The organism is Streptomyces sp. NPDC058812 (assembly GCF_042744565.1).
GTDB lineage: Bacteria > Actinomycetota > Actinomycetes > Streptomycetales > Streptomycetaceae > Streptomyces > Streptomyces thinghirensis.
This window is the reverse complement of sequence record NZ_JBHYOB010000007.1, coordinates 285,914-335,443: the sequence shown is the minus strand read 5'-3', so window position 1 is coordinate 335,443 and position 49,530 is coordinate 285,914. Positions and strand designations below refer to the sequence as shown.

General features: G+C 69.8%; 79 protein-coding genes (2 of these 79 only partly in view). 10 read left to right on the top strand and 69 right to left on the bottom strand.

Annotated elements, in window-relative coordinates:
• From ACFW48_RS17370 to ACFW48_RS17265, 22 genes are all read right to left on the bottom strand, one after another.
• Positions 1 to 193: the 5' portion of a hypothetical protein gene (locus tag ACFW48_RS17370; RefSeq protein ID WP_386315516.1), read on the bottom strand. The gene continues 38 nt to the left of window position 1, outside the view; only the first 193 of its 231 coding nucleotides appear in the window; it begins with the start codon at positions 191 to 193; its stop codon lies beyond the left edge, outside the window.
• Positions 194 to 205: 12 nt separating this feature from the next.
• Positions 206 to 718: a hypothetical protein gene (locus ACFW48_RS17365; RefSeq protein ID WP_386315514.1), complete on the bottom strand. Its 513-nt coding sequence runs from the start codon at positions 716 to 718 to the stop codon at positions 206 to 208.
• 9 nt (positions 719 to 727) lie between these two features.
• Positions 728 to 4,621 carry a carbohydrate binding domain-containing protein gene (locus tag ACFW48_RS17360; RefSeq protein ID WP_386315512.1) on the bottom strand — a complete coding sequence of 1,298 codons (3,894 nt, stop codon included), beginning with the start codon at positions 4,619 to 4,621 and terminating at the stop codon, positions 728 to 730.
• On the bottom strand, positions 4,621 to 7,827 hold the full coding sequence (locus ACFW48_RS17355; RefSeq protein WP_386315510.1) for a hypothetical protein: 3,207 nt from the start codon (positions 7,825 to 7,827) through the stop codon (positions 4,621 to 4,623). Before ACFW48_RS17355 ends, ACFW48_RS17360 begins: the two co-directional genes overlap by 1 nt.
• Positions 7,828 to 7,944: 117 nt before the next feature.
• Positions 7,945 to 8,343: a hypothetical protein gene (locus ACFW48_RS17350; protein ID WP_386315508.1), complete on the bottom strand. Its 399-nt coding sequence runs from the start codon at positions 8,341 to 8,343 to the stop codon at positions 7,945 to 7,947.
• Between the two features lie 12 nt (positions 8,344 to 8,355).
• The gene (locus ACFW48_RS17345) at positions 8,356 to 8,763 is read right to left on the bottom strand and encodes a hypothetical protein (protein ID WP_386315506.1); all 408 of its coding nucleotides are present in this window, start codon (positions 8,761 to 8,763) and stop codon (positions 8,356 to 8,358) included.
• Between the two features lie 5 nt (positions 8,764 to 8,768).
• Positions 8,769 to 9,194: a hypothetical protein gene (locus ACFW48_RS17340; protein ID WP_386315504.1), complete on the bottom strand. Its 426-nt coding sequence runs from the start codon at positions 9,192 to 9,194 to the stop codon at positions 8,769 to 8,771.
• Between the two features lie 8 nt (positions 9,195 to 9,202).
• Positions 9,203 to 9,955 carry a hypothetical protein gene (locus ACFW48_RS17335; RefSeq protein ID WP_386315502.1) on the bottom strand — a complete coding sequence of 251 codons (753 nt, stop codon included), beginning with the start codon at positions 9,953 to 9,955 and terminating at the stop codon, positions 9,203 to 9,205.
• The gene (locus ACFW48_RS17330) at positions 9,955 to 10,413 is read right to left on the bottom strand and encodes a hypothetical protein (protein WP_386315500.1); all 459 of its coding nucleotides are present in this window, start codon (positions 10,411 to 10,413) and stop codon (positions 9,955 to 9,957) included. The genes ACFW48_RS17335 and ACFW48_RS17330 overlap by 1 nt, the downstream gene beginning before the upstream one ends.
• Position 10,414: 1 nt before the next feature.
• The gene (locus ACFW48_RS17325) at positions 10,415 to 10,816 is read right to left on the bottom strand and encodes a hypothetical protein (RefSeq protein WP_386315499.1); all 402 of its coding nucleotides are present in this window, start codon (positions 10,814 to 10,816) and stop codon (positions 10,415 to 10,417) included.
• 3 nt (positions 10,817 to 10,819) lie between these two features.
• Positions 10,820 to 12,205 carry a hypothetical protein gene (locus ACFW48_RS17320; protein WP_386315497.1) on the bottom strand — a complete coding sequence of 462 codons (1,386 nt, stop codon included), beginning with the start codon at positions 12,203 to 12,205 and terminating at the stop codon, positions 10,820 to 10,822.
• Positions 12,202 to 12,792: a hypothetical protein gene (locus ACFW48_RS17315; protein ID WP_386315495.1), complete on the bottom strand. Its 591-nt coding sequence runs from the start codon at positions 12,790 to 12,792 to the stop codon at positions 12,202 to 12,204. Before ACFW48_RS17315 ends, ACFW48_RS17320 begins: the two co-directional genes overlap by 4 nt.
• Positions 12,793 to 13,231: 439 nt before the next feature.
• Positions 13,232 to 13,642, bottom strand: a complete 411-nt coding sequence (locus tag ACFW48_RS17310; RefSeq protein ID WP_386315493.1) for a hypothetical protein — start codon at positions 13,640 to 13,642, stop codon at positions 13,232 to 13,234.
• Between the two features lie 88 nt (positions 13,643 to 13,730).
• Complete coding sequence (locus ACFW48_RS17305) at positions 13,731 to 15,098, bottom strand: phage major capsid protein (protein ID WP_386315492.1); 1,368 nt, start codon at positions 15,096 to 15,098, stop codon at positions 13,731 to 13,733.
• An 11-nt stretch (positions 15,099 to 15,109) separates the two neighbouring features.
• A complete protein-coding gene (locus ACFW48_RS17300) occupies positions 15,110 to 16,174 on the bottom strand; it encodes a head maturation protease, ClpP-related (RefSeq protein WP_386315490.1) in 1,065 nt (354 codons plus the stop codon).
• On the bottom strand, positions 16,171 to 17,640 hold the full coding sequence (locus ACFW48_RS17295) for a phage portal protein (protein ID WP_386315488.1): 1,470 nt from the start codon (positions 17,638 to 17,640) through the stop codon (positions 16,171 to 16,173). Before ACFW48_RS17295 ends, ACFW48_RS17300 begins: the two co-directional genes overlap by 4 nt.
• Before the next feature lie 260 nt (positions 17,641 to 17,900).
• The gene (locus ACFW48_RS17290) at positions 17,901 to 19,214 is read right to left on the bottom strand and encodes a phage terminase large subunit (RefSeq protein WP_386315486.1); all 1,314 of its coding nucleotides are present in this window, start codon (positions 19,212 to 19,214) and stop codon (positions 17,901 to 17,903) included.
• Positions 19,211 to 19,735: a hypothetical protein gene (locus ACFW48_RS17285; RefSeq protein WP_386315484.1), complete on the bottom strand. Its 525-nt coding sequence runs from the start codon at positions 19,733 to 19,735 to the stop codon at positions 19,211 to 19,213. The genes ACFW48_RS17290 and ACFW48_RS17285 overlap by 4 nt, the downstream gene beginning before the upstream one ends.
• Before the next feature lie 156 nt (positions 19,736 to 19,891).
• Positions 19,892 to 20,218, bottom strand: a complete 327-nt coding sequence (locus ACFW48_RS17280) for a hypothetical protein (protein ID WP_386315482.1) — start codon at positions 20,216 to 20,218, stop codon at positions 19,892 to 19,894.
• Between the two features lie 44 nt (positions 20,219 to 20,262).
• The gene (locus ACFW48_RS17275) at positions 20,263 to 20,550 is read right to left on the bottom strand and encodes a hypothetical protein (RefSeq protein ID WP_386315480.1); all 288 of its coding nucleotides are present in this window, start codon (positions 20,548 to 20,550) and stop codon (positions 20,263 to 20,265) included.
• 20 nt (positions 20,551 to 20,570) lie between these two features.
• The gene (locus tag ACFW48_RS17270; RefSeq protein WP_386315478.1) at positions 20,571 to 20,759 is read right to left on the bottom strand and encodes a hypothetical protein; all 189 of its coding nucleotides are present in this window, start codon (positions 20,757 to 20,759) and stop codon (positions 20,571 to 20,573) included.
• Between the two features lie 12 nt (positions 20,760 to 20,771).
• Entirely contained in the window at positions 20,772 to 21,113 is a 342-nt protein-coding gene (locus tag ACFW48_RS17265) for a DUF6011 domain-containing protein (protein WP_386315476.1), read from the bottom strand.
• Positions 21,114 to 21,212: 99 nt separating this feature from the next.
• On the opposite strand from ACFW48_RS17265, the gene ACFW48_RS17260 reads away from it, so the two are divergent.
• Genes ACFW48_RS17260 through ACFW48_RS17240 form a run of 5 tightly spaced genes read left to right on the top strand, consistent with a single transcriptional unit; the run spans position 21,213 to position 22,768 of the window.
• Entirely contained in the window at positions 21,213 to 21,464 is a 252-nt protein-coding gene (locus ACFW48_RS17260; protein WP_386315474.1) for a hypothetical protein, read from the top strand.
• Positions 21,461 to 21,802, top strand: coding sequence for a hypothetical protein (locus ACFW48_RS17255; protein WP_386315472.1), 342 nt, complete (start codon positions 21,461 to 21,463; stop codon positions 21,800 to 21,802). The genes ACFW48_RS17260 and ACFW48_RS17255 overlap by 4 nt, the downstream gene beginning before the upstream one ends.
• The gene (locus tag ACFW48_RS17250; protein WP_386315471.1) at positions 21,799 to 22,200 is read left to right on the top strand and encodes a hypothetical protein; all 402 of its coding nucleotides are present in this window, start codon (positions 21,799 to 21,801) and stop codon (positions 22,198 to 22,200) included. The genes ACFW48_RS17255 and ACFW48_RS17250 overlap by 4 nt, the downstream gene beginning before the upstream one ends.
• Positions 22,197 to 22,376 carry a hypothetical protein gene (locus tag ACFW48_RS17245; RefSeq protein WP_386315469.1) on the top strand — a complete coding sequence of 60 codons (180 nt, stop codon included), beginning with the start codon at positions 22,197 to 22,199 and terminating at the stop codon, positions 22,374 to 22,376. The genes ACFW48_RS17250 and ACFW48_RS17245 overlap by 4 nt, the downstream gene beginning before the upstream one ends.
• A complete protein-coding gene (locus ACFW48_RS17240; RefSeq protein ID WP_386315467.1) occupies positions 22,373 to 22,768 on the top strand; it encodes a hypothetical protein in 396 nt (131 codons plus the stop codon). Before ACFW48_RS17245 ends, ACFW48_RS17240 begins: the two co-directional genes overlap by 4 nt.
• A 45-nt stretch (positions 22,769 to 22,813) precedes the next feature.
• Here the strand turns inward: ACFW48_RS17240 and ACFW48_RS17235 are convergent, their stop codons facing one another.
• Positions 22,814 to 23,230, bottom strand: coding sequence for a hypothetical protein (locus tag ACFW48_RS17235; protein WP_386315465.1), 417 nt, complete (start codon positions 23,228 to 23,230; stop codon positions 22,814 to 22,816).
• A 138-nt stretch (positions 23,231 to 23,368) separates the two neighbouring features.
• Between ACFW48_RS17235 and ACFW48_RS17230 the strand changes: the two genes are divergently transcribed.
• Positions 23,369 to 23,545 (top strand): hypothetical protein, encoded by a 177-nt coding sequence (locus ACFW48_RS17230; RefSeq protein ID WP_386315463.1) that lies wholly within the window; start codon positions 23,369 to 23,371, stop codon positions 23,543 to 23,545.
• A gap of 432 nt (positions 23,546 to 23,977) precedes the next feature.
• Here the strand turns inward: ACFW48_RS17230 and ACFW48_RS17225 are convergent, their stop codons facing one another.
• The 7 genes from ACFW48_RS17225 to ACFW48_RS17195 form a co-directional block, all read right to left on the bottom strand.
• Positions 23,978 to 24,655, bottom strand: a complete 678-nt coding sequence (locus tag ACFW48_RS17225; protein WP_386315461.1) for a hypothetical protein — start codon at positions 24,653 to 24,655, stop codon at positions 23,978 to 23,980.
• Positions 24,652 to 25,056 (bottom strand): hypothetical protein, encoded by a 405-nt coding sequence (locus tag ACFW48_RS17220; RefSeq protein WP_386315459.1) that lies wholly within the window; start codon positions 25,054 to 25,056, stop codon positions 24,652 to 24,654. Before ACFW48_RS17220 ends, ACFW48_RS17225 begins: the two co-directional genes overlap by 4 nt.
• A gap of 12 nt (positions 25,057 to 25,068) precedes the next feature.
• Entirely contained in the window at positions 25,069 to 25,674 is a 606-nt protein-coding gene (locus ACFW48_RS17215; protein WP_386315457.1) for a hypothetical protein, read from the bottom strand.
• Positions 25,671 to 26,627: a DUF2637 domain-containing protein gene (locus ACFW48_RS17210; protein WP_386315455.1), complete on the bottom strand. Its 957-nt coding sequence runs from the start codon at positions 26,625 to 26,627 to the stop codon at positions 25,671 to 25,673. Before ACFW48_RS17210 ends, ACFW48_RS17215 begins: the two co-directional genes overlap by 4 nt.
• A 23-nt stretch (positions 26,628 to 26,650) precedes the next feature.
• Complete coding sequence (locus ACFW48_RS17205; RefSeq protein WP_386315453.1) at positions 26,651 to 26,791, bottom strand: hypothetical protein; 141 nt, start codon at positions 26,789 to 26,791, stop codon at positions 26,651 to 26,653.
• A 68-nt stretch (positions 26,792 to 26,859) separates the two neighbouring features.
• Positions 26,860 to 27,069 carry a hypothetical protein gene (locus ACFW48_RS17200; RefSeq protein WP_386315451.1) on the bottom strand — a complete coding sequence of 70 codons (210 nt, stop codon included), beginning with the start codon at positions 27,067 to 27,069 and terminating at the stop codon, positions 26,860 to 26,862.
• Positions 27,069 to 27,233: a hypothetical protein gene (locus ACFW48_RS17195; RefSeq protein WP_386315449.1), complete on the bottom strand. Its 165-nt coding sequence runs from the start codon at positions 27,231 to 27,233 to the stop codon at positions 27,069 to 27,071. The genes ACFW48_RS17200 and ACFW48_RS17195 overlap by 1 nt, the downstream gene beginning before the upstream one ends.
• Positions 27,234 to 27,397: 164 nt before the next feature.
• On the opposite strand from ACFW48_RS17195, the gene ACFW48_RS17190 reads away from it, so the two are divergent.
• Positions 27,398 to 27,706, top strand: coding sequence for a sigma factor-like helix-turn-helix DNA-binding protein (locus ACFW48_RS17190; RefSeq protein WP_386315447.1), 309 nt, complete (start codon positions 27,398 to 27,400; stop codon positions 27,704 to 27,706).
• A 2-nt stretch (positions 27,707 to 27,708) separates the two neighbouring features.
• Positions 27,709 to 27,927 (top strand): hypothetical protein, encoded by a 219-nt coding sequence (locus ACFW48_RS17185; protein WP_386315445.1) that lies wholly within the window; start codon positions 27,709 to 27,711, stop codon positions 27,925 to 27,927.
• 288 nt (positions 27,928 to 28,215) lie between these two features.
• Here the strand turns inward: ACFW48_RS17185 and ACFW48_RS17180 are convergent, their stop codons facing one another.
• A complete protein-coding gene (locus ACFW48_RS17180) occupies positions 28,216 to 28,413 on the bottom strand; it encodes a hypothetical protein (protein ID WP_386315443.1) in 198 nt (65 codons plus the stop codon).
• 88 nt (positions 28,414 to 28,501) lie between these two features.
• Entirely contained in the window at positions 28,502 to 28,666 is a 165-nt protein-coding gene (locus tag ACFW48_RS17175) for a LexA family protein (protein ID WP_386315441.1), read from the bottom strand.
• Positions 28,667 to 28,909: 243 nt separating this feature from the next.
• Here ACFW48_RS17175 and ACFW48_RS17170 point away from each other — a divergent pair, with 243 nt between their 5' ends.
• A complete protein-coding gene (locus tag ACFW48_RS17170) occupies positions 28,910 to 29,173 on the top strand; it encodes a hypothetical protein (protein ID WP_386315439.1) in 264 nt (87 codons plus the stop codon).
• 152 nt (positions 29,174 to 29,325) lie between these two features.
• On the opposite strand, the gene ACFW48_RS17165 is transcribed toward ACFW48_RS17170, so the two are convergent.
• From ACFW48_RS17165 to ACFW48_RS17080, 18 genes are all read right to left on the bottom strand, one after another.
• Positions 29,326 to 29,559, bottom strand: coding sequence for a hypothetical protein (locus tag ACFW48_RS17165; protein WP_386315437.1), 234 nt, complete (start codon positions 29,557 to 29,559; stop codon positions 29,326 to 29,328).
• The gene (locus tag ACFW48_RS17160; protein ID WP_386315435.1) at positions 29,556 to 29,900 is read right to left on the bottom strand and encodes a hypothetical protein; all 345 of its coding nucleotides are present in this window, start codon (positions 29,898 to 29,900) and stop codon (positions 29,556 to 29,558) included. The genes ACFW48_RS17165 and ACFW48_RS17160 overlap by 4 nt, the downstream gene beginning before the upstream one ends.
• Entirely contained in the window at positions 29,897 to 30,109 is a 213-nt protein-coding gene (locus tag ACFW48_RS17155; protein ID WP_386315433.1) for a hypothetical protein, read from the bottom strand. The genes ACFW48_RS17160 and ACFW48_RS17155 overlap by 4 nt, the downstream gene beginning before the upstream one ends.
• Positions 30,106 to 30,417 carry a hypothetical protein gene (locus ACFW48_RS17150; RefSeq protein WP_386315431.1) on the bottom strand — a complete coding sequence of 104 codons (312 nt, stop codon included), beginning with the start codon at positions 30,415 to 30,417 and terminating at the stop codon, positions 30,106 to 30,108. Before ACFW48_RS17150 ends, ACFW48_RS17155 begins: the two co-directional genes overlap by 4 nt.
• Before the next feature lie 103 nt (positions 30,418 to 30,520).
• On the bottom strand, positions 30,521 to 30,973 hold the full coding sequence (locus ACFW48_RS17145) for a hypothetical protein (RefSeq protein WP_386315429.1): 453 nt from the start codon (positions 30,971 to 30,973) through the stop codon (positions 30,521 to 30,523).
• A gap of 226 nt (positions 30,974 to 31,199) precedes the next feature.
• Positions 31,200 to 32,237, bottom strand: coding sequence for a hypothetical protein (locus ACFW48_RS17140; RefSeq protein WP_386315428.1), 1,038 nt, complete (start codon positions 32,235 to 32,237; stop codon positions 31,200 to 31,202).
• 79 nt (positions 32,238 to 32,316) lie between these two features.
• Complete coding sequence (locus tag ACFW48_RS17135; RefSeq protein WP_386315426.1) at positions 32,317 to 33,123, bottom strand: phosphoadenosine phosphosulfate reductase; 807 nt, start codon at positions 33,121 to 33,123, stop codon at positions 32,317 to 32,319.
• Positions 33,120 to 33,281, bottom strand: coding sequence for a hypothetical protein (locus tag ACFW48_RS17130; RefSeq protein WP_386315424.1), 162 nt, complete (start codon positions 33,279 to 33,281; stop codon positions 33,120 to 33,122). The genes ACFW48_RS17135 and ACFW48_RS17130 overlap by 4 nt, the downstream gene beginning before the upstream one ends.
• A gap of 54 nt (positions 33,282 to 33,335) precedes the next feature.
• Positions 33,336 to 33,641 carry a hypothetical protein gene (locus ACFW48_RS17125; protein WP_386315422.1) on the bottom strand — a complete coding sequence of 102 codons (306 nt, stop codon included), beginning with the start codon at positions 33,639 to 33,641 and terminating at the stop codon, positions 33,336 to 33,338.
• Positions 33,638 to 34,099 (bottom strand): DUF4326 domain-containing protein, encoded by a 462-nt coding sequence (locus ACFW48_RS17120; RefSeq protein ID WP_386315420.1) that lies wholly within the window; start codon positions 34,097 to 34,099, stop codon positions 33,638 to 33,640. The genes ACFW48_RS17125 and ACFW48_RS17120 overlap by 4 nt, the downstream gene beginning before the upstream one ends.
• On the bottom strand, positions 34,096 to 34,434 hold the full coding sequence (locus ACFW48_RS17115) for a hypothetical protein (protein ID WP_386315419.1): 339 nt from the start codon (positions 34,432 to 34,434) through the stop codon (positions 34,096 to 34,098). The genes ACFW48_RS17120 and ACFW48_RS17115 overlap by 4 nt, the downstream gene beginning before the upstream one ends.
• A 292-nt stretch (positions 34,435 to 34,726) precedes the next feature.
• Entirely contained in the window at positions 34,727 to 34,888 is a 162-nt protein-coding gene (locus ACFW48_RS17110) for a hypothetical protein (protein WP_386315417.1), read from the bottom strand.
• Entirely contained in the window at positions 34,885 to 35,157 is a 273-nt protein-coding gene (locus tag ACFW48_RS17105; protein ID WP_386315415.1) for a hypothetical protein, read from the bottom strand. The genes ACFW48_RS17110 and ACFW48_RS17105 overlap by 4 nt, the downstream gene beginning before the upstream one ends.
• Positions 35,157 to 35,495, bottom strand: coding sequence for a hypothetical protein (locus ACFW48_RS17100; RefSeq protein WP_386315413.1), 339 nt, complete (start codon positions 35,493 to 35,495; stop codon positions 35,157 to 35,159). Before ACFW48_RS17100 ends, ACFW48_RS17105 begins: the two co-directional genes overlap by 1 nt.
• Entirely contained in the window at positions 35,492 to 35,824 is a 333-nt protein-coding gene (locus ACFW48_RS17095) for a hypothetical protein (protein ID WP_386315411.1), read from the bottom strand. The genes ACFW48_RS17100 and ACFW48_RS17095 overlap by 4 nt, the downstream gene beginning before the upstream one ends.
• A 43-nt stretch (positions 35,825 to 35,867) precedes the next feature.
• Positions 35,868 to 36,161, bottom strand: coding sequence for a hypothetical protein (locus tag ACFW48_RS17090; RefSeq protein ID WP_386315409.1), 294 nt, complete (start codon positions 36,159 to 36,161; stop codon positions 35,868 to 35,870).
• Positions 36,161 to 36,892 (bottom strand): ATP-binding protein, encoded by a 732-nt coding sequence (locus ACFW48_RS17085; protein ID WP_386315408.1) that lies wholly within the window; start codon positions 36,890 to 36,892, stop codon positions 36,161 to 36,163. The genes ACFW48_RS17090 and ACFW48_RS17085 overlap by 1 nt, the downstream gene beginning before the upstream one ends.
• Positions 36,893 to 36,901: 9 nt before the next feature.
• Positions 36,902 to 37,768, bottom strand: coding sequence for a hypothetical protein (locus ACFW48_RS17080; protein WP_386315406.1), 867 nt, complete (start codon positions 37,766 to 37,768; stop codon positions 36,902 to 36,904).
• A 147-nt stretch (positions 37,769 to 37,915) separates the two neighbouring features.
• Here ACFW48_RS17080 and ACFW48_RS17075 point away from each other — a divergent pair, with 147 nt between their 5' ends.
• Positions 37,916 to 38,128 carry a type II toxin-antitoxin system prevent-host-death family antitoxin gene (locus ACFW48_RS17075; protein ID WP_386315404.1) on the top strand — a complete coding sequence of 71 codons (213 nt, stop codon included), beginning with the start codon at positions 37,916 to 37,918 and terminating at the stop codon, positions 38,126 to 38,128.
• 71 nt (positions 38,129 to 38,199) lie between these two features.
• On the opposite strand, the gene ACFW48_RS17070 is transcribed toward ACFW48_RS17075, so the two are convergent.
• The 19 genes from ACFW48_RS17070 to ACFW48_RS16980 all read right to left on the bottom strand — a co-directional run.
• On the bottom strand, positions 38,200 to 39,408 hold the full coding sequence (locus ACFW48_RS17070; protein WP_386315402.1) for an RNA ligase: 1,209 nt from the start codon (positions 39,406 to 39,408) through the stop codon (positions 38,200 to 38,202).
• A gap of 166 nt (positions 39,409 to 39,574) precedes the next feature.
• Positions 39,575 to 40,222 (bottom strand): WhiB family transcriptional regulator, encoded by a 648-nt coding sequence (locus tag ACFW48_RS17065; RefSeq protein ID WP_386315400.1) that lies wholly within the window; start codon positions 40,220 to 40,222, stop codon positions 39,575 to 39,577.
• Positions 40,219 to 41,073 carry a hypothetical protein gene (locus ACFW48_RS17060; RefSeq protein WP_386315398.1) on the bottom strand — a complete coding sequence of 285 codons (855 nt, stop codon included), beginning with the start codon at positions 41,071 to 41,073 and terminating at the stop codon, positions 40,219 to 40,221. Before ACFW48_RS17060 ends, ACFW48_RS17065 begins: the two co-directional genes overlap by 4 nt.
• Positions 41,070 to 42,527 (bottom strand): DNA cytosine methyltransferase, encoded by a 1,458-nt coding sequence (locus ACFW48_RS17055; RefSeq protein ID WP_386315396.1) that lies wholly within the window; start codon positions 42,525 to 42,527, stop codon positions 41,070 to 41,072. The genes ACFW48_RS17060 and ACFW48_RS17055 overlap by 4 nt, the downstream gene beginning before the upstream one ends.
• Before the next feature lie 5 nt (positions 42,528 to 42,532).
• Positions 42,533 to 42,913, bottom strand: a complete 381-nt coding sequence (locus tag ACFW48_RS17050; protein ID WP_386315394.1) for a hypothetical protein — start codon at positions 42,911 to 42,913, stop codon at positions 42,533 to 42,535.
• Positions 42,910 to 43,098 (bottom strand): hypothetical protein, encoded by a 189-nt coding sequence (locus ACFW48_RS17045; protein WP_386315392.1) that lies wholly within the window; start codon positions 43,096 to 43,098, stop codon positions 42,910 to 42,912. The genes ACFW48_RS17050 and ACFW48_RS17045 overlap by 4 nt, the downstream gene beginning before the upstream one ends.
• Positions 43,095 to 43,571 carry a hypothetical protein gene (locus ACFW48_RS17040; protein ID WP_386315391.1) on the bottom strand — a complete coding sequence of 159 codons (477 nt, stop codon included), beginning with the start codon at positions 43,569 to 43,571 and terminating at the stop codon, positions 43,095 to 43,097. Before ACFW48_RS17040 ends, ACFW48_RS17045 begins: the two co-directional genes overlap by 4 nt.
• A complete protein-coding gene (locus ACFW48_RS17035) occupies positions 43,571 to 44,185 on the bottom strand; it encodes a hypothetical protein (protein WP_386315389.1) in 615 nt (204 codons plus the stop codon). The genes ACFW48_RS17040 and ACFW48_RS17035 overlap by 1 nt, the downstream gene beginning before the upstream one ends.
• 87 nt (positions 44,186 to 44,272) lie before the next feature.
• Positions 44,273 to 45,145, bottom strand: a complete 873-nt coding sequence (locus ACFW48_RS17030; protein ID WP_386315387.1) for a recombinase RecT — start codon at positions 45,143 to 45,145, stop codon at positions 44,273 to 44,275.
• Complete coding sequence (locus tag ACFW48_RS17025) at positions 45,142 to 46,068, bottom strand: YqaJ viral recombinase family protein (RefSeq protein ID WP_386315385.1); 927 nt, start codon at positions 46,066 to 46,068, stop codon at positions 45,142 to 45,144. The genes ACFW48_RS17030 and ACFW48_RS17025 overlap by 4 nt, the downstream gene beginning before the upstream one ends.
• Complete coding sequence (locus ACFW48_RS17020; RefSeq protein ID WP_386315384.1) at positions 46,065 to 46,247, bottom strand: hypothetical protein; 183 nt, start codon at positions 46,245 to 46,247, stop codon at positions 46,065 to 46,067. Before ACFW48_RS17020 ends, ACFW48_RS17025 begins: the two co-directional genes overlap by 4 nt.
• Positions 46,244 to 46,618 (bottom strand): hypothetical protein, encoded by a 375-nt coding sequence (locus ACFW48_RS17015; RefSeq protein ID WP_386315382.1) that lies wholly within the window; start codon positions 46,616 to 46,618, stop codon positions 46,244 to 46,246. Before ACFW48_RS17015 ends, ACFW48_RS17020 begins: the two co-directional genes overlap by 4 nt.
• Entirely contained in the window at positions 46,615 to 46,989 is a 375-nt protein-coding gene (locus ACFW48_RS17010) for a hypothetical protein (RefSeq protein WP_386315380.1), read from the bottom strand. The genes ACFW48_RS17015 and ACFW48_RS17010 overlap by 4 nt, the downstream gene beginning before the upstream one ends.
• A complete protein-coding gene (locus tag ACFW48_RS17005) occupies positions 46,986 to 47,372 on the bottom strand; it encodes a hypothetical protein (RefSeq protein ID WP_386315378.1) in 387 nt (128 codons plus the stop codon). Before ACFW48_RS17005 ends, ACFW48_RS17010 begins: the two co-directional genes overlap by 4 nt.
• Positions 47,369 to 47,632 carry a hypothetical protein gene (locus tag ACFW48_RS17000; RefSeq protein ID WP_386315376.1) on the bottom strand — a complete coding sequence of 88 codons (264 nt, stop codon included), beginning with the start codon at positions 47,630 to 47,632 and terminating at the stop codon, positions 47,369 to 47,371. The genes ACFW48_RS17005 and ACFW48_RS17000 overlap by 4 nt, the downstream gene beginning before the upstream one ends.
• On the bottom strand, positions 47,629 to 48,549 hold the full coding sequence (locus ACFW48_RS16995) for a hypothetical protein (RefSeq protein ID WP_386315374.1): 921 nt from the start codon (positions 48,547 to 48,549) through the stop codon (positions 47,629 to 47,631). The genes ACFW48_RS17000 and ACFW48_RS16995 overlap by 4 nt, the downstream gene beginning before the upstream one ends.
• Positions 48,546 to 48,959 (bottom strand): hypothetical protein, encoded by a 414-nt coding sequence (locus ACFW48_RS16990; RefSeq protein WP_386315372.1) that lies wholly within the window; start codon positions 48,957 to 48,959, stop codon positions 48,546 to 48,548. Before ACFW48_RS16990 ends, ACFW48_RS16995 begins: the two co-directional genes overlap by 4 nt.
• 96 nt (positions 48,960 to 49,055) lie before the next feature.
• Positions 49,056 to 49,361, bottom strand: coding sequence for a DNA-binding protein (locus ACFW48_RS16985; RefSeq protein ID WP_386315370.1), 306 nt, complete (start codon positions 49,359 to 49,361; stop codon positions 49,056 to 49,058).
• Positions 49,362 to 49,366: 5 nt separating this feature from the next.
• Positions 49,367 to 49,530, bottom strand: partial view of a helix-turn-helix domain-containing protein gene (locus ACFW48_RS16980; RefSeq protein ID WP_386315368.1) — the 3' portion only. It continues 94 nt past the right edge of the window; 164 of the gene's 258 nt are visible here — the last part of the coding sequence; the start codon falls outside the window, past its right edge; it ends in the stop codon at positions 49,367 to 49,369.

The window sequence follows — 49,530 nt, the reverse complement described above, 5'->3', positions numbered from 1 at the left end:
GCACCGTCAGATACATGGCCGTCGTGACCGATGCGCCCGCCGCCTTCATCGCATCGACGAGAACCTGCGCCACCTCGTCCGCCGTCGCCAGCCCCGGCAGGCCCCCGCCCGGCGCCACATCAATCCGCATCTCGACGTCGAAGCCGGCTTCGCCGATCTCGGAGTGGACCATGTATCTCGGATAGTCCTGCATGCTGTTGTCCTCTCAGCCGATCCGCTTTGCGCGGCCATACGAGCCCGAGCACACCTGCACCCCGGTCAAGCCGCTGGTGGCCTGCGCCCACTGGAAGGCGACCGTCCCCGCGCTGGTGGTCTCGACCTGCCCGGTCTCGACGAGCATCGACTGGCTGGCGCTGGACCGGGTGCCGTAGGTGCAGGTGGTGGTGAACGCGTGGATACCCCACCTGCCATCACCGCTGGGGTCCGCCGAGACGACGCCAGAGGCGACACCCCACGCCGACCGCAAGCCGATCGCGTCCGCAGGCACCGACCATGTCGTTTTGATCAGCTCGGCGGATGGGGCCTGGTAGTGGACGAAGAACTCCAGGAAGTAGATCGCGTTCGCCTCCAGGGAGAACGCCAGGTCGGGGTCGTCAGCGGTCGTGGTCGTCGCCGTCCGCGTGGTGGTGACGCGCTTGTACGCCTCCACCGGCAGCATCGAGGCGAGCAGCCCGGAGTGCATCCGCCGGCCCGCGTAGAGGACTGGGTACTGGGACAAGACGGCCTCCTACAGGGCAATCACAGCGGGGTAGGCGAGCGCGACCGCGGTGCCCGCCGTGTGGGATTTCGTCACGCCGTTCTGTGAGCGGGTGACGGTGTACGTCTGCGGGTTGACGACGTCCAGATCGTCGTAGCGGATCTCCGGATTGACGTTCGTGTTCGTGCTTGCGGAGATCGACCGCAGGCCCAAATACGTGGACGTCGTGATCGATGTGTCCGTGGCCTCGACCTGCCACATATTCGGTTCGAAGCCCGTGGCCGGCCAAGCTTTCGCGCGGAGGGTGCTGCCCGACGCCTGGAACCGGATCCGATAGAGCGTGCCTGCGGTGTAGCCGCCCTCGACGGTGTGCGAGTCCAACTCGGTCTCCGTCCCGGTGACGCGTTTCCGGAGGGTCAGCGTCAACGATCCGGTGGAGTTGAACGCCAACCTGGCCATGTACATGTTGTCGCTGTCGACGTACCGTCCGGCGAGCATCCCGGACAGGAAGCCGCCCGTCGCCGTAGCACTGGGGGTGAGGGAGACGTAGGCGTCGAAGTCCGTGTACGGGAATTCGGTGAACGATCGGCGGGACAGGTTCGTCGTCGCGAGGCGGTGCGCGCCGTAGCCGCCGGTCACGTTGAAGTCCGCCGCGGTGCCGCCGCTCGTCGACCACGCCGCACCCGACCCTGCACGCCCCCAGCTGGACGCCGCAGTCCGGCCGAACTTGTCGTACAGCACCGACGACGACGCCCGGGTGATCCGGGCCGCCCACACGTAGTAGACATCCCCGACGCTGGGGGTTCCGTCGTGTCGGGCTCTCATCCGCGCGCGGCCAGCCGTCGACGGCGCGGTAACGGTCTCCTCCAGATACGTCCACACCCCGGCCGCGGCCGACTGCTGGACGGTGACTGCGGTGGAGTCGTAGCTGCCCGCGTTGGTGTACCAGTGCACGCTGGGCCGCAGGTCCGACCAGCCGCCCGGCGAGTACACCCACATCGACAGCACGTACTGCGCGCCCGGGGTGATGCTGTCCACGGCGGTGAGATCACAGACCGCGCCGCCCGTTGACGACGTGCCATCGGGGGTGACCAGCAGCGAGCCAGCCGCCCGCGGGTGCGGGTTCACCTGATCCTGCGACCAGGACTTTGTAGCGTTCTCGCCGGTCCAGGCGGAGTCGTCCGTGTCGAAGAACGGGTTCGAGTTGACCAGCGCCCCGGGCGCGGTGACGGTCATGACTTCGCCGCCGACCCGCCAGTCCAGTGGAGTGTCCGTCACGTAGGGCGTCCACCGGTAGCCGCTGGTGGTGTACACGTCCACCGCGGTCTCGGTCGTGTCGAGGGCTTCGGAGAGTTCGGAGCCGTCGGTGTCCAGCCACGTGAACTCGACCGCCGAGGTGGCGGTGTCGGCGTCGCCGGTCCAGGCCACGTCGAACGGCCTGGCTGGGGTGCAGTTGTAGACGATCTTCCAGTCGAATTGGTCGATGGTCTCCGTGTAGCCCTGCGCCAACAGATCCAGCGTGTCTGGGGGCAGCCACACCGGCGGGTTCGTCACCTGAATCCGGGACCCGGTGTCCACGGCGGCAGCGTCTTCGATCATGTGCGGTGCCGCCGCCAGGTTCACCGTGACCTGCGGGAAGCGGGTCTCGTCCCACGTCCCGAGGTGGAGGCGCCATCCGGCGTGCTGCAACGTCTGGTCGTCGTCGAGGAGGTTGAGAGTCGCGGAGGTGTCGTACAGGCCGATTCCGTCCGGTGGCTGCTGCGTCGACAGCGGGCCCGTGTCCTGCGTCAGCCGCGCCGACGAACCGGCGGTGCGGGCCACGGTGACGTCGTTGGTGACCGCCTGGTCGTCGTCGACCGGCTCCAGAGGTGTGACGAGCCCATCCCCGCCCGTGTAGTCGAGGACCATCGTCGGCGGCTGGTTGTACATGCTGGCCCGGGTCACATACCGGATGCCGAGGATCCCCCGCTGCTCCGCCAGGATCCCCTCGTCCACGTCGCCCGCGCCCCGCATCACATCCAGCGCGGTCCCGGACGGCTGGGTGCCGCACTGCTCGTCGCCGGGGCCGGTGGCGTAGGAGTGGATGGACTCCTCGATCCCGATCCGTGACACCCGCGACGGGGCTTCCTCGCCGTTCCAGCCGACGAGGACACCGCCGGTAGCGTTGTAGGCGGAGAGGCCCCGGCCGATCCCCAGGTGACCGATCGCCGTGCCGTTCATGCCCGCGTCCTCACCGAACCGGACCTGGGTGATGATGCCGGGCTGGTAGCCGATCACCGTGCCGTTGACCTCGGTCGTCGACGAGACGTTGTCGGGAACAGCGGTGGGCAGCGACTCGGCGATGTCCACGATCAGCAGCGAGTAGTCACTGTCGCCGAGGTCTTGGATGACCTGGACGATGATGTACACCTCGCGGCCGTTGATGGCCTGCGCCCCGAACCCAGAGTCGTGAACCTGGACGGCGTCCTCGTCGTACACGCGCAGCGCCAGGGCCCCGGAGGTGTTGACGTACAGGGACCAGACGTCAGCGGTGCCGGTCGTCGACCAGGACACGAGACGCTGCGTCGACACCGTCCCCGCCTCGGGGATCCGGCAGAAGAACCCGAGCTGCGACGTGCTGCTGACACGCTGGTAAGAGGGCACGGACACGCGGAGACTACCGCTGGTGATCGTCGGCACCGGTCCGGACGCCACCCACCCGTCGTAGGCCGCGAGCGTCACACCCGCCGTGTACGACATAGGCGGATGCCCCGACACCGCAGAGGCGAGCTTCGTCGCCTCCGCACCGTCCTCCATCGGCCAGTACGCGTGAATGCCCGTTTCCATACGGCCCGGGCTCGTGAACTCCCGGTACATCGGCGACTTCGTGGGGATGACCCCGACCCCGAGCCGGCGCAGCACGCCGGCCGCTTCGACCTGCGTGACGACGTCCTTGCCGCCGGTGTCCCAACGGGGCGTCCAGGAGGCGACTTCTCCGACGAACCGCACCTTGCGGTTGGTGATCTCGGCGTTTCCGGCGACGGTCCAGGTGAGGCCAGCGCTGTCGACGAAGCTGGTGGCGCCGGAGGTCTGTGCGGTGAAATCGGGGTCGGTGACGATCGTGCCGTCGATGGAGGATCGGATTTCGGCGGCGTGCACCAGGCCGATGGCCCGGGTGTTGTCGAGGTGCTTTGCGTCGCCGATCCGCAGTGGGGCGGTGCCTGCGTGGATGCTGGTGGTGCCGCTTCCGGTGATCGTGTCGCCGAGTTGCGTCCAGGGGCCCGCCAGGGTGGGTGCGGTGTAGAAGGTGACGGTGTGGCCGGAGGCGCCGTTGTCGGCGTCGATGGTGGCGCGGATCGTGATCCTGCCCGACGTGGTCAGGGGCAGGTCGGCGGTGGCCATCGCGCCGTTGGTTATGAAGCTGCCGTTGCTGGACCACTCCAGGTAGGGGCGGCTTTTGCGGGTCGACAGGACCCACGACCGGGCGCCGGAGTCGTCCTTGCCGATGATGTTGGTCTGCGGGAACGCCGTCTCGCCCGTGGACGGGTAGTCGGGCAGGCACCAGTTGGCGAGGGTCGCGTCGACGCGGATGTCGATGTCGCCAGTGATGTCGAGCGCGGCCGCGTCCGGCGTGGAGGCGTAGTCGCCGTCCCCGCCGGGCAGGTCGAGGGCCACGCTGCCCGTGAGGACCGACACCCGGACGGGCGTGTTGCGGCCGATCTGCCCGAAGTACGGCGACTCCGGGTTCTGCGGGCTGTACTTCCCGTCCGTGTTCGACAGCGAGAACGAGCAGCGGCCCGGGTCGGTCTGCCGCCCCCAGTCCGCCCGTCCGCGCGTGATACGGATCTTGTCCTCGTAGCGGGCATCGTTCGAGACGTCCGTCCACGTCGTGCCGTCCAGCGACAGATCCACCTGCAGCGGCAGCCGGTCCTCGGGAAACGCCATCAGTCCATCCCTCCGAGCGTGGCCCGCAGCCCGCCGCGCGTCTGTACCTGCTTCCGGCCCACGTCCACCCAGATCTGCCCGAACTCCCGTTCCGCGATCTGCACGTTCAGCACGATCGGCCGGCCGTCAGCCGTCGCAGCCGGCATCGGTACGCGCCGTGGGCCGCCGCCGCGGGGGGTGTTGAGCATGGATGTCCAGGCCTGCTGCTGCATGCGGCGGGTGTCCGGCCCGGAGTACACCCGGGAGCCGTAAGGGAGACGGACCAGCTCGGGCTCGTGCTCGCCGACCATCGTCCACGAGCCCCGCGCCCCGCCCGACGCCGCGCCGCCGATGATCCCGCCCGTGGCCTTCATACCGAAGCCCTTCTCGATGGCCTTCTCCATCGCGGCGGTGAGCTTCTTCATCCGGTCACCCAGAATGTCGACGGTCCGCTCCCAGGCCTTGACGAGCTGCTCTTGGCCCTTGATCTGAGAGCCGTACACAGAGTCCGAGGTGGTCCTCCCCGCACTGATCGCCCGGTCCTGAATCTGCCGCTGCAGCACGTTCATCATCGCGATGTCCTTCGCGGACGCCTTCAGCATCGCGGACGCTGTCTCCAGGCCCCCGCCGTCGATGCCAGCCTCGGCGATCTGCTCAATGAGGTCGCTGCGGACGCCCTTCTTCTGGAGCTGCTGGAGAGCGGACGCGAACGCTGACGCCTTGTCCCGGCTCCCGACCAGGTTCGCCATGATCGACTGGGGGGTGACCGGGCCGTCCCCGCGATTCTTCGTGATGTTCGACGCCGACAGGACGCCGTTCATGATGGACTCGCGCAGCTGCGACGCCGCCCGCCGCAGCTCATCGAGACGGTCCTTCGACTTCTGCAGCGACGAGGACGCCTTCGTCAACTGCCGCTCGTAGGTCATGAGCTTCTTGCCAGTGGAGTCCAACTGCTTGAGCAGCCGGGATTCGGTCTTGCCGCTCGTCGCCTTCTGGATGATCGAGCGCCACTGGTTCAGCGCCGACACCAGCGAACTGATCGAGTCCGGGTTGCCGAGGGCGTTCCCGAACTCCGACGACCGCCAGCCCGCCATCCACCCGAACCGCGACAGGGTGAGGTCGGAGCGCGCCTTGCTCCGGGCCTCCCGTTCCTTCTTCGTGGCACCGCCGCCAGCGAGCTTCAGCGTCCCCCGGTTCAGCGCGTCCAACACAGGCAGCCCGTACTTCTTGACCGCAGACGACTGCACGACGTACTCGGTGTCCGACACCATGGCGGTCGCACCCGACGCAAACGTCGCCATGATCGAGTCGCTGCGGGGGCCGCCGGGGCCCTCGATGAGGCCGCCGTTCGGGAAGTGCTGCAGCGCGCCGCCGTCGGCGAGGGCCTGCACCCGGCCACCGGCAGACCGGAACGGCTTCGCCACCCCGTTATCGATGTGGCGGCTGTAGACGTTGATGTACGAGCTGCCGAGGACCTTGCCGATGGCCCCGCGGACCGCGCTCCAGAACGGGTTGGTGTTGCCGTGGATGTTCGACGTCTTCTTCGGCGGCTTCCATCGGCTGACCTGCGCTGCGGCGCCGAAGAACGCTTTCGGGTCGGCGCCCATCGTGGCGTCTGCCTTGCTCCGGTCGAACGCCGCCAACTGGGCCTTGGCTGCCGCGATGTTCTCCTCAGCCTGCTTCTTCTCGGCGGTGAGCTGGGCACGGCGCGTTTTCGTCAGCGCCGGGTCTTCCAACTTCTCCTTGATCGACTTCAGCGCCTGTTCGGCGTGCGACACGTTCATCGTCAACTGCGCCCGGTTCAAGCGCGGGACAGCTTCGTCGACGAAGGAATTGATGCCGCCGCCCACGTCCTTCAGGGTGCCGCGGAAGCCTTCTGCCCACTCGTCAAAGCCCTCGTTCGCAGCCTTGAACTTGTCGCCGATCACGGGCAGATTGCCGAACGCGATTGCCATCCCAGACACCATGCCGTCGACCGCGAGGAGCACCGCCTCCGTCGTCAGACGGAACGCCGACCACAGTTCCGGCAGCATGCTCACACCAACCGTGACCATGGACGTGATGCCGTGCGCGATCGCATAGAACGCGCCCCGGATCGCGCCCTCGTTCGCCGACACCCAGTCGGACAGCTTCGTGAACCCGCCGGCCATGTCGTCGATTCCGCTGGTGTCGATGCCCATGACGGAGAGGAGGGCGTCGAAGAGGGCGCCGCCGACTGCTGAGGCGAACGTGCCTGCGACTTCGGCGCCGATCGTGAGGATGTCGGTGAGTGCGCCGAGGGCGTCGGCGGCGATCCGTGCGACCGGTTCCATTCCGGTCATCACGCCTTCGAACACGGTGGCGAGTCCGAGGAGTCCTTGCCCCATGAGCTCCAGTAGTTCGCGGGTCAGCGGTCCGAACGCTTCAGTGAAACTTCCGGCGATCTTGCCGAGGGCGGGAAGGAGGCCGCCGTTCAGGAAGTCCGCGAGGCCGTTCAGGATGTCGGAGCTGCCGCCGATGCCCTGCTCCAGCTCCTTGAACATGCTGGGCAGGCCAGTGTCGAGGAACCCGCCGAGGAGGTTCTGCCACGCGTCCAGCGCGGGCTTCGACTTCGTGCCGAACTCCAGGAACGACTGGGTGAACTTGCCGACGGACTCGGCGAACTGTTCGACGAACACGACACCGAGCTGCGCGTTCTTCTGGAACGCGGACTGGAACACGGGGCTGTCGACGAACTTCGCGGCCCGCTCTGTGATCGTCCCGAACGTCTCCGCGCCGAGCACGAGCGACGGCTCAAGATCCTCCATTGCTGACTTCAGGGACTTGACCGCCCGCTCCGTGTGCGGGGCGACCGCCTTCTCCGCCGCCTTCTTCCAGTCCTCGAACGCCGGTTTGAGTTCCTTCGCCTTCTTCTTCAGATCGTCCATGGCCAGGGCCGCGCCACCACCGACGACAGCAAGTCCGGACAGCATCGGGGCGAGTGCGCCGATCGTCGGCAGCAGCGAGGTGCCGGCCGCCGCTGCCGCGCCGATCATCTTTGCGCGGAGTCCGTTGCTGCCGCCGCCGAGCGCGTTCCCGGCGTTGGATGCTGAGCTTGCGAGGCCGTCGAGGCTGCCGCCGACGATCCGCAGCGACGCGCCCATGGCCCCGGCCTGACGCTGCAACTGGTTCAGGTTCCGGTTCACCGAGTTGAAGCCGGGGCCCGTCAGGTCCCGAACATGCACGGTGATCGTTACGTCGTCAGCCATCAGGGGCCCCTCCCTCCGGTGTGCCGAGTTGCTCGATGGTGATCAGGCGCAGCAGCTCCGCCGGCTCGTCCAGCACCTCGGACGGCAGCTTGTGGAACTCGCGGCAGAGCTGCAGGATCAGGCGGGCACGGCTGAGTTCTCCGGGCTCTCGGAGAGGGGTGCCATCGGAATCGGTACCGCCGGGGACGGCTCGCCATCGGGCGAGCTCTGCGGCAAAGGGTCGGAGACCCCGCTGCCCACGGTGCGGAGCGCGTTCAGGACGGCCAGGACCATGCCGCCGTCCTGCGTGCACACGCCTTCGAACGTGGTGGGAACCGCCACGCCGTTGTCGTCCTCGACGTTCCAGGCGACGAGACGCTGCACGAGGGCCTTGACGACGAGGTCGGGGGTGAACTCCATCTCGTTGAGTTCGAGTTCCTCACCAACCGTGAGGCCCCGGACGCTGGCCTCCAGGCCCTCGTACTCGGTGCCGGTGAAGTCGAGCTTGAAGATGCGGCGCTTGGGTCGGTATCCCATGGGTGCCTCCTCTCAGGTCCAGGTGGGGACGGTGCCGTCGGAGAGGACTCCGGGGACCGACCAGGTGAGTTCGCCGCTGTCGGCGCGAGTGAGGGGGTAGTCCGTGTACAGGCACTCGTTGGCGAGGGTCTGCCCGGACACCGTGAGGGTGGTGGTGCGCGCCACCGAGGTGGAGGGCACGGTCTTGAACACGTCATGAGAGGCGTTCGCGGCATCGTTGAAGACGCCGTTCAGCGTGACGCTGAAGTCCGCGAGGAGCAGGATGCGCTCGTAGGCACTCTTGTCGATGCCGGTCGCGTCCTGCACACCGCGCGGCGTCGCGAACTGCACGTTCGTGACATCGTTGACGATCGCGCGGGCGGTGCCTGCCGCATCGTCGACCGAGCACACGCTCCAGCCGAGCCCTGATTCCTTGGCCATGGCCGTTATCCCTTCTGCTGCTGGTCGACGAGCCGAAGCTGGTTCTCGCCGAAGTCCTCCACCCAGTCCTGCGGACGGGTGTGTCGCCGGCTGCGGCCGGTGGGGTTGCCCCGCCAGTCCCCGTCGCGGACGAGGTACAGCTCGGGGACGGTCTGGTGGTCCGCGAAGCACCGCTGGCCGGACTCGAACCTGAAGACGGTCAGGCCCTCGCCGGTGCGGGTCTCACGGAACGTCCGGCGGGACTCGCCTCTGATGTAGGCGGCCTGCGCCTTACCCAGCGTGGTGCGCTCGTCGATGACGGAGTCCCAGCCGTTCCGCCATGCCGGGCACGCGACCTGCTCGCACACGGCGCGGACGGTTGTGTCCCGGCGGCGGGTGATCTGGTACGTCTGGTACGCGCCGACCGGCAGGTTCGGATCGATCCTCGTCACGGGTCGCACTAGTACGTCACCTCCACGTCGTTGCGGATCACGGACACCGCGAACACGGCCTCCGAGAACGTGCCGCTGGTCACGACGCGCAGATACCGCTCCACCGTCTGAGCCCGGCCCGTCTGAATCCGCTGCGCCCCCACCCCGGCCGCCGCCGTGAACCCGCCACCCGTGACGTCCGTCCACGGATCGACAGCACCGTCATCTGCGGACTCCTGCAGCTTCACCGTCACGCTGGTGCCGGTGAACGCGAAAACGTGCAGGTACGCCTGGAGGCCGAAGCTCGCCGGCCCGGTGCCGAAGTCCACGCTGGTGCCGTTGGTGGCGGTCGTGTCCGTCCGCTTCCCCGCGGTCAGCGACCGGCCCCACTCCAGCGTGTACGTGTTCGACTGCATCTCCACACCGAACGTGAAGCTGCCGTCGTCGCCCCTCGTGCCGTCGTAGTTGATCTGCTTCCCGACGAGGTTCGCCGACGGGCTCCCGAGCGCGGTGCCGCGGCAGTACATGGCGGTCACGTCCGTGCGCGGCAGCACACTGAGCACCGCGTGCGCAGCATCCGCAGCCGGGCCCGGGTTGAAGAAGCTCGTGACCTGCAGCCGGCCGTCCTTCTTGCCGCCCTTCCGCTCGTGCGCGGACTTCGTGATGGCGGTGAAGTCGAGCGGTGACGGGCCGCCGCCGATGTTGCCGACGGCTTGGATGTCGCCGGAGAGGTCGTAGCCGGAGATGAACAGGGCATCTCCGAGACCGGATTGCTTGGCCACTACGCCTCCTGGTTCCAAAGATCATCAACGATGAGGGGCAGCAGGATCGTCATGCAGCGGTACTCCGCGCCGGACTCCTGCAAGTAGCCGGCGCGGGCGGACAGTGGTTCGCCGTAGGCGCCGAGGAGGTCGACGTGGCGGACGAGGCCGTCGAGGGTGAAGTCGCCGGAGTAGGCGGCCATGAGCCAGTCGAGGGCGTCCATGAGGGTGGGATCGATGCTGTCGGGGACGTTGCTGTTGATCGGCGCGTACAGGCGGACGAACAGGGCGAGCCGCGCCGACGTCTTGCCGAGCCCGGAGCCGCCGCGGGCAGGGCCGATCTGCTCGACCCACACCGCACACGTGAGCCCGGAGACTGGCGGAGACTTCGGTTCGTGACCGTTGACTGCGGCGAAGTAGCCAGACGCGAGGGCGTGGCTCTGTGCCGCGTCGAGGACGGTGACAGCGTCGAGGGCCATGTCAGATCAGCCCTCTCGACCGGTAGCGGGCCAGAAGCTGCTGTGCGATCTGCGGGGCCTTCCGGTCCAGCAGGGGCTTGGTCCGACGGAACGTGAAGTAGCCGGGGAAGATCGTGACGGGGCTGTTGCGGGAGCCGGTGCCTTCCAGCCAGGGCCCGTAGATGACGCGCTGGTCGTGGACCTGGTACCGCCCGGACGAGGTGCGGTCGACGGAGATCTTCGACTGGTAGTAGCCCGTGGGGTGACGCAGCACCTGCCGCAGCCGCTGGTGCACCATCCGCTCGCCTTCGATGGCGACCTGGTACTCGACGTCGTCCGCGTAGTCGTGCAGGGCGCGCCCCGCCCGGCCCGTAGCCCACGGCCCGGAAGCGCTGCTGTTGACGCGTACATCGAAGCCAGGCATCGCTCACACTCCCCTGTGGCGGGCTTTACGCCCGTGCGCGTCGTAGGTCTGGGCACGCAGCGACTCCAACGACAACGTCTCCACCGACACGGACTTCGCGCCCGAGCTGGTCTTGCTGGTCCGGGCATAGCCGGCCTGCTCCTGCAGCACGCGGTTCATGGCGTTGGCGATGACCAGGTCCCGGACGAGGCCGGGCGGCTCCCACCGGTGGACGGTGGTGCCGGTGGTGTGGGTGGCTGCGGTGGTGCCGAGGGCGCCGCGGGTGACGGTGAGGGTGCGGGCCGCGTAGATGGTGGCGCCGGTGGTGTGGGCGGCGAGGGTGCTGCCGCCGTCGGCCCGGTCGACGACCAGCTTGTTACCTGCGATGTCGATGATGAGCATGCGTTCGCCGTCGATGAGAATGGTCTCGTCGGCCGCGAACCCGGAGGCGTCGGCGACGGTCACGGTGGTGGCGTTCTTCTGCACGGCCAGGTCGGCGGCGAGGGTCTGCCCGGTCGCGGCCATCGTGCGGCCGGTGACGATCAGCCGTTCGGAGTCGACGCGGAGGACGCTGCCGACGCCGACGCTGGCGGACGTGTCGCCGTCCACGGTCAGCGTGGTGGCCGTGGTGGTGGCCAGGGCCGTCGTGGTCGCGCCGAGGGTGGTCTCGGTGTTGCGGTAGCCCCACAGGCCGGTGATGGCGATGTCCCGCTGGTGGGTGTCGCCACCGCCCCATGTGGCCGCGGTGCCGATGTTCGTTTCGATCCGCGTGTACGGCGGGCCGCTGCGGTTCGGCTCCAGCAGCACATTGGCCGGGTCGATCGCCACACCACCGCTGGCGATCGTGGTAAGGGAGATCAGTTCATTGTCGTCCAGCCACAGTCGCCACGACGGCCGGTACTGCGAGCCAGGCCAGTTGAAGTAGCGGGTCGCCGCGACCGGGTAGAACTTCCGGTGGCACAGCCCCTCGACGTCCCGGCTGGCGGACTCCAGGGCGCGGTCGATCTGCCGGTTGCTGCGCGCCGACGGCTGCACGTCCAACGCGCGCTGAACGTCCTCCCGGGTGGCGTACCAGACGCCGGCCGGGTTCGTGTTCGTCGCCTCCGCAGAGGCGGGTGCGATGACGGTGACCGTCTCCGTGGCCGTGACCGCGTCCCCGCCAGCAAGCCCGGACCAGGTGGCGAGGTAGGCGCCGGCCGCAAGCGCCGCGGCGGGGGTCCAGGTGTAGCCGTAGGAGCCGGCGGCGGGGTGGGTGACGCCCGTGGCGGTGGCTGCGAGGGCGACCGCACCAGTGCCGATGTTGACGACGGTGATCGTGGGGGTGGTGTCGAGGTCGGTGAGGGTGCCGCCCTCGAAGTCGTAGAACTGTGCGAGGAGCGCGACGGGCTGGCCTGCGATGACGTCGGTCATGCGGTGCTCCCGTCCACGATCAGGCCCACGTTCGCGAGCGCGGTGAGCAGGTTGGCGAGGGCGGTGCCGTCGGTGCAGGAGCCGGTCACCGTCTGCTGCGCCACCGGCGTGGCGCCGTGGAAGCCGACCGTGTCCGCCGCGCCGTCCAGAACGTGCCGCGTGGCCCCGTACAGGGCGTCGACGAACTCGAACTTGCCAGCCCACTGGGTGTTCTGCGCGTCGGCGGACATGCGGGCGTAGGACCGCTGGGTGCCCTGCCCGACCGCCGCGCCGGACCAGTTGGAGACCAGGAAGTCCGCGCCCGCGGCTTCGAGGTCGAGGGCGCTGCCGGTAGGCCGGAAGCGGAAGCCCTTGTTGGTGCCGAGGATGACGAAGTCGGTGTCGTCGATGGTGACGACACCGGTGAACGTGGCGCCAGTGAGGGCAGCCAGGAGCGCGACGAGGCCGTCGACGTAGCCCTTCGACGCCGCCGACGTCGCCGTGTCCGGGGAGGAGTCGGACAGGACGAGGTCACCGGTCATCGTGTCCCCGGCAACGTCGACCTTTCGAGCGTCGCCGGTCGTACTGGTGTAGCCGGTCGCCGTCATGCTCTCCTCCTCCCTCGAATCTCGGTGCTCTGGCCCTACTGGTCAGCGACGTCCGTCTCTGGGCCACTGGTGGCCGTCGAAGCTGCAGTGGAGGACTTCGCCTGGTCCCGAGACGAGCGGCTCCCCGTCTTCCGGGCACGCGATCGGCGGCCGGTCTCGCTCGTCACGGGCGTAGTCGACGGCTTCTCGGACGATGTCTCGGAGCTGCTCCCAGCTGATACGCCCTCACCTCCCTCGGCCGTTGCGGGCTCTTGGCCGGCCACACTCGGTCCACCGTGGCGGCTGATCTTCGGCATGTGCTCCTCCTCGACGGGCACGCTCGCCTGGATACCGAGCGCTGCGGCCGTGCCCTGCTCCGCGTGACGCTCCGACCCGCAGTGAGGGCACCGGAGCACCCCCACCGCGAACGCAGCCGTGCAGTCCAGGCAGACCCGCAGCATCAGACCGCCGCAGCCGGCAGGTTCTGCGGATCACGCTGCACGGTCAGGTCGTGCGTGACCGCCGTGACCAGACCGGTCGCCGTCGAAGCGCACCGCAGATGCGTGTAGCCGTCGCTCAGGGACTTGGTGCTGACCTCGATCACCGCGACGGCTGCGGCCGTGGTCACCGCCGCGGCGGCGGTCTGCGTCGCCCTCGTCCACGCGTTGGCGCCCGCGGCGGACGCGTTCTCGTAGTAGTGGGTGACGACGGCGAGGTTTTGCGCGCCGGTGCCGGCGGCGTCCTGCGCTTCCTGCACGGTGTAGGTGTCGGCGCCGACGCAGACGAAGGTGACTGCGCTGGCGTCGCGGCAGTTGACCTCGACGTTGTCGGCGGTGGGGACGATGTTGAAGCTTCGGCCGAGACCTTCCATGATCTTGCCTTTCCGGGCGGGGGGTTAGTGCCGCCCTGGAGTGGGGCCCCGGCAGGGGGGTTAGTGCCTGCCGGGACCAGAGGGGTTGTCAGGCCGCGCCGAGCTTGACGATCGGGGACAGGGAGTCGCCGCCGTTGGCGGGGGTGATGGCGGACTGCAGCCACGGGCGGCCGTCGACGCGCTCGATGACGCGGAAGGCGACCTCGTCGGTGTCGAACTTGAAGTCGTCGCTCTGCTTGGCCTGCATGGCCTGCCGGTCACCGACGAGGTAGAACCCGAAGTCGACGAGGGACAGGTCGCCCGCGCTGCCAAGGGCAGGCACCTTCTCGGTGAAGATCACCGGGCGTCCCATCAGCGTGAGCGGCGGGTTGTCGATGGCCTGCCCGCCGGACATCCACATCGCCGGGGAGGCGATGCCGTCGGTGCCGCGGGTCATGGCGAGCTGGGCGAGCTGGGGGAAGGCGTTCGGGCTGGCGAGCCAGACCGCGCGCTGCATGGACTGCGGCAGCATCCGCGCGTACATGTTGATGACGTCGAGGAAATCGATCTTCCCTGCGGTGGTGCGCGCAACGCTGATCGCGGCAGCGCCGTTGAGGATACCCAGCGGCTTGCCGACCCCGTCCGCGGTGAGGAACGCCGCGTCCTCCGCGAAGGCGATGGCCTCGGGGAACGCCTCGTCCACGAAGCTGGTGAGGCTGATCAGGGAGTCCGTGAGCAGCTCGTTCGGGATCTCCGTGTACGCGGTGAGCTTCTTCGCGTCGAGGACGACCCGACCGAACTTCGGCTTGCTGCCCTGCAGCTTGCCGCCCTCCTCGGTCCAGTACGTGGTGATGCCGCCGTACACCGAGGAGACGTTGCTGGTGGAGTCGATCGCCGGGAACGGCACCCGGAGCGTCTCCATGGGGATGACGCGGGCGCGCGGCCGGACGACGGACTGCTCCAGCGCGACCTTCAGCATCTCCGAGCGCAGCGACTCGGGGATGAGGAACCCGCCGTCGGCCGGCACGTCCGAGCTGAAGTTCTTCAGCTGCGCCAGCTTGGCCTGGGCTTCGGCGGTGTCGCGGTTGCCGTTGCCACGCCAGATGGCGTGGAAGTACTCGCCGGAGGACGCGAACAGGTTGTCGACCTTGGCGCCGAGCGCGGCCTTGTTGTACAGGCCCTTGGACCGCTCGGTCTTCGTCGCATGCGCGTAGGGGTCGGGGGTCGCGGCACGAAGGTCAGGCCGCTTGATGTCCTCGGCGCCCTGCTCGCGCAGGAAGTTCGCGAAACCGGCCTGGACCTGCTCCTTGACGAGCCTGTCCAGGTCGGTGCCGTCGCCCTGCGCACGGTTGGCGTAGGACTCGATGAACTCGGTGAGGGTGTCCTCGCTGGCGAGGATCTCCTTGCGGGCCGCGGTGTCGCTGAGCATCTCGCGCAGCTCGGTGCCGTTGCGCGGCGTGGTAGCGGTGGGTGCCACAGGTGCCTCCTTCAGGCTGCTTCCGTCGCCGCGCTGGACGACGCCGTGTGGTCGGTGAGGTTGGAGACGAGCGCCGACCAGTCGTCCGCGTCGTCGTCGGGGAGCAGTCCGGCCACGCTGGCCGCCCACTCGTCTACGGATTCGGCGGCGGGCTCCTCCGGCTCCGGCACGGTGGCCGGCTCCTCGGGGGCGGGTTCGACGGGCGTGGTCTCCGCGATCGGCTCGGCGACCGGGGGTTCGCTCCGGTTCGCAACCTCCTGGCGGACGATCGCGCGGAGCTGCTCGACGAAGTCCTCGCCGATGGCTGCGCCAATGTTGATCGTCAGCGGCTGCGGCTCCTCGGCCTTCGGCTGCTCCTGGCGCGGACCCTGATAGCCGTAGGCGGCGAGGTCCCAGGCGCGGGCCATCTCCGGCTCGGGCTCGGTCACCGGTTCCGTCGGGGCGCCGGTCTTCGGCGCGGTGACGGCTTCGTCGGCGAGGCCGTTGTCGACGGCGTCCTCGGGGAGGTACCAGGTCTCGGCGCGCATCCGCTCCCGCCACTGCTCGCGGGTGCCGCCCGCACGCTGTGCGTAGGCGTCGGCGATGTTGTCGGAGATGAGGTCGAGGAGTTCGGCCATCTCCTCCATCTCGCGTGCGTTGCCCCAGGCCATCCCGGACGCGTCGTGAATCATGAGCATCGAGTTGGGGGCCATCTCGATCCGGTCGCCGGCCATGGCGATGACGGAGGCGATCGAGGCGGCGATGGCGTCGACCTGCACGGTCACGGCCGCGGGGTGCGCGCGCAACGCGTTGGCGATGGCGATGCCCTCGAACACCGACCCGCCCGGGGAGTTGATCCGGACGCGCATCCGGGGCGAGCTGATGCCCTTCAGCTCGGTGATCAGGTCGTCGGCGGTGGTGCCCCACCAGCCTCCGACCTCGTCGTAGATCATGACCTCGGCCTCGTCCGGGTCCGCCGCATTCGTGATGCGGTACCAGGAGCGGGCCTCGACACCGAGGCGGGCGCGCTGCTTCTCAGCCTGCTCGCGCTGGCTGGCCATGATGGAGGCCGCCTTCCCCGGCAGCGTGATGGTCATGAGCCCTCTCCCTTGCGTCCCCGCTTCACCACGCGGCAGCGGCAATCGTTGCCGAACTTCGCGCCCTCGCAGTGGATGTAGCCCGACCCGCCCGGATAGTCCCGGTACGCCTGAGCACGGTTCTTGTACGTCTTGCCGTCGTTGTCCCGGCACGGCTGGCACGTGTCGTCGTCGTCCTTCGCGACCACCACCCACCGCTGCGCCGCCTCGAACTCACTGCCGGTGAGCGCGGCCGTGGCGTCAGCCCAGCCCGACGGCGCCGCAGCAGGCGCACCGGAGTACGGGATCTCCGGCAGACCCACCGCCGAGAGAATCCCGGCCGGCTCCCAACCCGCCGTGCGCAGCGCCGCCGCAGCCTCCGCCCGGGCGGTCAGCGTCGCCGCCTCCGTCTCCGGATCCGGGGGGACGGGGTCGCAGTAGTCGAACTCCAGGCCGGCCGCCGTGGCGCCGAACATGGGAAGGAGTTCGTGGTTCAGGGCAGCCTTGATGCGCTCCAGGCGCGGAATGGTTTGCTGCTCCGCGAACCACGCTTTGGCGGCCAGGGCGCTCGCCCGGTTGATGTCCTCGAAGTCACCGATGGCGGACTTGCTGATGCCGTATGCCTCACGGACGCGGTCGGCGGTCGCACCGCGCAGCTCGACGAACTGCATGTCTCGCTGGCTGATCGTGCGGTCGACCCACTTGCCGTGCTCCAGGATCGCCACCCTGTGCGCGTTGCCCACGCCCTTGTGCTGCTCGTTCCACCGCTCACGCAGCTCGTCGAACTGGTCGTCCGACAAGGCGTTCGGGACCTCGATGATTCCGCCGGGCTGCGCGCTGTTGATGAAGAACGCGCGACTCCACTCGGCGGCGTACCGGCTGGTGTCCAGGTCCGGGAGGATCGACAGCACCGGCGACAGGCCACGGTACGGGTCCCACGGGCACGGCCGACGCAGCTGAATGACCTCATCCAAGCCGAGGGGGATCTGCTCCCCGTCCGGGCTCGTGTACGTGTAGCCGGCGAGGAAGTGCTCGGTGGACGGCACGGGAGCCATCCGGTCGGGGCGGACGGGCCACATCTCCAGCGGAATGTTCACGCCGGGCCGTCGGGCGATGACCCACCATGCCTCGCCAGTGAGGTCGTAGTGCTGCTGCTGGGCCTCGACGAACTCCTGCCGCGGCATGAACTGGTTGGGCTTGTTCCACAGGGTGAGGGCGGCGTGGTTGGTGACTTCGACGCGGTCTTCGTCCCGGCCGGACTTGGCCTTCCGGTAGAGCTTCCAGTCGACGAGCGCGGTCGCATTGCTGGTGCGGTCGACGATCGCGAACAAGGTGCCCACCACGGACATGGCGCGCATCTGGGCTTCAGCGTCGCGGCGCTGCCCGAACACGGAGTGCTGGGCTGCACGCGAGGTGAAGGGAACCGGGACGGTGGCGGTGGCCGTGCGCGCCGCGTTCGTCAACGCGCCGAGGAGGGTCTTGGCCACCAGCCCTCCCTCGCTACTCAGTCGCCGAAGTGCACTCGGTTCAGGAGGAGCACGCCGACACCCAGCGCTGCTACGCCTGCTGCCAGGTGCAGCAACATGGCGGCACCCGACAACAGAATGATCCCAGTCATGTCAAGCAGGATCGGCATACTTCTATTCACAGCCTGCGTCCACCTGCGCACAAGCTCCCTGATCTGCCACTTCGCCTTGCTCACGGCATCCTCGTTCCCTCGGTGGCGGCCTGTAGGTTCAAGACAATCTCACAGCCAACGCACCCGCGGCCGACCACCCAGATCACGGGCCGCGACCATGTACCGAGCGGCGTCCGCCGAGTGGTCGTTGAGCTTCACCGGCTCCTCCTTCAGCCCGCCCGCGTTGCCGGGCTTCACTGCCCACACGTAGCCGAGGATCTCCTCGGCCAGACCGATCGGCGCTGCGGCGGCGTCCATCTCCCGGTCGCGTTCGAGGAGTGCGTCCCGGAACACGAACAGGCGGGGCCGGCCGTCGCCTTGCTCCTTCAGTCGGGCGCCGAAGGCCTGGATGCCGTCGGAGACGGTCTTGTGCGCGGCCTGTGTGCCCATGCCGAGCTTGCGTTCGAGGGTGGCGCGGTCTTCGGCGTCGTGGTCGGTGATGATGGCGCGCGGTCGCGGCTGGTCTTTCAGGAGCCGGTCGCGGATGACCTCGGCGTGGTCCTCGACGAGCATCCGGGTGCGTACCCACTCGCGGACCAGGTACAGGCGGCCGTCGGGGTCTTCGACCCAGAGCTGCGCCACGAACGGGTTCGTGAACCCGAAGTCCACCGTGACCCAGCGGGTCCACGTCTCGGGAACCTCGAAGGGGTCGATGACGTGGACGGCGTCCTGCCAGCCCTCGTAGACGAGGCCCTCAGCGGCAGCCCAGATGCCGTCGCGGAAGCGGAGCCGTCGGACGCCGGTGAGGGCGTCGAGCTTGGCCATGTAGTCGACGCCGCGCTCGGTCAGGGTGCCGTCGGTGTTGACGTAGAGGGGGTTGTCGCGGTGCAGGCTGTTCAGCATCCGCATGGTGCCGTCGTCACACCGCTGCTTGATCCAGTGCTTCGGGTGGTCGGGGTTGCACGCGAGGATGATCTGCCGGTACGTGTCCGCGTTGCCTCGCAGCCGGGTGATCAGGGTCTCCAGGGCCTTGAGGCTGATCTGCGTGGCCTCGTCGATGTAGATCCGGGAGAACTCCGTCGACAGGAACTTCTCCGGCCGGTCCAGTCCACCGACGAGGATCTCCGACCCGTTCGCGAACTGGTACGCGGCTGGCTTCCGGGGCGACCCGCCGAACCACTTCACGACGCCCTCGGCGAGTGCGGCCGTGGCGACCTGCTGCTCGAACGTCACCAGCGTCGAGCCGGTGAGGGAGGCGTGGGTCTGGCGGACGATCAGGGAGCGGCAGTTCGGGACCATCAGCGACGTGAAGAACGCCTTCTGCAGCATGGCCAGGCTCTTGCCGGTACCCGCGGGGCCGGCGATGCAGATCTCCTGATCGCGTGCGGCGAGGAGGGTCTTGGCGCCACCGCGCGGCTCGTACCGGACGACGGTCGCGGTCACACGAGATCCTGTGGGTCGACGCCCACGATCTCGAACTTCACCCCGCCGGAGTGCTCGACCTTCGCCGGCTGCTTCAGCCCGTGCAGCGCCTGGTACTGGTCTCGGATTTTGAGCGCTGTCTGGATCGCCTGGAGTCGGGGCCCGTCGTCTTGGAGGGGTTTGCCGTCGTCGCCGCAGACGACGCGGCCGTGGGAGACGACGACGTGGTTGCGTTCGATGATCTCCATGGCGAGGACGTACAGGGTGTCGAGTTCCTCCGCTTCGGACTGCCGCATCTTCGTCACGGCGGGGAGGGCGACGTCGCGTTTGGCGGCTTGGATGCCGCGCCAGGCTTGGGAGCGGTCGTAGTAGCCGAAGCGGTCGGCGATCTCCTGGTAGGAGCAGCGGTGTTCGGCCCAGTATTCGGCGGCGGCGGCGTCGCGGCGGACGTTGTCCATGCTGCGGACGTATTTGCCGTTTCCGTTGCGGGGGCGGTCGAGGTACTCGTGTTCGCCGGGCTCGGGTTGCTCGTCGTTGGCCACCGTTGCCCCCTCTCGCTGGTGGTGGTGTTACTGGTTGGCGTGCTTTGATGGTAACGATGCGTGCAACCGGGGTGGCGGCCCTTGCGGGTGGCGCGCAGGACGAAGGCCCGGCTCCCCCAGGGCGTGGGGTTGAGCCGGGCCTTCGACGTGCTCGGGTCAAGGGTGGCGGGCCAGCAGGTACGGCTTGCGGGAGCGAGGTCCTCGACGGTCGATGGTCCACCCGGCGGCTTCGAGCGTTTTGGCGTAGGCCTCGACCATCGCGTGCCGCTCAGCGGCCATGGCGTCGTCGCTCATCCGCCCCTCGTCCAGCAGGTCCGGCTCGGGCATCCGATGTGAGACCCGAACTACTCCGTCGCGGCTCTCGTCCACGACGTAGCCCGGAGCCGTGCACTTCCCGTACTGATCACTGACCGACACCTTGTGCCTGGCGAACAGGACGCGGGCGGCTTGGTCCACGGTCTCTGAGTAGACGAAGCGAGCCATGGCGGGTTCCTTTCGGTGGCGTTGGGTTGAGCGTATGGCGGAGGTCAAAAACGGCGAGCCGCTACGGTGCGCTTGGCCTCGCAGTAGCACATCCCGCAGCAGTGGTCGCAGGTATGAACCGTGCCGATGCGTTCAGTCGTGCAGTCGGTTCCGCACGGGTTGCCGCCAGCCCGTTCCCTGGCCAAGGTGACGTGGCTGGGCGGGAGGAGACCGGCGACGTCCTTGCCGTAGTAGCCGTTGTCGGTGGCGTACATGCGCACGGCGGTGATCTCGACGGTCCGCCCTTGGAGGGCGCCGGCGGTGATGGTGATGAGGTCTCCTGCGCGGTACACGGGTGTTCCCTTCGTAGTGGTCAGTCGTGGAGGGAGGTTTCGCGGACCCGGTGCAGGTGGCCGCCCCAGGTTCGGTCTTCGAGGTCGTAGCGGGGCGGGTTGCAGGTGGTGTCGACGGCGGTGACGTACATGGCGCCGTGGCGGCGCCAGTGGGAGCCGGCGTAGATGACCAGTTCGCCGACCTTGTAGCGGGGGGTTGTCTGGGGCATCTGGGTTTCCTCTCAGGCAGCGAGGAGCATGCGGGCGGCGAGCTGGTGGTAGCAGCGGGTTCCCTTGAGGCCGGCCTTGCAGGTGCAGGCGGTGGGGGCGGTGCGGTAGGTCTCGGTGCCGTCGGTGGAGACGGCGATGAAGACGACGCTGCGGAGGGGGACGATGGCGCCGTCTTCGATGAGTTCGCGGGCGGAGTTGATCTGGTGGGGCTTGTAGCCGGTGAGGTCGGTGGCGGCGCGGCGGATGTGGCGGGCGCAGGTGGGGCCGTAGCCGGCGGCCTGGCTCTTGGTGGAGCGGAGGGTGCGGCCGCAGCGGAGGCAGTTGGTGTGGTGGGTGGTGGCTGCGGCGTTCATGTGATCCCCCTCGGTTCGTTCCTTGTGGGTACACAGTAACGCTAACCGTGTACCCACACAAGGGGTTGCGTTGACCAATCCGTGTGGGAACATGAGCCCATGGCCCCAGACGACAAGGACCACACCTTCGCCACCCGCTTCCGCATCCCCCGCCGCATGTGGGACGCCTACGGAACCGCCGCCGCCCGCAAGGGGGTCGACCGCAGTACCGACCTCGTCGACCACGTCCGCGACTTCATCCGCGAACACGGCAACGACCAGGAGCGCGCCGAACTGGTCGCCGCAGAGCAAGAGCTGGCCGAACGCCGCGCACGCAAGGGCGGCCGGCCAAAGAAGGAGGCGGCCACGTGAACCCGAGAGAGGAGCTGGTGGATCTGGCTCGTACCGCTGGCATGTCGAAGGCGCGCGCCGAACGGTTCACGGAGGAAGTGCTGGCTACCCATGCGCACGAGTTGGCGGAGGAGCAGCGGGCGTTCGTGAAGGAGGAGGGCGTGTCGACCGGGGATGATCCGTACATCGTGGGGGTGGGCGACGTCATCGACCTGATCGACCCCAAGGTGGGCAGGGGCGGTCTGCTGTCGCCCGCCTCGATCCAGCTCCCGCCCGGCGCGGAGGACCGCTACCCGCCAGAGGCCATCGCCAGCATGAACCAGGGCCCGGCGCGCCCGGACGAGGAGCCCAGCCGATGACCTTCCCCGACTTCCGCCCTGACCCGGACGCGCGCAACGGCCGCTGCGCCGTACACGTCAACGGCACCCGCTGCTACACCCCCGCCGCATGGCACCTCGACTTCGGGCCCGACGCCGACGGCACCCGCCAGCTGTCGTTCGCCTGCGACCCGCACATGGAACTGGTGCAGGCGGAAAGCGTGTACGCCGCCCGACACCCGTTCGGCCCGGCATGCGGTCAGACGTCGTGGGAGCTGTGCTCTGCGGAGTCGACGTGGCAGGCCCCGGACGGGGACGGACAACGGACACTTGCAGTCAGCGCCGAGAGTGCGGCGACCGCTCTGGACAAACTGAGGGAACAGTTGGCGTTCGATCTCCACCCAGATCTACAGGGCCCGGGCGAGGAGCCCACGACGTGACCGACGACGGCCGGCATCGTGAGGAACTCTGCCCGGCCTGCCTGGCGTTCCCCGGCGAGCACGACCGGCGGATCATCATCGGCCGGGCGGACGGGACGACGTTGCAGACGTGGCATAAGGACGACTGCCCACTCGCCGACCAGCCACCCAAGACCGACGAGGAGCCCACGACGTGAGCCGTGATGATGTCCTCTCTCACCTCTATGTGATCTTTTACGACAACGCTCAGGGCCTCGGTCTCTGCGGCTGCGGCAACCCCGAATCCGCCTACGACCTCGTGCGAGATCTCCTCGGTCTCATGCCTCTCTACGAGGACACCCGCTGGAAGGTCGCCGAGTCCCTGACAGGCAACGTCCCTGGCGCGCACCACATCGTTCTCGGTGCAATGGAGCGCGCCGAGCTGATCGAGCACGGGTCGAGCCTGCACGGGGCGTGGCTGACGCCGAAGGGCGAGTGGTGCCTCGCTGCGATGCGGACGGCGGAGTTCGACGACTTGGATCAGCAGGGCTATCCGCATGACGGGAAGTCCTGCACGGACACCTGCTGGCGCACACCCGCCACGGCATGACGAATGCCCCGCCCGGAATCCGGTGCGGGGCCTACTCGCGCGCGGCTACGGCCCGGTCGAGGGAAACGCGGACTCCAACGCCTCCCGCATCGCATCCTCGAACGCCGCGCCTGCCTCCGGACTGTCCAGATACTCGGCCATCGCCTCTCCCGTGAGGCGTTGCAGCGTCGCCTCATCCAGGCCCACGCAGGGCGCCGGCAGAGCGGTCGCGGGCGTGGCGTCGTCGCCTGCGACCATGGCCTCCCGCGCGCCCTCCGACAGGGCCGCCTTGCACGCGGTCGGGTTGGCGATCGGCTCATCCCCGTCGTCGTCGGTGAGGACGGCGAGTCCGCCACCGATGGCGAACGCGGCGACTGCGACCCCGGCGGTCCAGGCGGCGAACCGTCCCCAGCGCGGCCGGGCCGGCGGTGGGGGTGGCGGCGTCCAGCCGGGTGGTGGCGGGTAGTTCGGTGGCTGGTTCACGGGTCCCCCAAGAGGTCGGGCTATTGGGGTGCATGATGCGCGCGCGTGAAGGCGGCGTGAAGGTCACGTCACTGATCTGTGACCCGATTCCGGGCGAACGGGTGCCGTCTGTCGGTGGGGGGCGGCACACTGGCGTCCATGCCCATCAGGTACGGAGTGCAGGCCGACACGCAGGACGAGTGCGCCGAGGGACTCGCACGGCTGGTCGACGTCGGCATGATGCCGATCATGATGCCGACCATGTTGTCCGACGGCCGCTGGCTCGCCCGCGCCGCCCCCACCCCCACACCGCTACGCGAGCCGGTCGAGGGGTAGACGAAACCCCCGCCGGGGGGGGTGGCGGGGGCTTCTCGGGGTGCAACTCGGCGCTCGAAACCCAGGTGCACGACCAGTGTCGCAGCACTGTCAACCGGGGTTATCGACCCCAGCAGTTCGACACGAACAGGGCCAGGAAGAACAACAACGCCCAGAACGAGCCCGCGGGTAGACAGCCGTCCCCGCGGGCTTCCGCATGCACGCGGTGTACCTCGTCCCCGGCGGCCGGCGCGAGTCCACCGTGTGCGTCCGCACGGTGCTGCTCCTGCTCGTCGTCGGCTTCCTCACGTGCGGTGTGGGGGGTCGGGGACCGGGCTCTGCACTGGCGGCATCGGTACTCATACGGCATGGGTTCCTCCGGGGGTATGAGTGCGTCTCCTACCCGGGGAGAGGGGCAGGAGACGGCGGGGAGACGGGTGGTAGATATGCAGGTCAGACGGGAGGAGACGGAGCGGGAGACGGGGCCGTCTCCTCGACCGGGGAAGGGGCTGTGAGGTCGGCTCGGAGGACCCCGCGGGTGGGTGTTCCGCCGATCTTTACCTTGGGGCGGACGGGGATGTGGAGGGCCTCCAGATGCACCCTCAGATCAGCCACCGTCTTGTCCCCCCACTGGCCGTGCTCCTGGAGGTGGGCGAGGACGGTCCGCAGGTGCACCCCGTGAGCCTCCCCGATCAGGTCGAGGAGGAGGCGCTGAACCGTCTCCCGCTCGTCCCCCGGGGCGACGGTTGCGGCCGGCTTCGGGGGGACGGGTTCGGTGCGGCGTTCGATCAAGTTCGCCACCTGTTCGAGGTGCTCGCGGGGGATGAACGCGCCGACGGCGAGCAGCCACGCCAGGATGATCCCGGCTGCGGCCCACGCGCCGTAGTAGAGGCACGCCCATCCGGCGACGACGTGCACGGCCCATGCCGTGCCAGTACCGAACCGTGCGGCGAGCCACGCGCCCGGGCCGCAGACTCCTTGCCAGAGCGCCCCGCCGCGGGTGGCTGGCTGCTCTGGCTCGGTGACTTCTTCCGGCTCGACCTCCCCCTCGATGTCGATCTCGTCGATGTCCTCCTGGACGGCCTCGGGCTCGTCCTCTGCGGCGCGTTTCCGCAGGCTGAAGTACGTCATGACAGGTTCGTTCCGAGGTTCGCGATGGAGTCGGACAGGTACGACCAGGTGCCGCCCGCTCCGGCGGCGATGTACCAGAAGAAGATCCCGAGAACGCCGACCTGCTTGGTGTTCAGCTTCTTGAACAGGATGAACGACGCTGTACCGAGGGCCAGGGCAGGCATCGAGACGCCGGGCAGGACTCCGTTGACCGTGGCGATCATGCTGCCGACGAAGTCCGGGACGATCCGGAAGATGCCGCCCGCCGCCTTGTACGCGCTGCCGGCGAGCATCGACAGGATCAGCGTGGGCCACCAGCCGAGGGGCTTCAGCTTGCCGCCGCCGGGGATGCCGACGAGGAGTAGCACGGTGAGAACGAACGCCAAGCCACCGGGGCCGAGGTTGCCGAACACGCTGTTCACGACGTGTTCTCCCTACTTGTTCGGGGCGTACAGGAGTACGCCGACGATGACGGATGATGCGGGAACTGCGGCAAGCCAGGCGACCGGGAACCACCAGCGTCGGGTGCGGCGGTGGAGGAGGAAGGTGCCGCCAGCGGCGGCGTACCAGAGGCTGGCCTGCGCACCGATGAGGCCGGTGTCGGCGATCCAGGCGGTGACGTAGGAGACCCAGTCGACGAGGCCGACGGTCCAACCGAGGTAGGCGGCGGAGGCGTGGTAGGCCAGCCACTTGATGCGAGGCGGGATGCGGTCGAACGCGTCGGCGAGGGACTGGCGGGGGCTGGTCTCCCAGGTGAGCGGGGCGTGCTGCGCCTTGTCCCTGCTGGGCTTCTTCTTCCGCTTGGCCTTCGCCTTCGAGGCGGCCGGCTTGGCCGTCGGCTGCTTCGCCTCGGGCTGGACGGCGGGGTGCGGCGGCGCAGTCGGGACGGCGGGCTTCGGGGCGGGGCTGTCGAGGATGTCGTCGAGCCAGTCCCGGGGGCGGCCGGTGGGCTTGGGTGGGATGGCGTCGGGGCCGACGCCGCGGGTGCGGAGGATGGCGCGCACCCGCTGCTCGTCGGCGCCCGGACGGGTGCCGGTCATGATGCGCTCCGTTCGATGCGGCGGCGTGTCCGGGCGACGGTGTCCGCGGGGACGCTCTGTCCGTGGATCTGACGGACGTAGGACAGGACAGCGTCCTTGTCCGTGATGCCGGACGCGAGGGCTGTCCGGACGGTGTCCGCGACGGTCTGTCCGGGCGGGGCGATCGGACGGACGGGGCGGACAGCCGGACGCGTTGACCTGCTGTCCTTGCTGTCCGGACGGTTGTCCGTGTCCTGGTCGAGGACAGCGCGGACGGTGTCCGTGTCCGTGTCGATACCAGCGGCGGACAGGTGGTCGACGATCTCCTCGGCGGACGCGTCGGGGAAGGTGTCCGCTGCCGCGCGGACAGCGGAGCGGACAGTGCCGTCACGGCGGGTGTCCGGGCGAGTGTCCGTGTCCGGCGGGGTGAGCTGGTGTCCGGTCTGGATGGGGTCGAGGAGGTCGAGGCGGACACCGACGGCTTCACGGAGCGTCGTCCAGGAGCGGCCCGGGTACATGATCCAGCCGAGGAACGGGATGTGCGGGAGCCGCTCGGCGATGAGGCCGCGGGCGGCGCGCTGCTCGTCGCGGATGTCGCGGCGGTGGAGTTCGAACAGCAACTCGACGCCGACAGAGAGAGAAGCGAAGCCGGCCGCCGCGGGCATGCCGCCGATGTCGTGGCCGTGGTTCCAGTTGAGGACGCCAGCGACGGCGACGAACACGGCGAGAGCGAGGCGGGCGAGGCCGGCCGGGGTGCCACGTTCGACGGCGCGGCGGGCGTAGGTGGCGCAGATGAGGCCCGCGGCGTCGAACATTACCGACAGGGGCCAGGCGAGCCAGTCCTTCATGCCCCAGCTCATGAGCTGTCCGGACAGGGACCAGGCGGCTGCCGCGAGGAGCATGCTGAGGACGAGAGCCCAGGCGAGCCGGATGGGCTGGGAGAGGCGGCGGCCGGTGGCGGGCGAGGTCTTCACGGTGGCTGCTCCGGGAGCGTGGGTCAGGGTCGGCGGTTGCGCCACGCGTAGGCGGCGAGCGCGGTGGAGACGAGGAAGGGGCCGGGCTGTGCCGTCAGCAGTGCGGCGACGGCGCAGACGGTGAACCCGTAGCGGGCGAGCGGGGTGCGGAAGTGGTGTTGCATGGGCTGCTCCTGCGGGGTGCCGCGCCCCCGCGCTGGGGGTTGTACGCGGGGGCGCGGCGGTCGAGGGGTCAGCGGCCGGAGCGGTACCAGCCGCCCTTGCGGTCCTGCTGCCGGTCGCGGTCTTCCCACGCTTGGCCTTCGCGGGCCGTCTTGGTGGTGGAGCGGCGGTGGCCTTGGCGGCGTTGGCGGGCGGCTCGGTCGCTGGCGGACTCGCGGCCGGCGTACCGGGTGGCGGCGCGTTGTTGGTCGTTGCCGAACACCTTGTCGAGGAAGCCCATTAGTGGTCGCCGTCCTTCCAGCCGAGGCGGGCGCGGACGTCGGCGGCTTGCGCGTAGTCCTGCTGGCAGGTGGCGGGGGTGGCCGGTTGGGCGAGGATCGGGTTCGCTTGCGGCGCGGTCGTGGGGGTGGGCTGCTGTGGTTGTTGCCCGTTACGATCGGTCACGGTCATCTCTCCTGTTAGGGCAGGTGGATGGCTGGCCCCGACGGGAGGTGCGAACTTCCGCCGGGGCGTTTCTTGTTGGTGCGTAGAGACCGTGGGCGGCCCCTGGCTCCCAATGTATGCCATGGCATACACTGAGGCAAGTGGCCCGCCCAGAGAGGACGGGAATGGCTGACGACATCACCGAGGAGGCGCGACAAGTGATCGACGCTCTCAAGCACGTCGAGGCGATCGACGACCCTGTTGAGCGCGCCGTGGCGATCAGCCAAGTCCTGAAGGACTACAAGGACCGGGCGCCGAAGCTGCGCGACATGCAGCGGGAGGCGGTGCTCTTGCTGCGCGCCCAGGAGGTCTCGTACCGGAAGATCGCCGACAGGCTGGGGATCAGCCTCGGTGCCGTTCAGAACATCGAGCGCGGCCACGGCAGTGCGTGGGGGACGAAGCCCCGCAAGAAGGCAGAGCCCGAGGAGGGGTAACCATGTTCGCTACGCCCGAGCGTCTCCGAGGAGACGGCGGCCGGACCGAGATGCTGATCTGGCACAAGCCGGTCGGTCGTGTCGTCGAGGAGTTCCAGCCGATCGCCTGCTCCGACTCGGAGGGCATCGTGATGCCGTGGCCGAAGCAGGACGTGCCGCTGAACCTGAACAAGCCGGGCGAACGCTGGTGCCCGGACTGCCTCGCCGTAGCGCGCGCGTAGCCCCCGGAACGTGCTGAGAGCCCCCGTCGACCTGGACGACGGGGGCTCTCGTGTGCAGCACGCCGGGTCGTCGGCAGCAGCGGTGCGGCGGCCCGGCATTCTCATGATGCCGACGACGTCAAGCGGGGGCCCGGCGGGTTGACAGGACGTAGGCGCCGGCCGGGGCCTGGGGTGCGCGGGGCCCGGGCACGGGAGGGAGTTCGTTGTGGTGGCGGCGCATGATCTGGCGTAGCGCACGGTCACGGGACGGGTAGGGGCGGACGGTCATGACCACAGCGTGGCAGACGATCACGCGGGGTCTGGCCAGGCCGTCAACAGGCTGCCGGTCTCCTCGTCCACCAGGGTGACGCGGGCGCCCGGTCGGCTGCCGTGCTCGCCCACCCAGGAGACGAACTTATGGCGCGCCACCGACTCGCTCTCCCACCAGCCGTGAAGCAGCGGCCGGCCGTCGGTGGTGACGGTCACCCGGTAGCGGCCGGCGGTCATGCGAGCCTCATGCGGGTCGTCATGCAAGTCATCATGCGAGCCGGATTCCGCGCGGCTGGTGCGGCTCGCGAACGATCGCGCCCTTCGCCTACAGTTCGCCCAGCTGGTAGTGCACCGACGACGGGCGCAGGCCCACGGTGGTGGCGATCTCGGCGACGGTGGGGGCGTCGCCTCGGTCGGTGATGGCCAGGCGGATGACGCCGAGGATGCGCTCCTGGGTGTCGGTGAGGTACTCCGTCTTGTGCCTGGCCATATCCCCAGTAGAAACCGTGTTCGATTTTTGGCGCAAACTGATCTATGTGACCGATCTGCCGCCTGACCTGCCTGGGCTACCTCGATGCATAGCCGCCGGGTGGCCTGCGGAGAAGAGGAGTGCACCGAGCTCCCGGTGCGCACCCGGAGGCCACCGTTCACGTAACACCACAGAACGGGTGAATACGGGCACATGCCGGGGGCACTCCGTCCCGTGGATCCCCCACAGGAACGGAGCCACCCAATGATCGTCAAGACGATGCACGACAAGGGCGTCAAGAGCGAACACGCCTACCTGGCCGCCTTCGCCTCCATCGGACTCACCGTCGCCGCCTGGGCCACCAGCCTCAAAGCAGAACCCGGCGTCAACATCGACCGCGCCGACCGCTGGGGCCTCTTCATCGGCGAATGGGCGCCCACCTTCTTCGGCCTCGGCCTCGCCCTCTCCCACTACGAACAGCACGACGGCACCCTCACCGACAGCGGCGCCCACGTCCACGAGGTCTGACAAGCCGGCTACAGCACCGCGGCAGCAACCGCTTAGACAGAAGGCGGGCGCTGCCGCGGCGCATGCTCAGAAGCCGGCGGCGCGTCCGGGGCGCTTCGGGCCGTCGCCGGGGGCGATCTCGCGGGCTGCGCGGAGGGCGTCGGGGTCACGGATCACGACGGCTCCTTCCAGTTCGGGCCTCGGAGTGCGGCGGGCACCTCGGACATCGGGGTGACGTACTGGCTGAACGCTGTGGTGAGGGCATCGGTGTAGAGCTTGCGCATGGCCTCGCTGTACGCCTCGTACTCGTCGCAGGTTTCCATGGGGTGGATGACGTGGCGGCCGGTGTCGCAGGCGGGGACGAGGTGGGTGATCTTCCGGACGGGCCGCGCGTCGGACTCGGTCACTGCTGCTCCTCGAACGGCTCGTGGTTGCAGGTGCCGGGCGTACCGTGCCGCTCCAGCCACCGGGCTCGGATCTCCTCCACCTCTTCCTTGCTGAGGCGGTGGTCGAAGGTGAGCCTGCGGTCGTCGGTCGTTTGGGTCGCTGCCGGGGCGGGCGCGGGCTGCTTCCCGTCGAGGGCGGCGGTGAGCGTTTCGTTGGCCAGTCGGAGCCCGGGGTAGTTGCGGCGTATCCAGCGGGCCGCCTCCCGGGCGCGGAACAGGGTGTCCTCTGCCCGCTCGACCCGGTCGTAGAGGGCGTCGAGTGCGTCGCTGGTGAGGGTGTCGACGGTGTGCCGGATGGTCATGTGGTGCTGCTCCTGGGGTCGTCGGTGTCGGGGAGGTCGAGGTCGAGGCCGTCTACGACCTGCCAGAACCGTTCGACTTCGGCGGTGGCGATGGCGGCCTGGTCCTGCTGCGCGGTGGCGCCGATGACGATCACGCGGACGCGGGCGGTGCGGTGGCCGATGGTGAAGCCGGCGGCGACCGCGAGGAGGGCGATGAGGAGGTAGGTCACGGAGTGCCTCCCGGGCAGTGGACGGGTGTCATGCCGGGCTGGGGCTCCCAGTCGTGCGGCGGGTGCGGCTGTTGGCGGAGGACCGTGGTGGTGCAGGGGACGCGCGTCGGGCGGGCGCTCGCTGCTGCTTGGCGGGCGGTGTCGCGGATGCCGGCGACCAGCTCCTCGATCCGGTCGAGGGGGATACGGACGGGGACTCGGGCGAAGGCGCCGCGGGTCCACGCGGTGATGACGGGCTGGCCGTCGAGGCCCGTGTCGGCCTCGATGTCGAGGTGGTGGCCGTCGGGGTCGGTGTAGGCGAAGGTCACGGCTTCCTCCGGTTGCGGATGGTGTGGACGCTGGCCCAGATGGCGAGCGTGAGGAGGGCGGTGAGGGTGAGGGTGGGGAGGATGAGGCCGGGCAGGCGGGCGATCACGGGGCGCTCCCGTTGATCTGCCGGGCGACGGCGAGGGCGTGCTCGGAGGGTGCGCCGGGGCCAGTGGTGAGGAAGGCGTCACGTCCGGCGGGGTCGTCTCGGAAAACGTCGCCGGCGGCTTGGACGCCCGCGTCGTAGTAGCGCGCGGCCTGGTCCAGCCATTCGGCGAGGGCGAGGCCGAGGGCAGGGCCCATCGCGGCGGCGTAGGCGGCGTGCTGGACGTGCATGTATGTGGGCCGCTGGGATGATCCTCCGCGCAGGAGGTGCGGCCAGGAGATGCGGCGGCCGTCGTCGCGGGTGAGGTGGTCGCCGTAGAGGTGGCCGCGGCCGTGGCCTCGTTCTTGGTGGTGCCAGTTGGCGGTCGGGGCGCCGTCGCTGTCGGTGCTGGCGGCGGTGGCGAGGGCGCGGATCTTGGCGGCGGCGGTGCGGAGTTCGTCGGCGGGGGTCACGTCTGCTCCTCGTAGGTGTGTGGTTGGCTGCGCGCCCACAGCGGAGGCGCTGTGCGCCCGTGTGCGGGCCTAGCGCAGGGTGTGGCGTCGCGAGAGTCATGGGACGGGGGTTGAGGCCAGGAGGCGGGTGTCTGGCCCGTGCGGTGGGGCCAGTAGGCGGCGCCCTGGTGGCCGCACATCCACGCGGTCAGCGCGGCCACCAGAACCAGGAACGCGGCGAGGTCGGTCACTGCGCCCCGTCCTGCCGCACCCCGGCGGCGGGCTCCTCGGCGGCCAGGCGGCGCAGCGAGTCGAGGGCGGCCTGGTCCTCGTCGGTGAACCCGTCCTCCGACCAGATCCGTTCCTGCGCCTGGTCGAGGGCGTAGCCGAGCATCGTGCGCTCGGTGGGGCTGAGTGCGGCGGTTTGCGTCGCGGCGGTGAAGTCCGGGGCAACGCCGAGGATGCGGCTCGGGTCCATCGGTTCGGGCCGCTCCCCGGGCACGAACCCGGTACAGCCACAGCCAGATTGCCCAGCAGGGGCGAACTCGCACTGGCCGTGGCGTCGGGTGTGCCAGTTGTACGGGTGCCCGCAGACCGTGCAGGGCGTGGCGAGGGAGACGGGGCGATGCGGCGCGGGCGTCTCGGTGGCTGTCGTCTCGTCGGCCATACGGCGCAGCTCCTCGGCGACGCGGAGGATGCCGACGTTCTCGGAGACCTGCGCGGACTTCCGGGCTCCGAAGGCGGGCTCGAACTGGCGCTGCTCCTCGGCGATGTCGGCGGCTTCGCGGAGGACGGCGGCCCGGTCGACGGGCGCCTTCAGAGCCGCCTGCCTCCACCGGTCGATCACCTCCGCCGCATCCCGGGGCTCCAGGTAGTCGCCACACCCGCAGGTCTGGCAGACGTCCTCGAAGTGCCGCTCCTCGGGGTGCCCGCAGATGCAGACAGGCGCGGCGGTCCGTTCGGCATCGGCCAGCGCCACGGCGGCCTCGGCGGCGCGGGCGATCAGAGCCTGGTAGGCGGGCTCCTGGTCCACGAGGGAGAGGTCGGCCTCCATTGCATCGTGGATGGCGGTGGCGTAGCGCTCGCGGAGCGGGGTCTGGTCGGCGGGCGGCAGCGGTACAGCCGAGGCGGGCTGCTCGTGCAGCTCGACCGTGAGCGGCGCGTTGAGGTACCGGAACGCGGCCTGCACGGTGCTCATCGGGTGATCAGCGATGTGCTGGGCCAGCGCCCACGCGGCCGGGTTGTCGGGCTCGCGCGGCTCGGGAGCGGTGGTCTGGTTGGTCATCGGGTCTCCAGCGGGTCAGGGGTGGGATGATCAGGGCCAGGCCCGGGGCGATAGGCGCGCCCCGGGCCGGCTTGCGGGGTCACGTCATGCACCAGCCGTTGGAGCAGGCGTTGGCGTCCTCGACGATGAGCGGAAGCTGCCTACCGTGCTTGAACAGGTCACGGAGCGGCCGGCCGTAGGGCGTCACGAAGACAGGCGGCTTGCCCTTCGCAGCCAGATGCCGGTTGATCGTGTCCTCGATCTCGCAGGCCCGGGCGAAACGCTCCGGCTCCTGCTCCTGCATGGTCTGCCACTCGTGGACCTTCCGGATCGGGCAGAAGTCGCACGACGACTTGGGCGGCATCGGCAGACCTGCGGACCGGACGATGCGCGGGCAGTCGGCGCGGCGTATTCCCATCCACAGGAGCGGGTAGTCGATCTCCTCGTAGGGCATGGCCTTGGCCGGGTTGGCGCGTTCGATCTCGTCGACGGTGATGCCCATGCCGACGGTGGCCTTGTTCTCTGGCGTCGCGCCGTGCGCCTTGAGCCACGCCCCCGTGACGTCGATCTTGAACTCTTTCGTGCAAACCCGAGACCCGGGCTTGCCGTTGGACAGGTAGACGGGGATGGTCTGCCGACTACCGTTGCTGTTCATGATCCGCCCGCGGATCGTTTCGACGGTGCCGTCCTTCTTCACGCGGTCCAGCAGGTGAAGGTCGAGGCCGTGCCGGTCGGCGAACGGCTTGGCGTGGTCGTGGAAGTAGGTGACCGTGTCCGGGTTCTCGCTGTCGTCGCCGACGTTGGCCATGAGGAATGTGCGGTAGTCCAGGTCGCCGCGTGACGCAAGGACGAGAGCGGCCATGGACTGCCAGCCGCCGCCGAAGCTGAAGGTGCGGAGCTTGGTCATGTGACACGCCCCGATGCGGTCAGCAGTCGCACAACGGTGGACTCGTCGACGCAGAGGGCGGCGGCGATCTGCGCGGGGGTGCGGCCGTCGTTGGCGAGGCCTGCCGCCATCGCGGCCCAGGCGACCGCACGGTCTTCCGGTTCGATGTACTCGCTCATCGGGTTTCTCCTGGGTTCGGGCCGCGGTTGCGGCGGAGGTTTCGGGACCACCGGTCAGGCGGCCGTCTTCGCCTCGTTGGCCGGCGTGCCGGACCCGGGGCAGGGGTGGCCGTGGGGTCCGTGGCGACGGATGCGGCCGGCGGCGGTGATGAGGTGGCGGACGGTGCAGTGCGGGCAGCGGGCCCGCCGCTGGGTCTGCTGGCTGCCGGGCACGTACAGGCCCCAGCCGCTCGACAGCAGGTACTCGGCAGCCCGTTCGGCTGCGCCCCGCGGGGTCTGCTGGTGGTCGGGGGTGGTGAGGCGGTAGTCGTCGAGGGCGGCAGCGATAACAGCGACCGCGGCGGGCGGCATTGCGTTCACGAGCAGGCCTCCTCGGCGGCGTACATGGGCTGTTCGCCGTCGCGGACGCGCTGCCGGTCGACGCGGGCCCGGACCTGGCTGACCCAGATGGCGAGGTCGACGGCGGGCATGTTGGCGAGGCGCAGCAGGTAGTCGGCGTGGCAGGCCCGGTCCAGAGGGCAGGGGCAGGCGAGGTCTTTGCCGCGGAGTTCGTGGAGGCTGGCGAGGATGCGCTCGCGGCGCTGGTCACCTTCGTCGGTGGGGGCGTCGGAGCGGTTCCCGGCAAGCCAGGTGCGGTAGTTCGCGGCGGCCGCAGCGTGGGGGTCTTCGTAACCCATCTCCTGCATGAGGCCGACCTTGCAGGGGTTGCCGTAGCGGCTGCTCCGGTCGACGATCATGCCGCCGCGGAGCGGGTGGGCTGCTCCGGCGAGGGTCCAGCCCTTGGTGCGGCGGCGCTGGATGCGGACGGGCGTGCTCACTGCTGCGCCTCCTTCCGCTGCTGCGCCATGCGGAGCGCGTCGGCGACGGTGAACCCGTTGACGGTGACCTTGGGCGCGGCCTCCTTCGCCAGCTTCAGCGCGGTGTCGAGGTCGAACCGGTGCGCTTCCAGCCACTCGTCCTCACGCTCGGACGGCCGCATCTCGTAGTCCCAGGTGCCGTCGGCGGCGAGGCACTGCGAGTGCCGCTTCACGGCCCACCGCTCGTTGCCGCGGTACTCGACGGTGATCTCGAAGACGTGGCTGTCGATGCCGTCCTCGGGGAGACAGTTCACGGTGTAGCGGGTGGCCTGGATGTTGGGCTCGGTGCTGCTCATCGCTGAGTGTCCTCGGCTTCTTGGTAGCGGCGGTGGTGGACGGTGGGGCGGGGCCGGCCTGCGTCGTGGCAGGGGGTGCCGGGTTCGACTTGGCAGGTGGGGCAGCAGGCGACGGCTTGCGCGTGGGCGGAGAGTCGGGCGGGGTGCGGGGCGGGCAACCGGTGTCCGGTGCGGGTGGTGCAGGGCTGTCCGGGGTGTGCGTGGCAGTGAGGGCAGCGAACGGCGCGGGCGGGGTGCGCGGCTGCTGTGGTGCGGAGGCTGGCGGGGCGCGGGGCACCGAGCGGGCGGGCGGTCATCGGGGCCTCCTCGCGGTGCGCCGGTCCTGCATGCGGCGCAGGATCTGGGCCTGGGTGGGTTGGGTCCACTGGTGCCAGCCGACGCTCTTGGACCAGCGCTGAGCGTGCTCTCGTTCGTCGATGCCGCAGATGCGGCAGCCGGAGGGGTTGGCGGTCATCGGCGCTCCTCGCTGCCGTCGAGGCCGAGTTGGCCCGGGACCTGAGCGATGGGCTCGGGCGGCATCAGTGCGTCGAGGGCGGCCTGGTGGTCGACGTCATCGGAGGCGCAGAAGACCTTGCGGTCGGAGGTGATGGTCCAGCCGGTGCCAGTCAGCGCCTTGCGGGCCTCGTTGAGGTCGGCGAAGTGGGCGGTGTACTCGTCCTCGTCGTAGGCGTAGCCGCAGACCTCGCAGGCGACGGTGACGCAGGCGTGGTTTTTGATCGGCATCAGGCGGTCCTTCCTTGTCGTGCGGCGGGGGTGCCTTTCCACGTGCGGACGCCGCTGTGGTGGGTGGTGGGTCGGCTGCTGTTGGCCCAGCCGGCTTTGCGGACGTAGCCGTGGTCTTGGAGGAGCGTCATCAGCCGGCCCCACATCGACTGAGGGGACGGAGGCTCGGGGAGCTGGTGCTCCTGCGCTATCTCGTAGGTGGTGAAGGTGCGTCCGGTGGCGGCGACCGTGGTGAAGACGGGCCAGACGGTGGCGAGCCAGGTCTCGTAGTCGTCGGCGCGCTGCCGGGTGGGTGCGGGTTCGGGGATGGTGCCGTCGAGGGCGGGCTGCACGGTCATTGCGCGCTCCCCTCGGCCTGCTCGGTCGCGCGGGCGATGCCTTCCAGGGCGGCCTTGTCGGCCTCCTGCCGGGCGAGGATGCGGCTGTTGTTCTCGCAGGCGCGGACGAAGAACGCGGCCATGGCGTTGTCGTCGGGGTCGCCGGGGTCGTTCTCCTCGCGCTGCTTCTCGGCGTTCCAGCAGCGGGTGCAGAGCAGGGGCTGCTTGTCGCGGGCGCACCACTCGCAGGTGATGCCGGTGAGGTGGAAGTCGTGGTCGGGTTCGTAGAGGAAGAGGGGCCGCTGCTGCTTGCATCCGTCGCAGCGGGCTTCGAGGGGCTGGCTGGTCATGCGGTGGTCTCCTGGGTGTGGTGGGCGGCGGCCTGGCGGCGGCTCACGTGGTGAGGTCCGGGACGTTGGGGGCGTCGAGGCATTCGGTGTCCGCCGGGCGCCAGCCGGCGTCGAGGAGCCGGGCGACGATGCGGCGGGCGGTCTCCTCGGCGGTGGCCTCTCCGAAGCCGGGGAACGTGCCGGGGTGTTGGGCGCGGGTGTCGCGGACGGTGAGGAGTGCGGTGATCTGGACGGTGGTCCATTCCTCGGCGATCTCGATGCCGGTCTTGCCGTTCTCGTAGTCGAGGCGGGCGTTGATGCATTCGACGAGGTCCATGCGCGGGTCGTCGGCGTTCATCAGGCGCTCCGGAAGGTGCGGCGGAGGTCGGGCCCGTCGAGGTGGACGACGGTCGCGGCCTGGGCGAGGCGGGAGGCGAGGCGGTCACCGAGTCGCGTGACGAGGTCCGGTGCCCCGTTGGGGTCGCGGACGGGGAAGTTGGTGGTGACGATCAGCGGGAGGCACTGGTTGTACCGGTCGTTGATCAGCCGGTAGGTGGCCTCCTCGGTCCACTCGGAGAGCTTCTCGGTGCCGAGGTCATCGAGGAGGAGCAGCGGGATCTGGCAGAGCCGCTTCAGCTCGTGCTCGGTGCCTTTGTCGCTGCCGCCGGGGCGGAGCCGGCCGTAGAGGTCGGGGGCGGTGGTGGCGATCATTTCGAAGCGGCGGGGTCCGGCTTCGGCGATGCGGCGGAGTGCGCCGTAGGCCTGGTGGGTTTTGCCGGTGCCGATGGTGCCGGTGAGGACGAGGAATCCGGCTTTGCGGACGTCGTCGGCGGCACGGTCTGCCCAGGCGGTGATCTCGGGGTGGGTGGCTTCGGCGTCCTGGTAGCGGTACGGGACCGCCGCGGCCCAGCGGGTGAGGGCGAACTCGGCGCGCTGACGACGGTGGTATTCGGGGTGGCCGGGCTCCTCGGGGTTGGGGGTGTCGTCGATGGGGCCCGCGGTGACGTCGGGGGCGTGTTCGGCGATACCGGCCATGAGGCGGGCGAGCATGGAGGGCCGGTTCTCGGAGAGGCTGGTGGGTTCGGGCATGGGGTGTCCTTAGAAGCCGAGGTCGTTGGCGTAGGCGGACGGGTCGGGCTGCTTGTAGGGCTGCCAGCCGCCGGACACGGCACGGAGCGGGGGCCGTTGAGTGCCGGGCGCCGGGAGGGGCGGGAGTTCGTTCCAGCCGCGCATGAAGTACTTGGCGGAGTCGACGTTCGTGCGGGCTGCGGCCCGGACGGCGTAGTCGACGAGGGCGGACACGCCGGACTTCTCGATGAGGGCGAGGACGGGGAACCAGGCGTTGCCGGTGAAGGGCCAGCGGACGACGACGCCTGCGGCGGTGAGTCCGTCGACGAGGGGGCGGGCGGCTTCTGGGATGCCGTAGCCGAGAGCCTCGGGGGCGGGCTCCTCGTGCTTGCTAGCTGAGGGGGTAGTTGAGGAGGGGAATAGAGGGGTAGGGGTCCCGGATTCCGGGACACTGACGTCCCGGATTTCCTGACACTGAAGCGGTTCAGTGTCCGCGTTTTCGGGACTCTGACCGTTCGGGTCAGTGTCAGGAGTTTCGGGACTCTGAGCAGGGTCAGTGTCCCGGTTCTCGGGACGCTGAGAAGGGGGCTCAGTGTCAGGGATTCCGGGACACTGAGCGTCGGGGAACTCCGGGATCTTGTACTTGGCGGTGCCGTTCTTCTGGCCGGCCGCCAGCTTCGTGAGCACGCCCTTGGCGATCAGCGACTTGATAACGGCGTAGAGCTGCGAGCGGCTGAGCTTTGCGCCGCGCAGGACTTCAGGCCGTTCCACGCTGTTCCACGTGATGCGGGTGTCGTCGTTGGCGTCCTCGGCCAGCACGACGAGGAGGAGCTTCTCCCGGTGCGTGAGGGCTTCGGGCGCTGCGGTGAGCACCTCGACTATCAGGCGGATTCCCACGAAGGTCTTCTCTCGTCTGTACTGGTCAGGGCATGGCGAATAGCGCCCCCTTCAGGGCGGTCTCGAACGGCTCCCGACGTAGCTATCATAGCTAAGAAAGCGACTTCGCGCTGTTGTGTCACGCGGCGAATCCGCTACGCTGTCGACATGGCGACCACCCGCAAGGAACACCGGGCGAAGATCGCTGAGGCGCGCAACGTCCTCGGCGAGGTGATCTCGCGCGCCCGCTACGCCGGCGAGACGACGATCCTCGTGAACCGACAGAAGGAGGCGGCCGTGATCGTGCCGTTCGACTTCTACGAGCGCGCTTGCGAAGCGCTGGGTGAGCAACGGGTTCTCGTTAAGCCGTCCGAGTCCTGACACTGGCCTCTCCTCCCTGGTCTTCTCCGGGCCCCGCACCGTGTGGTGCGGGGCTTCGTCGTGCGTTCGGGTCAGGTGTCGTCGTCGGCGACGTAGGGGGCGGTGGCCTCGGGCCTGATCGCCCGCCACAGGTGGAGGTCGTGCGGCCGGCCGTCGAGCGTCAGGAACATGCAGGCCCGAACGCCCTGGTGGGCGATGCCTTGCGCCGCGCGGGCGAAGGCGCCGCGGTCGGCGGCGAGGTGGGAGATGAGGTCGTACTCGGCGCGGGCCTGCTCGGCGAGGCTGGCCGCGTCCTGCTCCAGTCGGGCGACGACGGAGCGGACCCAGGTGTCGAACTCGTCGGGCACGGTCTCCAGCAGCGCGTCGAGCGGACCGCGGTCGGCGTCGGCCAGCGCGGTCACTTCCGCGGGGGTGCAGCCGAGGGCCTTGGCGACGAGCTTGGGCGACTGGTCGGCGTACTTCTGCATGCCGAGCATCCGCCAGATGTCCCGCTCGTTGATCCCGGTGAGGATCTTGTGGAGGCGGACGTACTCGGCGAGCTTGGCCTTGGCCCGGGTGCCGTTGGCGTAGCGGATGACGTAGCCCTCGGCGTGCATGCCGCCCGTCGGCTGGCCGTCGGGGCGGGCGTTGGCCTCGGTGAGCTTCAGCAGGTCGGGGAGCGGCATCGCAGGCCAGGAGCGGACGACGTTGCCGATCTCCAGCCACTCCACGGACGCGGTGCGGAGCGGGATCTCGGTTCCATCCTTGTCGAAGGCACCGAGGAGGACGAGGTCTTTGCGGTCGCCGTAGTCGACGACGATCCGGTTGCCCGGGTAGATGATCTCGGCGAGGTAGGTGGTGTCCGGCCAGAGCGCGCCGGTGTCACGGTCGTCGAGCCACGCCTGCGCCCACTGGGCTTGCTCGCTGGTGAACGACCCCTTGGAGGCGACGTGCCAGCGGCCGGCGTAGTGGAAGACGATCCCGAGGGAGCCGTCGACCTTGTCGTACACCTCGAACGGCTCGTCGGCCGGGAGCGGCGGGGCGTAGTCGAAGCCGTGGCCGTGCTCGCCGACGTTGAAGAACTTCGGGAAGGGCCAGGCGATGACCTCGCCGGTCTTGTCGTCGGCGATGAGGCCGCGGCAGCGGATGGTGGCGTTGGTCCAGACGCGGGAGTACTGCGCGGTGCGGGTGTAGGTGTAGATCGACAGCGGCAGGGTGGGGTGCTGCTTGCGGCTGATGTGGCCGGCGTTGATGGCGGCGGCCATCTCGTCGGCGGGGATCAGCTCGGTGAGGGCGGTCACTGGGTGTCCTTTCGGGTGGCCCGGGGTGTGGGCGTGAGTCCGGGTGGTGGTTCGGGGAGGCCGCGCGCCCGCCACGGGCTGTGAGCTGAGCAGCGGGGGCCGCAGGGGTAGGGGCGGACGGGCCCGTCATGCGGTGCGGGGATGTCGCACACGGGCCCGTCGCCGGTCACGACGCCAGTTCCTCGGCCGCCGCGTCGAGGGCCGCGGCCTGAGCGGCGGCCTGCTCCTCGGCCTGCTTCCGCAGATACCGCTCCTCGTTGTCCGCGATGTGCCGCGGGTTCACGCACTCCACAACCGGGCACTCCGGGAGTCGACGCACGATCCCGACCGGCTTGTGACCGCGGTCGACGAGGAACGCGACCTGCTTCGGCGTGTACGTGACCCCGTGGAACGCGATGTTCTTGCTCTCGCCCCGCCACCCGATGTGCCCGCCGGGCAGCTGGTAGGAGCGGGAGTCCCACACGTCGCGGAGGCTGAGGATCGGGTTGAGCTCCTGGTGCAACGCCCGGTAGACGACGTCACGGACCAGGGGCGGGTTGTCGAAGTCGGCGGTTCGGTGCCGCTTGTACAGCGTGGTCCGTTGGCCTTCCGAGAGACCGCCCCACACGCCGGTCTCTTGGCGGGTGCGGAGGGCGTACTGGGCGCAGTCGAGCATGACGGGGCAGGCGAAGCAGCCCGTCTTCGCGGCCTGGACGCCGACCATGTTGGTCGGGTTGGGAAACCAGGCGTCACTGTCGGCGCCGCGGCATGCGGCTTGGTCGCGCCAGTCCTTCTTGCGCTTCGTCTCGGGGACGGCGCCGGTGTGGTGAGTCATGCTGCTGCTCCGAAGATCGCGTCGAACTGAGTGGAGAGGGCCTGACGGATGGTCCGGTCTTCGAGGTGGTCGGGGCGCACGCACGGCTCCCAGTCGCAGCCGGGGAGTACGAGGCCTTCCGGCTCCCGCCCGTAGTGCTCGATGAAGGCGGCGCGGCGGGCGGAGTACTCGCGGCCCCGGTACACCAGCGACGGCGTCACCCCGTCCCGGCGGCGGCCGGTCCACGCCACGTGACCGTCGTCGGCCGGCTCGGTGTTTGCGGCCCACTTCTCGGCGAACGTCACGATTGGTCGCAGCGCCCGGCCGATGCCCTCCTCGCGGCGGATGACGGCGACGCGCTTCGCGTCGACCCGCAGCTCGCGCCGGATGGCGTCGTCGGTGAGCCCGTCGCGGAGCAGGGCCACGATCTGGTCACGGTCGGCGTTCGCCTTGCGGCCGGCGCCGGGCCGTCCCTGGCGGGTCACGACCTTGGAGTCCTCGATGTGGGCGGGGGCGACGCAGCCCTCGTAGCCGCAGGGAGCGTGCGTGTGGCCGACGGGGTCCTCGCCGTGGCGAATGCGGTAGGCGATCCGGCCCGCGGTGTACACGGTGTTTTGCCACTTGATCGCGGCGACGCCCTTGTTGGTGCGGTGCCCTGTCCATTCGAGGTGCCCGCCGTCGACGGGCTTCGTGCGGCGCCAGAACAGATCCTCGGGGGATCCGGCGGGCTTGTTCCCGGCGCGGCCGGGCGGGAGTTCGAGTTCCTGCCGGGCGCGGGTGACGGAGGCGGCGGTGACGCCGACCTGGCGGGCGATGGTGCGGTCCCCGTACCCGGCGTGGAGGAGCTCGGCGACGTCAGCACGGACGGTCATGCTGCGACCTCCACTGCGGGCGCCCCTGGGTGCAGGGCGATGTCCTCCCCGGTGAGGGCCTCGACGGCCATCGCAACCAGGTCGCGGGCGGCATTGGGGGTGACCGCGTTGCCGAGCATCTTGACCTTGGTCCGCTTGTCGCGCGGGGTCAGGATGTATTCCGGCGGGAACTCCATCGCGGCCTGGTACTCGTGCGGCTCCAGCATCCGGAACCGCATGTCCTCCGCGGACTCCGCGCGGCCACCGTGCAGCGCCGCCGCACCCTCCACAGTGGTCACCGTCGGCAGCGGCTCCGACGCCGGCCGCGCGATCGAGGTGCTGTAGTACGGCAGGACCATGTCCGGTGCCGCCAGGTACAGGTGGTTGCCGCCCGCGCACACCGTCGCTGTCGGCTCCGTGATCGCCCGGTGCGACGACGAGCCTCCGCGTAGCTCCACCATGTACGGCGGCACCGCCAGCCCGGTCTCGTTCCGCGTCGAGCAGGTCCGCATCGGTCCGTCGATGGACAGCGGGGTCTTGCCCTCCCGACCCTCGACCGGCACCAGGTACGGGCGGGCGAACTGCTCGAACCCGGCCCGGATCCGGCGCATCGTCGCCGGGGCCAGCGGGTCCAGGCCCGCCTCCTTGCGGTCCCGGATGGCGACCGCGGGCAACGTCCAGTCGACGATCTCGTGTGCGGCGCGCACCGTCGGCTCGACGACCGTGTTGCGGCACTCGACGCGCGGGCACCGCCACACGTACTGGTTGCGGACGCCGTACTTTCCCCACGGCTTCAGCGGGTTGCACAGCTTCGTGGTCTTCCAGCCCTGGATGGCGCGAACCAGGCCGTGGTCCGGGCAGAGAGCGGCGGGGCGGAGCCACTTGTCGAAGTCCGGGGCGCGGGTGCCGGTTAGCCAGAACACGTCGTACTTGCGGTCCCGGTTCTGAGCGGCGCCGCGGCCGAGGGCCTGAGCGTGCATGGAGTTGAGGTAGACGGCGCGGTGCTCGTAGCCCCAGGCCTTCATGGTGAACAGCCAGGCGTCGTAGACGGCGCCGCGGTTGCTCTGGGGGCCCCACCAGCGGGATTCGACGACGTTCTCGACGATGATGATCGGGTACTGGTGGGCCTCGGCGAACCGGGGGACGTCCCACATGGTGGCCCTGGAGCGGATGGCGGTCTCGTCGGTGCCGTCGGGGGCGAACAGTCCGTCGTTCCACTCGCCGTGGTCCCGCTTGACGCCCTTGGCGTTGGAGTGGTTGGTGCACTCCGGTGACGCCCACAGGATGTCCGTCTTCGGGTAGCGGGTGGGAACGACCTGGGAGATGTCGGCGCAGTCGTGGCGGGTGTCGGGGTGGTTGGCCTGGTGGGTGTCGATGGCGTGCCGGGAGTGGTTGGCGGCCATCAGGACCTCCACGCCGGGGATCTGGATCGCTCCGGTGGAGGAGCCGCCGGCTCCGCAGAACAGATCGGTCATGGTGATCACCGGGCCACCGCCTCGTCGTCGACGGGGATGACGGTCTGGATGTCGAGCGCGCGGGCCAGCAGCGCGGTGAACTGGGCGCCGGTCATGGTGACGTAGCCGTCGGCGGCCGAGCCCTTCCCGGTCCGCTTGTGCCAGACCACGCCGAGCCACGCGCCGTCGTTCTGCCGCTCGACCTCGGCCTCGGCGATCCACTCGGGCAGCCGACGCGTCGCGGTGTTCTTCGCCTCGATCACGACCCCAACGACGCCGGCGATGTCCCCGCGGTCCTTCGCGGCCCCGGCGAGGCGGCGTTCGGCGAACGGCCAACCCGCAGCGCGGAGGTGTTCGACGATGGCCCGCTCCCAGGCGGAGCCCTTCGCCTTGTTCCTGCTGGTCACTGGTTTCCCCCGGGGATGGTGTGGCCCTCGGTGCAGAGCAGCGCGGTGCCGTGGGTGGTGGTGGCGGTTTCGACGCCGCAGGTCGGGCAGTGCGCGAACCGCTGCATGGTGAGCTGGCCGGGCAGGTGCGGGGTGCGGCGGTGGCGGCCGAAGTGGGAGACGACCGCCCGGTAGGTGATCTTCACGCCGCGCTCCCCACCGCTTGGTCGGCGGCCTGGCGGAGCATCACGTCCTGCGCCTCGTTCACCTGCTGCAGCTCCAGGCAGCGGGCCTCCATCGCCCCGAGCGCTTCCCGCGCCCGACGCAGGTCCCCGCGGAGAGCGGCCTCCGCCGGCGTGTACTGGCGTGCCGCAGGCCGGGCGCCCGGGCGAGGAGCGCGGGCCTTGATCTCGTCGACGAGGTCCACGCCAGCGTCGTGGAGTTGACGGCGGAGCGCGGTCGCGTCCTCGTACCGGCCCGACCCCTCCAACTGCAGGATCAGGGCGGCGACGATGCCCCGCAGTGCGGCGCTTTCGTCGTGGAGGCGGGTGATGGTGTCCGCGGTGAGCCGGTCGACGCGGGTGTGGTTCTGCTGCTCGCGCGTCGTCTCCTTGTACTTCTGCTTCAGGGCGGCGTGCGCGTTCTTCAGGGCCTCGTGGGTGGCACGGGATACGGGCATCAGAACGCACCGCCCGTCACTGCGTCGAAGACATCGCGGGCCCAGCGGGCGTCACCGAGCGCGGTGTGGGCTACGTCGTCCCCGGGCGGCTCAACGCCAACGAAGCGGGACATCTCCCGGGAGGAGAAGGGGAACGTAGGGACGTCTTTCGAGCCCACCAGCGGCAGCGCTGCGCAGAGCACCTTGGCCATGCCGAACCGGGCCCCGGCCACGAGCGTGGCGATGTCGACGGGCCGGTAGTGCCACTGTGCGGAGCCGGGGCCGAGGAGCTTGCGGAGGAACCGGTCGTCGAAGCCCGGGTTCGAGCCGACCAGCACCGCACCGGACAGAGCGGTCCAGATTTCGTTGATGGCCCACTCGCGATCAGCGACCCGGACCGTGCCCTCGGGGTCGATGAACGCGGCGTCCATACCCTCGGGGACGATGAACCGCCGGGGGTAGCCGCCGATCCGAAGGGACTCCGGGTCTGCCTTGGCTACGTCGGGACGGAACTGCCACAGGAGTTCGGTGTCGCCCTTGCCGTCCTCGCGGAGGATGACGGCGACCTCCCACGCCTCGCCGATCTCGGCGTTGAGGTGGGTGGTCTCGGTGTCGACGAAGGCGATGTTCGTCATGTTCTGCTTCTCCGTTCGATGGTTCGTGTGGTGTGCTGGGTGCCGGCCGCCCCGCAATGCCCGCGGGGCGGCCGATCTGCGTGCGGGCTACTGCGGGGGCTGTGCGGCCTCGGGCCATGCCGGCGGCTCGTCGTCGACGAACTCGGCCTCGATCGGCCCCTCGTCCTCACCGGCGTCGTTGGGCAGGTCGGCGTGAGGCTGCGGGAGAGGCGGCGCGAACCCACCCGGCAGTTCACCGGCGACCTCGGCTTGGGCCCGGAGCTGCTCCCGCATGTACTCGGCGGAGGTCGGAACCCACTTGGCGAGACGGCGGGCGGCGGTCTTCAACCACATCGCCTCCTCGTTGGTGTTCCACGGCGAGTAGTCCGCGCCCTTGCCCTTCGCGCTGTCGGACAGGGCCTTGGCGTCCATGACCTGCTGCCGGTTGAGGATGACGACCTTCGAGGTGGCGCCGTCCTTCATGACCGCGTAGGCGTACACGCCGACCAGGTCCCCGCGGTCCCCGCCGAACCAGTCGACGTCGTGCACGGGCCGCTCGTCGCGGCCGATGACGTAGCGGAAGGTGTCGTTCGCGCGGACCGTCTCGACGACGACAGAGGACACGGCGCCAGCCCGGTAGATCAGCTCGACGATGCCCTGGTAGCCGACGATGCCCTGGATGATGAACTTGTAGCCGTGGGCCTTGGACTTGCGCGGGGTGAGGTAGAACTGCTCGGTGCCGGGCTCCAGGCCGAGACGGGCGGCGGTCTTCAGCTCCCGCAGGAAGATCCCGACGTCGGTCTTCGCGGCCCCCTCCAGCATCTGGTTGCCGCGGATCGCGCCGACGGCGAGCCGCACCCACTGGTCGGCGTTGACGTGGGACGGAAGGAGCGCGGCGTACTCCTCCTGGTACTGGGTGACCATGCTGGCCGGGCCGGTGTCGCGGACGGCGACGGCGTTGGAGACGGTGTTCTCGGTCATCGGGCGTTCCTTCGAGTGCGGGCGGGCATGAGGGAGTAGGTCGATCCGTCGCGGACGGTGCGGGTCGCGACCCGCTGCCGCTCGCAGACGGCGCGCTGGCCGGTGCCGATCGCGTCGAGGAGCTCGCCCTTGCAGGCGGTCAGCTCGTCCTCGGCGACCCAGAAGGCGTCCTGCGCGGAGTGGAAGCGGTCCCGGAGCGCGGTGGGGATCTCGATGTCGATCGGGTCGAGGCCCTCGGGGATCTCGCGAATGGCCTGATAGGTGGCGGAGTGCCCGTCGATGTCGGGCCGCTCGTCGACGGCGAGGGTGCGCATGAACTCGGCGCCGGCCTGCCGCTGCATCAGCGCGTCGGCGGGGTCGTACTCGACGATGTACTCGCGGTAGTCCGACAGGCCGATCAGGACTGCGACGTGGCAGACGGTGAGGCCGAGGACGTCGAGGTACCAGAGGCACTGCGCCCGGTACCAGACCGGGATCTCGCTGGTGCCTTCCTCGCCCCAGCCCTCGTCGTCGTAGGCCGTCTTGGCCTCCAGCAGGGCGACCGGCTCGTCCGAGCCCGGCAGGTACAGCAGCCGGTCCGGGTTCGCGATCTGCCACGGTCGGCCGGCTGCGGCGTAGGTGGCGGACCCGGCGACGATCCACTCGGGGTGGAGCTCTGCGAACTCATCGCAGATGGTGGGCTCGTGCTTCTTCCCCCACCGCATCTGCGGGTTCTCGTCGACGGGGCCGATCAGGGCCCTTTTACGGTGCCAGAGGGAGAACCGCGACTCGTGCGGGGAGAGGCCGAGGACGGCGGCGATCTCGCTGCCGCCGATCCCCTGCGCGCGGGCGGCGTGCCACTGGTCGGAGCCCGGCTCGAAGTGGCCGAGGACGACCGGGCCGGCGGCCGGGGCCTGAGCCCCGGCGTCGGTCGTGATGGTCACGGCGTCTCCTCGCACCCGCAGGCTTCGGGGTGGTCGCAGGCCATCTGTGCGAAGGCCTTCTCGAAGGGGCCCTCGTTGGGGTCCATGAGGTGGCGGGCTTCGGCGGCGATGCCTTCGGCGAGGCGCTGTTCGCGCTGTCGGGTGACGAGCGCGGCGACCTCGGGCTGCATGGCGGTCACCGGCCTGCCTCCTTTGACTCGCAACCGGGGCAGTCCTCCACGCACTCGGGAGCGCCGCCGTCGGCCGCGTAGTCCACGACGTGGCCCAGGTACTCGGGTCCGTCCGCCGGTGGCCGGTGCGGGATCTCGATGCCCTGGCCCAATGCGGGCTGGTTGTAGGAGGCGAGCACCCGCTGCCACTTCCGGCGGAAGCGGAGCGCCTGCATGCCACCCCACAGACACGTCACGACCTGGGCGCCGATCACGGTCGTGAGGAGCGACGGAGTCTCGCCGGTCGCCGCGAACCACACGGCGTTCACGACGAGGCCAGCGGCAGCGCCAGCGGCGAAGCTCTCGACGGCGGCCTTGAGGAAGTCGGTGCGGGCGGTCATGCGGTCCACCGCCCCTCGCGCGGCGCCGGGACGATGCCCTGCGGGTTGAAGCGGCTGAGCTTCCGCGCCAACGGCTCCAACTCGGTGGTCAGGCGGCGGACCGTAAACGCGTCCAGCTCCACCCGGGCCGTGTCCATCGACGCCGCGTCCTCCACGCCTTCGACGGCGGCGTCGAGTTCGCCCTCCCGGGCCGTGCCCTGCACCACAGCGGCCAGGGCGTCCAGCGCGTCGAGGACGTCGTCGCGGGCGTCCGGGTCGGCCCACTTCGCGACGAGCTGCACCAGGGTGTCGGTGCGGATCTGGTCGGCGCGCAGGTAGCCGGCGAGCCAGTCGGAGCGGGGTTCGAAGGAGAGTTGCGGGTTGGTGCTCATCGGGTGCCGTCCTCTCCGGGCAGCGACAGCCCGAGGTGCGCGCGGGATTCCTTGTCAAGGCCCTGCGAGATGGCCCGCTCACGGGTCGGGTTGATGCGCCAGGCGACGTCCTCCTGGCAGCCGAAGCCCGTGGTGTCGGACCAGGCGACGCAGGTCGCCCACTGGCCGTCCGTGAGGCGGGCGACGAGCGCAATGTCGGTGGAGCTGTAGCCCTCCGGGGAGATGGCCCACAGGTCGGTGACCTCGGCGACCTGCGCGGGCTCCGGAACCTCACCGGCGGCGAACTCGTACAGGGAACGCCAGGTCCAGGAGTCGACGCTGATCTCCGTGTCGAAGCGGGCGGTCAGTTCGGCGAGCCGTTCATACGGCTGCATGTCGGTCATCGAGCGCCTCCTCGGCGGTGGCGGCCACCACGGGCCGCAGAAGAAGAAGGAGAAGGAGGGAGGTGGCCGGTCCGCGCCCAATGCGGCAGGCGCGGCTCCGGCTGACGGCGCACCATCCGGGCGACCGCCCGGTAGGCGCGGCGCGGGGACAGCGGCACGTCGATCAGGAGGAACCACACGACCAGCACGGCGGCGTACAGGGCGACCGCGAGGAGCACGGCGGCCAGGACGTCATCACCGGTGGACGGTTGGCCGCTCACTGCGGGGTGCTCGCTTTGACGCAGCCCTTGTTGTGGGGCTCGCACTTGCAGGCGGAGCAGCCGGAGCACCAGTCGTTCGGGCCGTCGCCGCAGCCGGTGGTCTGCCGGTAGGTGGGGCAGCCGTCGGCGTGCGGAGTGACCAGCTTCGGGCAGCCGCACGGGCGGCACGGGTCCTCGTCCGCGCGGAGAGCCTGCGTCGGCGCCAGCAGCCGCGTCAGCTTGTCCACCGACGCATCGCCGTCCAGGCCCGGCGCGGGCTGCACCTCAGCGAGCTGGACCACGGCACCGTCCAGCTCTGAGCCGTCGAGCCGGTACCCCTCGCCCGGCGTCCGCCACCGGGCACACGCCTCCTCGACCAGCGCCAGCGTTTCCCGATCCGGGATGCCCGTACTGTCCGGCTCGGTCCGCCACCGGTTCATCGCGGCGCCCACGAGGTCGTCAAGGAAGCCGTGCAGGTCGTGGTCCGACATGGCGTGCGCCCACGGGAGAGCGGGGCGAGAAGCGGCCGGACGATCCCCGTCGGCCGCCTGCCGTACCTTCGTCACCCACTCCGGAACCGGCAGCGGGTTCTCCCACCGGGTGGCCTGCCGCTCGGCCTCGTCGCACAGATCCAACACCGCGTCGAGGCACCGGTTGAGGTAGGCCATCTCCTCGGCGACAGTCGGCTCCTTGCCGACGTACTTGTTCAGCTCCGCGCGGAGCTGGGTGTTCTCGGCGTGCTCCCGCTTCATCAGCGCGACCGACGACTCCGCGACAGCCACCGCATCCCGCGAGACCGACGCCATGTCGTCCGCCATCTCCGGCGTCATCAACAGACCCGCCGACTCCAACGCCAACGCGATCCCCGCCGGAGTCCGGTTCTGCTGCAACGCCGTCAGGATCACCCCAGCCGCACCGTTCACCCGTCGCGTGTTCACGCCGCCACCTGCCCCTGCACCGGAGCGAACTCGGCGTGCACCTCAGCAATCGCGGCCAGGTAGTTCTCCACCTGCCACCGCTGCCACGACGACTGCCGCGGCCCGTAGTAGTCGAGGAACTCCTCATCCACCTGAGCCAGCCGGCGCTCCTCCACATCCGCCCGCGGCGTCAACGGGCCGAACGCCCGCTCCACCTCACCCAGCGTCCACGGGTATGACTCGCCGTCCCCCGCGTCGTCCGGGTTCACCGGGTTCGGGCAGGCGAGGATCTGCTCCCCCGCCTTGTTGTGGCCGTTCAGCTCCCACACGTTGCCGCGGGCGTCCACGAACGACGGTTGCGGAAGCGGAGCCGAGTGCAGCGGATACACGGGCATACTGCCCGTCGGGATGATCTGCGATGATGTGGCCACGGTGGCCTCCTTCTTCTCGTGTACGGGTTGGTAGGGGCGCCGAGTCGTGGGGTCGCCAGGCCGGTCAAAGCGGGCGGCCCTTCGGCGTGTGAGGGGTCAGGCCTTGGCGAGAGCCGGCCTGCGGGCGGGCGCCGGGCGACGGCGGGGCCGCGGGATCGTGCGGCCGGTGCGCGGGTCGCCGGCGGAGCGGACGGCGTGGATCGCGGCCCGCTGCTCCCGGTCGGTCACGATCCGGCCGCGCTCCCCGTTCCGGCCGCACAGCTGCGGGTTCTTCCGGAGGAGTTCGCGCAGCCACTTCATGCCGCACTTCAGGACGAACGCCGTCTCCTGGACGGTCATGTACTCCTGGTCCGGGTCAGCCGGCGGGGTCGGCTGGTGGTACTTCCGCTTGTCCGTGGACACGGGGGTCACTGCCTTTCGTGGGGTGGGTCCTCGGTGGGGCGAGGAGGCGTGTGCCGGATGCGTGAGTCGGGCGCTTGCAGGGCGTCGCGGAGACGGCGGTATGCCTTGGGGCCCATGTGTCTGCGGGTGCCGTTCTCCAGGTGGCTGACGTAGCGGGGGCTGATTCCCG

Coding starts and splice junctions, on each gene's coding strand:
- ACFW48_RS17360 (WP_386315512.1), bottom strand. CDS start 4,621: ATGGCGTTTCCCGAGGACCGGCTGCCGCTGCAGGTGGATCTGTCGCTG.
- ACFW48_RS17355 (WP_386315510.1), bottom strand. CDS start 7,827: ATGGCTGACGACGTAACGATCACCGTGCATGTTCGGGACCTGACGGGC.
- ACFW48_RS17350 (WP_386315508.1), bottom strand. CDS start 8,343: ATGGGATACCGACCCAAGCGCCGCATCTTCAAGCTCGACTTCACCGGC.
- ACFW48_RS17345 (WP_386315506.1), bottom strand. CDS start 8,763: ATGGCCAAGGAATCAGGGCTCGGCTGGAGCGTGTGCTCGGTCGACGAT.
- ACFW48_RS17330 (WP_386315500.1), bottom strand. CDS start 10,413: ATGGCCCTCGACGCTGTCACCGTCCTCGACGCGGCACAGAGCCACGCC.
- ACFW48_RS17325 (WP_386315499.1), bottom strand. CDS start 10,816: ATGCCTGGCTTCGATGTACGCGTCAACAGCAGCGCTTCCGGGCCGTGG.
- ACFW48_RS17320 (WP_386315497.1), bottom strand. CDS start 12,205: ATGACCGACGTCATCGCAGGCCAGCCCGTCGCGCTCCTCGCACAGTTC.
- ACFW48_RS17315 (WP_386315495.1), bottom strand. CDS start 12,792: ATGACGGCGACCGGCTACACCAGTACGACCGGCGACGCTCGAAAGGTC.
- ACFW48_RS17310 (WP_386315493.1), bottom strand. CDS start 13,642: ATGGAAGGTCTCGGCCGAAGCTTCAACATCGTCCCCACCGCCGACAAC.
- ACFW48_RS17300 (WP_386315490.1), bottom strand. CDS start 16,174: ATGACCATCACGCTGCCGGGGAAGGCGGCCTCCATCATGGCCAGCCAG.
- ACFW48_RS17280 (WP_386315482.1), bottom strand. CDS start 20,218: ATGGCTCGCTTCGTCTACTCAGAGACCGTGGACCAAGCCGCCCGCGTC.
- ACFW48_RS17270 (WP_386315478.1), bottom strand. CDS start 20,759: ATGCCCCAGACAACCCCCCGCTACAAGGTCGGCGAACTGGTCATCTAC.
- ACFW48_RS17265 (WP_386315476.1), bottom strand. CDS start 21,113: ATGAACGCCGCAGCCACCACCCACCACACCAACTGCCTCCGCTGCGGC.
- ACFW48_RS17260 (WP_386315474.1), top strand. CDS start 21,213: ATGGCCCCAGACGACAAGGACCACACCTTCGCCACCCGCTTCCGCATC.
- ACFW48_RS17250 (WP_386315471.1), top strand. CDS start 21,799: ATGACCTTCCCCGACTTCCGCCCTGACCCGGACGCGCGCAACGGCCGC.
- ACFW48_RS17230 (WP_386315463.1), top strand. CDS start 23,369: ATGCCCATCAGGTACGGAGTGCAGGCCGACACGCAGGACGAGTGCGCC.
- ACFW48_RS17225 (WP_386315461.1), bottom strand. CDS start 24,655: ATGACGTACTTCAGCCTGCGGAAACGCGCCGCAGAGGACGAGCCCGAG.
- ACFW48_RS17215 (WP_386315457.1), bottom strand. CDS start 25,674: ATGACCGGCACCCGTCCGGGCGCCGACGAGCAGCGGGTGCGCGCCATC.
- ACFW48_RS17205 (WP_386315453.1), bottom strand. CDS start 26,791: ATGCAACACCACTTCCGCACCCCGCTCGCCCGCTACGGGTTCACCGTC.
- ACFW48_RS17200 (WP_386315451.1), bottom strand. CDS start 27,069: ATGGGCTTCCTCGACAAGGTGTTCGGCAACGACCAACAACGCGCCGCC.
- ACFW48_RS17190 (WP_386315447.1), top strand. CDS start 27,398: ATGGCTGACGACATCACCGAGGAGGCGCGACAAGTGATCGACGCTCTC.
- ACFW48_RS17185 (WP_386315445.1), top strand. CDS start 27,709: ATGTTCGCTACGCCCGAGCGTCTCCGAGGAGACGGCGGCCGGACCGAG.
- ACFW48_RS17180 (WP_386315443.1), bottom strand. CDS start 28,413: ATGACCGCCGGCCGCTACCGGGTGACCGTCACCACCGACGGCCGGCCG.
- ACFW48_RS17175 (WP_386315441.1), bottom strand. CDS start 28,666: ATGGCCAGGCACAAGACGGAGTACCTCACCGACACCCAGGAGCGCATC.
- ACFW48_RS17170 (WP_386315439.1), top strand. CDS start 28,910: ATGATCGTCAAGACGATGCACGACAAGGGCGTCAAGAGCGAACACGCC.
- ACFW48_RS17160 (WP_386315435.1), bottom strand. CDS start 29,900: ATGACCATCCGGCACACCGTCGACACCCTCACCAGCGACGCACTCGAC.
- ACFW48_RS17140 (WP_386315428.1), bottom strand. CDS start 32,237: ATGACCAACCAGACCACCGCTCCCGAGCCGCGCGAGCCCGACAACCCG.
- ACFW48_RS17135 (WP_386315426.1), bottom strand. CDS start 33,123: ATGACCAAGCTCCGCACCTTCAGCTTCGGCGGCGGCTGGCAGTCCATG.
- ACFW48_RS17130 (WP_386315424.1), bottom strand. CDS start 33,281: ATGAGCGAGTACATCGAACCGGAAGACCGTGCGGTCGCCTGGGCCGCG.
- ACFW48_RS17115 (WP_386315419.1), bottom strand. CDS start 34,434: ATGAGCAGCACCGAGCCCAACATCCAGGCCACCCGCTACACCGTGAAC.
- ACFW48_RS17110 (WP_386315417.1), bottom strand. CDS start 34,888: ATGACCGCCAACCCCTCCGGCTGCCGCATCTGCGGCATCGACGAACGA.
- ACFW48_RS17105 (WP_386315415.1), bottom strand. CDS start 35,157: ATGCCGATCAAAAACCACGCCTGCGTCACCGTCGCCTGCGAGGTCTGC.
- ACFW48_RS17100 (WP_386315413.1), bottom strand. CDS start 35,495: ATGACCGTGCAGCCCGCCCTCGACGGCACCATCCCCGAACCCGCACCC.
- ACFW48_RS17095 (WP_386315411.1), bottom strand. CDS start 35,824: ATGACCAGCCAGCCCCTCGAAGCCCGCTGCGACGGATGCAAGCAGCAG.
- ACFW48_RS17090 (WP_386315409.1), bottom strand. CDS start 36,161: ATGAACGCCGACGACCCGCGCATGGACCTCGTCGAATGCATCAACGCC.
- ACFW48_RS17085 (WP_386315408.1), bottom strand. CDS start 36,892: ATGCCCGAACCCACCAGCCTCTCCGAGAACCGGCCCTCCATGCTCGCC.
- ACFW48_RS17075 (WP_386315404.1), top strand. CDS start 37,916: ATGGCGACCACCCGCAAGGAACACCGGGCGAAGATCGCTGAGGCGCGC.
- ACFW48_RS17065 (WP_386315400.1), bottom strand. CDS start 40,222: ATGACTCACCACACCGGCGCCGTCCCCGAGACGAAGCGCAAGAAGGAC.
- ACFW48_RS17060 (WP_386315398.1), bottom strand. CDS start 41,073: ATGACCGTCCGTGCTGACGTCGCCGAGCTCCTCCACGCCGGGTACGGG.
- ACFW48_RS17055 (WP_386315396.1), bottom strand. CDS start 42,527: ATGACCGATCTGTTCTGCGGAGCCGGCGGCTCCTCCACCGGAGCGATC.
- ACFW48_RS17040 (WP_386315391.1), bottom strand. CDS start 43,571: ATGCCCGTATCCCGTGCCACCCACGAGGCCCTGAAGAACGCGCACGCC.
- ACFW48_RS17035 (WP_386315389.1), bottom strand. CDS start 44,185: ATGACGAACATCGCCTTCGTCGACACCGAGACCACCCACCTCAACGCC.
- ACFW48_RS17030 (WP_386315387.1), bottom strand. CDS start 45,145: ATGACCGAGAACACCGTCTCCAACGCCGTCGCCGTCCGCGACACCGGC.
- ACFW48_RS17015 (WP_386315382.1), bottom strand. CDS start 46,618: ATGACCGCCCGCACCGACTTCCTCAAGGCCGCCGTCGAGAGCTTCGCC.
- ACFW48_RS17010 (WP_386315380.1), bottom strand. CDS start 46,989: ATGAGCACCAACCCGCAACTCTCCTTCGAACCCCGCTCCGACTGGCTC.
- ACFW48_RS17005 (WP_386315378.1), bottom strand. CDS start 47,372: ATGACCGACATGCAGCCGTATGAACGGCTCGCCGAACTGACCGCCCGC.